This window comes from Paraburkholderia antibiotica, from assembly GCF_012927125.1.
GTDB lineage: Bacteria > Pseudomonadota > Gammaproteobacteria > Burkholderiales > Burkholderiaceae > Paraburkholderia > Paraburkholderia antibiotica.
The window spans coordinates 57672-115342 of sequence record NZ_JABBFZ010000003.1; the positions used below are offsets into that span (position 1 = coordinate 57672).

The 57671-nt window shown below is 64.5% G+C and carries 50 protein-coding genes (2 of these 50 cut by a window edge); 34 read left to right on the top strand and 16 right to left on the bottom strand.

Annotated elements, in window-relative coordinates; all coding sequences use genetic code 11:
• Positions 1–193, top strand: the 3' portion of a protein-coding gene (locus HHL14_RS07175) for an N-acyl-D-amino-acid deacylase family protein (RefSeq protein WP_169496900.1). The gene continues 1289 nt to the left of window position 1, outside the view; 193 of the gene's 1482 nt are visible here — the last part of the coding sequence; its start codon lies off the left edge, out of view; the stop codon is at positions 191–193.
• A gap of 77 nt (positions 194–270) precedes the next feature.
• Complete coding sequence (locus HHL14_RS07180; protein WP_169496901.1) at positions 271–657, top strand: RidA family protein; 387 nt, start codon at positions 271–273, stop codon at positions 655–657.
• Between the two features lie 103 nt (positions 658–760).
• On the opposite strand, the gene queF is transcribed toward HHL14_RS07180, so the two are convergent.
• The 3 genes from queF to ilvA are packed head-to-tail and all read right to left on the bottom strand — an operon-like array spanning position 761 to position 4077.
• The gene (gene queF / locus HHL14_RS07185; protein WP_169496902.1) at positions 761–1585 is read right to left on the bottom strand and encodes an NADPH-dependent 7-cyano-7-deazaguanine reductase QueF; all 825 of its coding nucleotides are present in this window, start codon (positions 1583–1585) and stop codon (positions 761–763) included.
• Complete coding sequence (locus HHL14_RS07190; RefSeq protein ID WP_169496903.1) at positions 1582–2484, bottom strand: 5'-nucleotidase; 903 nt, start codon at positions 2482–2484, stop codon at positions 1582–1584. Before HHL14_RS07190 ends, queF begins: the two co-directional genes overlap by 4 nt.
• 27 nt (positions 2485–2511) lie before the next feature.
• Positions 2512–4077 (bottom strand): threonine ammonia-lyase, biosynthetic, encoded by a 1566-nt coding sequence (ilvA, locus tag HHL14_RS07195; protein WP_329601634.1) that lies wholly within the window; start codon positions 4075–4077, stop codon positions 2512–2514.
• Between the two features lie 635 nt (positions 4078–4712).
• Between ilvA and HHL14_RS07200 the strand changes: the two genes are divergently transcribed.
• From HHL14_RS07200 to HHL14_RS07285, 18 genes are all read left to right on the top strand, one after another.
• Positions 4713–8792, top strand: coding sequence for a DUF3683 domain-containing protein (locus HHL14_RS07200; RefSeq protein WP_169496905.1), 4080 nt, complete (start codon positions 4713–4715; stop codon positions 8790–8792).
• A gap of 33 nt (positions 8793–8825) precedes the next feature.
• Positions 8826–9254, top strand: a complete 429-nt coding sequence (locus tag HHL14_RS07205; RefSeq protein ID WP_169496906.1) for an HIT family protein — start codon at positions 8826–8828, stop codon at positions 9252–9254.
• Positions 9255–9351: 97 nt separating this feature from the next.
• Positions 9352–9765 (top strand): gamma-butyrobetaine hydroxylase-like domain-containing protein, encoded by a 414-nt coding sequence (locus tag HHL14_RS07210; protein WP_169496907.1) that lies wholly within the window; start codon positions 9352–9354, stop codon positions 9763–9765.
• A gap of 66 nt (positions 9766–9831) precedes the next feature.
• The gene (ubiE, locus tag HHL14_RS07215; protein WP_169496908.1) at positions 9832–10563 is read left to right on the top strand and encodes a bifunctional demethylmenaquinone methyltransferase/2-methoxy-6-polyprenyl-1,4-benzoquinol methylase UbiE; all 732 of its coding nucleotides are present in this window, start codon (positions 9832–9834) and stop codon (positions 10561–10563) included.
• Positions 10564–10600: 37 nt separating this feature from the next.
• Complete coding sequence (locus HHL14_RS07220; protein ID WP_169496909.1) at positions 10601–11602, top strand: Tim44 domain-containing protein; 1002 nt, start codon at positions 10601–10603, stop codon at positions 11600–11602.
• A gap of 182 nt (positions 11603–11784) precedes the next feature.
• On the top strand, positions 11785–12429 hold the full coding sequence (locus HHL14_RS07225; RefSeq protein WP_169496910.1) for a ubiquinone biosynthesis accessory factor UbiJ: 645 nt from the start codon (positions 11785–11787) through the stop codon (positions 12427–12429).
• 15 nt (positions 12430–12444) lie between these two features.
• On the top strand, positions 12445–14022 hold the full coding sequence (gene ubiB, locus HHL14_RS07230; RefSeq protein ID WP_169496911.1) for a ubiquinone biosynthesis regulatory protein kinase UbiB: 1578 nt from the start codon (positions 12445–12447) through the stop codon (positions 14020–14022).
• 226 nt (positions 14023–14248) lie between these two features.
• A complete protein-coding gene (locus HHL14_RS07235) occupies positions 14249–14872 on the top strand; it encodes a methyltransferase domain-containing protein (protein ID WP_169496912.1) in 624 nt (207 codons plus the stop codon).
• A 189-nt stretch (positions 14873–15061) separates the two neighbouring features.
• Positions 15062–15388 carry an FmdB family zinc ribbon protein gene (locus tag HHL14_RS07240; RefSeq protein ID WP_169496913.1) on the top strand — a complete coding sequence of 109 codons (327 nt, stop codon included), beginning with the start codon at positions 15062–15064 and terminating at the stop codon, positions 15386–15388.
• Between the two features lie 76 nt (positions 15389–15464).
• On the top strand, positions 15465–16121 hold the full coding sequence (locus HHL14_RS07245; protein WP_169496914.1) for a DUF502 domain-containing protein: 657 nt from the start codon (positions 15465–15467) through the stop codon (positions 16119–16121).
• A 75-nt stretch (positions 16122–16196) separates the two neighbouring features.
• Positions 16197–17996, top strand: coding sequence for an aspartate--tRNA ligase (aspS, locus tag HHL14_RS07250; protein ID WP_169496915.1), 1800 nt, complete (start codon positions 16197–16199; stop codon positions 17994–17996).
• Positions 17997–18226: 230 nt separating this feature from the next.
• A complete protein-coding gene (nudB, locus tag HHL14_RS07255; RefSeq protein ID WP_169496916.1) occupies positions 18227–18742 on the top strand; it encodes a dihydroneopterin triphosphate diphosphatase in 516 nt (171 codons plus the stop codon).
• The gene (gene clsB, locus HHL14_RS07260; RefSeq protein ID WP_169496917.1) at positions 18739–19995 is read left to right on the top strand and encodes a cardiolipin synthase ClsB; all 1257 of its coding nucleotides are present in this window, start codon (positions 18739–18741) and stop codon (positions 19993–19995) included. The genes nudB and clsB overlap by 4 nt, the downstream gene beginning before the upstream one ends.
• A gap of 296 nt (positions 19996–20291) precedes the next feature.
• The gene (locus HHL14_RS07265) at positions 20292–20891 is read left to right on the top strand and encodes a TetR/AcrR family transcriptional regulator (RefSeq protein ID WP_169496918.1); all 600 of its coding nucleotides are present in this window, start codon (positions 20292–20294) and stop codon (positions 20889–20891) included.
• 96 nt (positions 20892–20987) lie between these two features.
• A complete protein-coding gene (locus HHL14_RS07270; RefSeq protein ID WP_169496919.1) occupies positions 20988–22775 on the top strand; it encodes an acyl-CoA dehydrogenase C-terminal domain-containing protein in 1788 nt (595 codons plus the stop codon).
• Positions 22776–22910: 135 nt separating this feature from the next.
• Positions 22911–25346, top strand: a complete 2436-nt coding sequence (locus HHL14_RS07275) for a 3-hydroxyacyl-CoA dehydrogenase/enoyl-CoA hydratase family protein (RefSeq protein ID WP_169496920.1) — start codon at positions 22911–22913, stop codon at positions 25344–25346.
• A 27-nt stretch (positions 25347–25373) separates the two neighbouring features.
• Positions 25374–26573: an acetyl-CoA C-acyltransferase gene (locus HHL14_RS07280; protein ID WP_169496921.1), complete on the top strand. Its 1200-nt coding sequence runs from the start codon at positions 25374–25376 to the stop codon at positions 26571–26573.
• A gap of 129 nt (positions 26574–26702) precedes the next feature.
• A complete protein-coding gene (locus tag HHL14_RS07285) occupies positions 26703–27473 on the top strand; it encodes an enoyl-CoA hydratase (RefSeq protein WP_169496922.1) in 771 nt (256 codons plus the stop codon).
• Between the two features lie 151 nt (positions 27474–27624).
• Here the strand turns inward: HHL14_RS07285 and fdhD are convergent, their stop codons facing one another.
• On the bottom strand, positions 27625–28512 hold the full coding sequence (gene fdhD, locus HHL14_RS07290) for a formate dehydrogenase accessory sulfurtransferase FdhD (protein WP_206002237.1): 888 nt from the start codon (positions 28510–28512) through the stop codon (positions 27625–27627).
• A gap of 136 nt (positions 28513–28648) precedes the next feature.
• On the opposite strand from fdhD, the gene HHL14_RS07295 reads away from it, so the two are divergent.
• Both HHL14_RS07295 and HHL14_RS07300 read left to right on the top strand, forming a co-directional pair.
• The gene (locus HHL14_RS07295; RefSeq protein WP_169496923.1) at positions 28649–29125 is read left to right on the top strand and encodes a nitrate reductase associated protein; all 477 of its coding nucleotides are present in this window, start codon (positions 28649–28651) and stop codon (positions 29123–29125) included.
• A gap of 233 nt (positions 29126–29358) precedes the next feature.
• Positions 29359–32541, top strand: coding sequence for a sensor domain-containing protein (locus HHL14_RS07300; RefSeq protein ID WP_169496924.1), 3183 nt, complete (start codon positions 29359–29361; stop codon positions 32539–32541).
• A gap of 141 nt (positions 32542–32682) precedes the next feature.
• Here HHL14_RS07300 and HHL14_RS07305 read toward each other — a convergent pair whose 3' ends face one another.
• Positions 32683–33294, bottom strand: a complete 612-nt coding sequence (locus tag HHL14_RS07305) for a glutathione S-transferase family protein (protein WP_169496925.1) — start codon at positions 33292–33294, stop codon at positions 32683–32685.
• A 158-nt stretch (positions 33295–33452) separates the two neighbouring features.
• On the opposite strand from HHL14_RS07305, the gene HHL14_RS07310 reads away from it, so the two are divergent.
• Entirely contained in the window at positions 33453–34430 is a 978-nt protein-coding gene (locus HHL14_RS07310; protein ID WP_169496926.1) for a LysR substrate-binding domain-containing protein, read from the top strand.
• Positions 34431–34590: 160 nt separating this feature from the next.
• Here the strand turns inward: HHL14_RS07310 and HHL14_RS07315 are convergent, their stop codons facing one another.
• Both HHL14_RS07315 and HHL14_RS07320 read right to left on the bottom strand, forming a co-directional pair.
• Positions 34591–34986 (bottom strand): acyl-CoA thioesterase, encoded by a 396-nt coding sequence (locus HHL14_RS07315; protein ID WP_169496927.1) that lies wholly within the window; start codon positions 34984–34986, stop codon positions 34591–34593.
• A 36-nt stretch (positions 34987–35022) separates the two neighbouring features.
• Positions 35023–35277 (bottom strand): hypothetical protein, encoded by a 255-nt coding sequence (locus HHL14_RS07320; RefSeq protein WP_206002238.1) that lies wholly within the window; start codon positions 35275–35277, stop codon positions 35023–35025.
• Positions 35278–35294: 17 nt separating this feature from the next.
• Between HHL14_RS07320 and HHL14_RS07325 the strand changes: the two genes are divergently transcribed.
• Positions 35295–37202, top strand: coding sequence for an ABCB family ABC transporter ATP-binding protein/permease (locus HHL14_RS07325; RefSeq protein WP_169496929.1), 1908 nt, complete (start codon positions 35295–35297; stop codon positions 37200–37202).
• A gap of 169 nt (positions 37203–37371) precedes the next feature.
• Here the strand turns inward: HHL14_RS07325 and murU are convergent, their stop codons facing one another.
• Both murU and HHL14_RS07335 read right to left on the bottom strand, forming a co-directional pair.
• Positions 37372–38085, bottom strand: coding sequence for an N-acetylmuramate alpha-1-phosphate uridylyltransferase MurU (murU, locus tag HHL14_RS07330; RefSeq protein WP_169496930.1), 714 nt, complete (start codon positions 38083–38085; stop codon positions 37372–37374).
• A gap of 3 nt (positions 38086–38088) precedes the next feature.
• Positions 38089–39156, bottom strand: coding sequence for an aminoglycoside phosphotransferase family protein (locus tag HHL14_RS07335; protein WP_169496931.1), 1068 nt, complete (start codon positions 39154–39156; stop codon positions 38089–38091).
• A 224-nt stretch (positions 39157–39380) separates the two neighbouring features.
• On the opposite strand from HHL14_RS07335, the gene HHL14_RS07340 reads away from it, so the two are divergent.
• The 4 genes from HHL14_RS07340 (at position 39381) to rsmA (ending at position 45250) form a co-directional block, all read left to right on the top strand.
• Complete coding sequence (locus HHL14_RS07340; protein ID WP_169496932.1) at positions 39381–41753, top strand: LPS-assembly protein LptD; 2373 nt, start codon at positions 39381–39383, stop codon at positions 41751–41753.
• 65 nt (positions 41754–41818) lie between these two features.
• Positions 41819–43183 (top strand): peptidylprolyl isomerase, encoded by a 1365-nt coding sequence (locus HHL14_RS07345; RefSeq protein WP_329601630.1) that lies wholly within the window; start codon positions 41819–41821, stop codon positions 43181–43183.
• A gap of 13 nt (positions 43184–43196) precedes the next feature.
• Positions 43197–44207, top strand: coding sequence for a 4-hydroxythreonine-4-phosphate dehydrogenase PdxA (pdxA, locus tag HHL14_RS07350; protein ID WP_169496934.1), 1011 nt, complete (start codon positions 43197–43199; stop codon positions 44205–44207).
• A gap of 197 nt (positions 44208–44404) precedes the next feature.
• A complete protein-coding gene (rsmA, locus tag HHL14_RS07355) occupies positions 44405–45250 on the top strand; it encodes a 16S rRNA (adenine(1518)-N(6)/adenine(1519)-N(6))-dimethyltransferase RsmA (protein WP_169496935.1) in 846 nt (281 codons plus the stop codon).
• Between the two features lie 204 nt (positions 45251–45454).
• Here the strand turns inward: rsmA and HHL14_RS07360 are convergent, their stop codons facing one another.
• The 7 genes from HHL14_RS07360 to glyQ form a co-directional block, all read right to left on the bottom strand.
• A complete protein-coding gene (locus tag HHL14_RS07360; protein WP_169496936.1) occupies positions 45455–46441 on the bottom strand; it encodes a DMT family transporter in 987 nt (328 codons plus the stop codon).
• 322 nt (positions 46442–46763) lie between these two features.
• Positions 46764–47159 (bottom strand): lactoylglutathione lyase, encoded by a 396-nt coding sequence (gene gloA / locus HHL14_RS07365; protein ID WP_169496937.1) that lies wholly within the window; start codon positions 47157–47159, stop codon positions 46764–46766.
• A 112-nt stretch (positions 47160–47271) separates the two neighbouring features.
• Positions 47272–48180, bottom strand: a complete 909-nt coding sequence (locus HHL14_RS07370; protein WP_169496938.1) for a M48 family metallopeptidase — start codon at positions 48178–48180, stop codon at positions 47272–47274.
• A gap of 48 nt (positions 48181–48228) precedes the next feature.
• Positions 48229–48987, bottom strand: coding sequence for a lysophospholipid acyltransferase family protein (locus tag HHL14_RS07375; RefSeq protein WP_169496939.1), 759 nt, complete (start codon positions 48985–48987; stop codon positions 48229–48231).
• 61 nt (positions 48988–49048) lie between these two features.
• Entirely contained in the window at positions 49049–49603 is a 555-nt protein-coding gene (gene gmhB / locus HHL14_RS07380; RefSeq protein WP_169496940.1) for a D-glycero-beta-D-manno-heptose 1,7-bisphosphate 7-phosphatase, read from the bottom strand.
• A gap of 10 nt (positions 49604–49613) precedes the next feature.
• The gene (gene glyS / locus HHL14_RS07385) at positions 49614–51713 is read right to left on the bottom strand and encodes a glycine--tRNA ligase subunit beta (RefSeq protein ID WP_169496941.1); all 2100 of its coding nucleotides are present in this window, start codon (positions 51711–51713) and stop codon (positions 49614–49616) included.
• A 15-nt stretch (positions 51714–51728) separates the two neighbouring features.
• Positions 51729–52736, bottom strand: a complete 1008-nt coding sequence (gene glyQ, locus HHL14_RS07390) for a glycine--tRNA ligase subunit alpha (RefSeq protein ID WP_169496942.1) — start codon at positions 52734–52736, stop codon at positions 51729–51731.
• Between the two features lie 424 nt (positions 52737–53160).
• Between glyQ and HHL14_RS07395 the strand changes: the two genes are divergently transcribed.
• The 6 genes in view from HHL14_RS07395 to HHL14_RS07420 are tightly spaced (at most 16 nt apart) and all read left to right on the top strand, a layout consistent with a single transcriptional unit that may run on beyond the window.
• The gene (locus HHL14_RS07395) at positions 53161–53820 is read left to right on the top strand and encodes a hypothetical protein (RefSeq protein ID WP_206002240.1); all 660 of its coding nucleotides are present in this window, start codon (positions 53161–53163) and stop codon (positions 53818–53820) included.
• Positions 53817–55073: a hypothetical protein gene (locus tag HHL14_RS07400; RefSeq protein ID WP_206002241.1), complete on the top strand. Its 1257-nt coding sequence runs from the start codon at positions 53817–53819 to the stop codon at positions 55071–55073. The genes HHL14_RS07395 and HHL14_RS07400 overlap by 4 nt, the downstream gene beginning before the upstream one ends.
• Positions 55070–55723 (top strand): hypothetical protein, encoded by a 654-nt coding sequence (locus HHL14_RS07405; protein WP_169496945.1) that lies wholly within the window; start codon positions 55070–55072, stop codon positions 55721–55723. Before HHL14_RS07400 ends, HHL14_RS07405 begins: the two co-directional genes overlap by 4 nt.
• A 16-nt stretch (positions 55724–55739) precedes the next feature.
• Entirely contained in the window at positions 55740–56993 is a 1254-nt protein-coding gene (locus HHL14_RS07410) for a hypothetical protein (RefSeq protein ID WP_169496946.1), read from the top strand.
• A complete protein-coding gene (locus HHL14_RS07415) occupies positions 56990–57670 on the top strand; it encodes a hypothetical protein (RefSeq protein WP_169496947.1) in 681 nt (226 codons plus the stop codon). The genes HHL14_RS07410 and HHL14_RS07415 overlap by 4 nt, the downstream gene beginning before the upstream one ends.
• On the top strand, positions 57667–57671 hold the 5' portion of the coding sequence (locus tag HHL14_RS07420; protein ID WP_169496948.1) for a hypothetical protein. 1249 nt of this gene lie beyond the right edge of the window; the window shows 5 of its 1254 coding nt (coding positions 1–5); its start codon is at positions 57667–57669; its stop codon lies off the right edge, out of view. The genes HHL14_RS07415 and HHL14_RS07420 overlap by 4 nt, the downstream gene beginning before the upstream one ends.

The following is a 57671-nucleotide window of genomic DNA, read 5'->3' on the forward strand; positions in this document are numbered from 1 at the left end:
GGTGCTGTTCGATCCGTCGAAAGTGCTCGACACGGCCACCTTCGACAAGCCGCAGCAGCCGGCGGCCGGCATCGACGCGGTGTGGGTCAACGGCGTGCTGTCGTATCGTGACGGCGCGGTGACGGGCGAGCGGGCCGGCCGGTTCGTCACGCGCGGCGCGCCGTCGAGGGGCGATGCGCAGCACGCGTTCTGATTTTTTCTCGATCGATTGATAACGGTACGCGCGGCGAGGGCGTCGCGCAGGTGCCGGACTTTTTAAGGAGTGTGACGATGAAGCGATATGGCGTGGAAGGCGGCAAGGGAACGGGCGGTCAGGTGATGCCGTTCGCGCGCGCGGTCGAGGCGGACGGCTGGCTGTTCGTGTCGGGCCAGACGCCGATGGAAAACGGCGAGGTGATCAACGGCGGCATCGTCGAGCAGTCGCACAAGGCGATCCAGAACGTGTTCGCGATCCTGAAGGAAGCGGGCTACGGCGCCGAGCACGTCGTGCGTTGCGGCGTGTGGCTCGACGATCCGCGCGATTTCGCGTCGTTCAACAAGGTGTTCCGCGAGTACTTCGGCGAGAATCCGCCGGCGCGCGCGTGCGTGGTGTCGTCGATGGTGATCGACTGCAAGGTCGAGGTGGACTGCGTCGCGTACAAGAAGCCGGTGGCCTGAGCGGCTTGATGGCTTCGATGTGACGAGGGCGCCGCAGGCTGTGATGGCCTGCGGCGCCCTCGGTGCGTTTACCGCCGTGTTTTAGTGCGCTTCCGTGTTGCCGTTACTGCCGCGCGAGCCGCAGATTGTCCGGCATCGGCGAGTTGTAGTTGGTGCGGAACGGGTTGATGTCGAGCCCGCCGCGGCGCGTGTAGCGCGCATACACCGCGAGCTTCAGCGGTTTGCATATCTTCATGATGTCGACGAAGATCCGCTCGACGCACTGCTCGTGAAAGCCGGTGTGATTGCGGTACGAGATGATGTAGCGCAGCAGGCTCGCGTGATCGATCTGCGGGCCCGCATAGTGAATCTGCACGCTGCCCCAGTCGGGCTGGCCGGTCACCGGGCAGTTCGACTTCAGCAGGTTCGAGAACAGCGTTTCCTCGACCGGTGCTTCGTCGTGCGCGGCGCTCAAAAGCGACGCGTCCGGCTGATAGACGTTCGCTTCGAGATCGAGGCGGTCGAGCGACAGGCCGTCGAATTCTTCCATTTTCAGCTTGCCGAATTCGTGCGGCGTGCTCAGATGCACCGACACCGTCGCGCCGCACGACGCCGATACGTCGTGCTTGATCGTGTCGCGCACGTTTTCGGTCGATTCGAACGCGGTCTGCGCGAACGAGCCGAGATACAGCTTGAATGACTTCGACTCGACGATGTTCGGCGAGTCGGCCGGCACGAAGAACGTCGCGACCGCGATCTGCGGCTTGCCGCGCGCGTTCAGCCACGACAGCTCGTAGGCGTTCCAGATGTCGGTGCCGAAAAACGGCAGGCGCGCGCCGATGCCGATTGCTTCGCGCGCGGCGCTGCGCGCAATCGGAAACAGCAGCGAGGGATCGTATTGTTCGGTGTAAGTCGAGGACTTGCCGAGCGGAGATTGTTCGGGTGTCATGATGCGTTCACGATGCCACTCAGCACGTGCCCGGTCGCCGTTACGACGCGGGCCGATTCGCAGTGGCCAAGCTGGTCGTCGAAGAAAAAGTCCGGCTCGAACTCGCGCAAAAATGCGCTCTTGTCGAGGCCGCCGAGGAACATCGCTTCGTCGATTTCGATGTTCCATGCCATCAGGGTGCGGATCGCGCGCTCGTGCGCGGGCGCCGAGCGTGCTGTCACCAGTGCCGTGCGAATCCGCATCTGCGAGGCCGTGTCCGCGAGTTTCTGCAGACGGTGCAGCGCTTCGAGCAGCGGTTTCAGCGGTCCGTCCGCGAGCGGCAGGTGCTTGTTGTCGATCTCGTGACTGACGAAAGCACGAAGCCCGTCTTTCTGGAAGATGCGTTCGGCTTCGTCGGAAAACAGGACCGCGTCGCCGTCGAACGCGATGCGGATTTCGTCCGGGTACTTGCCCGCCATTTTCGCCGATTCCGGCAACACGCGTGCGGCCGGAAAACCGGCGGCGAGCGCATCGCGCACGTCCTGCTGATTCGCGGACAGAAATAGCGACGCGTTCAGCGGCTTCAGATAACCGAACGGCGCGCGCCCGCGCGTGAACACTCCGCGCTCGATCGTGAGCCCGTGTTCGCGGCACGAATGAAACGCGCGCAGGCCGCTGATCGGATCGCTGCGCGACAGGATTGCCACTTCGACGTGATGGCCGGTGGTGTTCAGCGCGAGCAGCTTGCGGATCAGCGGAAACGCGACGCCCGGTTTCGCTGGCACGTTCAGACGTTCGCGCTGCAGCGCTTCATAAGCCTTCAGATCGCCGGCCTCGTACACGTGGTTCTCTTCCTCGAAGTCGAACAACGCGCGCGACGAGATGGCGACTACCAGTTTGTCGACAAGCGAAAGCGGCATGGGTGCGTTCCGGTTCCAGGCAGCCAATCAGGCGAGAAACAGTCGATAAACCGGGTTTTTCGTCTCTTCCCAGTACGGATAACCGAGTGTCGCGAGGAAGCGCTCGAACGCCGCGTTCTCGCTCTCCGGCACCTGGATGCCGACCAGAATCGAGCTGTAGTCCGCGCCCTGGTTGCGGTAGTGGAACAGGCTGATGTTCCAGTTCGGCGCCATCGACGACAGGAACTTCATCAGCGCGCCTGGCCGCTCCGGAAACTCGAAGCGGAACAGGCGTTCGTCGTGCGCGAGCGGCGAGCGGCCGCCGACCATGTAGCGGATGTGCTGCTTCGACAGTTCGTCGAAGGTCAGATCGACGGTCGCGAAACCGTGCGCTTCGAACGCGCCCGCGATCTGCGCGGATTCGCTGCGATTGCGGATCTGCACGCCGACGAAGATATGCGCGGAGTTCGCGTCCGCGATCCGGTAGTTGAATTCGGTGACGCTGCGGGTGCCGACCAGTTCGCAGAAGCGCCTGAAGCTGCCGCGCTCTTCGGGGATCGTCACCGCGAACACCGCTTCGCGCGCTTCACCCACTTCCGCGCGCTCGGCGACAAAGCGCATGCGGTCGAAGTTCATGTTCGCGCCCGACGTGATCGCGATCAGCGTCTGGTTCTCGATGCCTTCGCGCTCGGCGTACTGCTTCAGGCCGGCCACTGCCAAAGAACCCGCCGGCTCCAGCACGCTACGCGTGTCCTGGAACACATCCTTGATCGCGGCGCACAACGCGTCCGTGTTCACGAGCAGCACGTCGTCGAGATACTCGCTGCACAGACGGAAGGTTTCTTCGCCGACCAGTTTCACCGCGGTGCCGTCGGAGAAGAGACCCACTTCGTTCAAAGTGACGCGTTCGCCCGCTTTCAACGAAGCGGCCATCGCACAGGAGTCATCAGTCTGCACGCCGATCACCTTGATCTCGGGGCGCACTGATTTCACGTAAGCCGCAACACCTGCCGCAAGACCGCCGCCGCCGATCGGCACGAATATCGCGTGAATCGGCCCCTGATGCTGGCTGAGGATTTCCATCGCCACCGTGCCCTGACCCGCGATCACGTACGGATCGTCGAACGGATGCACGAAGGTCAGGCCGCGCTCTTCCTGCAGTTTGACCGCATGCGCATACGCGTCGCTATACGACTCGCCGGACTGCACGACTTCGACGGTCGGCCCGCCATGCGTGCGGATTGCGTCGACCTTCACCTGTGGCGTCGTGACCGGCACGACGATGATCGCCTTCACGCCCATCCTCGCCGCCGACAACGCCACACCCTGCGCATGATTGCCCGCCGACGCGGTGATCACGCCACGCGCGAGCGCGTCGGCCGGGATGTGCGCCATCTTGTTGTACGCGCCGCGCAGCTTGAACGAGAACACCGGCTGGTTGTCCTCGCGCTTCAGGTACACCGGATTGCGCAGCCGCGCCGACAGGTTTGGCGCGCGTTCGAGTTCGGTCTCGCGCGCCACGTCGTAGACGCGCGCGGTCAGGGTCTTTTTCAGGTAGTCGTGGGAAGCCATGCGGGTGGCGCGGTGCGCGGTGTGAGACGGGAAAGGGTCAATGATAGCGCCAACGGTGTCCGCTCTGGCCTTTGTACGTGTTCGCCGCAAGCCGTGTCGTGCCCGGCGCGGGGCTGCTCTCGCACCCCGCGATCCAGATTTAGCCCGGGATTGAGCCGACCGTCCGGACGGTTAATAGGGGTTAATAGGGGTTAATGGGGGTTAATGGGGGTTAATGGGGGCTTGGCCGCGCGCTTGCGAAAGATCGAGCGATCCGCCGCCTGACTCACAGTCTGATCCACAGCCCGATTTGCCGCCCGACTCACCAACCGGTTCACCGCCCGGTTCGCCCCGAAACCGCCCGAACCCCCGCCGCCGCCCGATTTCCACCGTCAACGCGTGGCGGAATCATGCGGTAGAATTCCGTTTTGGAATAAGGATCGGAAGATGCACTGGCAGCCCCGGAGCGCCCACTTGATGCCCGTCCCGCGCGAATCGTGTCCCGCGGCGCAGCGTCATGTCCGTCATGCACGATCGTGTAGCTGCCTCTGAGTGCCGCGAAACGGCTGGCGTGGGTAGACCGCTGGCCGTTCGCTTCCTTGCAAGCCCTAGAAGATTTCAAGCATTGCGCCCCACGCGCATCGTCAGCCGACGCCTCGTGATGAGAGCGCCCGGTTGACCTACCGAGTCGTCCAAACATGAACGCACCTCAAGTTTTCGATCCGCACGGCGCCGTCGCTGCGGTGGCCGCCGATCCCGAAGCGCGTCTGCGCGAAATTCCCTATAACTACACGTCGTTCTCCGACCGCGAAATCGTCATTCGACTGCTGGGCAACGACGCCTGGGACGCGCTCGCCGAACTGCGCGCCGAACGCCGCACCGGCCGCTCGGCACGGATGCTGTACGAAGTGCTCGGCGACATCTGGGTCGTTCGCCGCAATCCGTATCTGCAGGATGACCTGCTCGACAACCCGAAGCGCCGCGCGCTGCTGATCGAGGCGCTCAATCACCGCCTCGCCGAAATCGAGAAGCGCCGCCGCGCCGATCTGAGCGAACACGGCGACGAAGCCGGCATCGAGCGCGCCGCGCGCGTCGAAACGCTGGTGCAGGCCGCGCGCCGCGCGATCGACGAATTCGCCAGCGAGTTCCAGAAGAGCTACGACCTGCGCCGCCGCGCAACGCGCGTGCTCGGCAAGGTCACGCAGAAAGACAACATCAAGTTCGACGGTCTGTCGCGCGTCGCGCACGTGACCGACGCGACCGACTGGCGCGTCGAATACCCGTTCGTCGTGCTGACGCCGGACTCCGAGGCCGAAATCGCCGGCATGATCAAGGCCTGCTTCGAACTCGGCCTGACCGTGATTCCGCGCGGGGGCGGCACCGGCTACACGGGCGGCGCGGTGCCGCTCACGCCGTTCTCGGCCGTCATCAACACCGAAAAGCTCGAACAGCTCGGCCCGGTCGAGATGACCGACCTGCCGGGCGTCGATCGCAAGGTCGCGACGATCTTCTCGGGCGCGGGCGTCGTTACGCGTCGGGTGACCGAAGCGGCCGAGCAGGCCGGCTTCGTGTTCGCGGTCGATCCGACTTCGCTGGATGCATCGTGTGTCGGTGGCAACGTCGCGATGAACGCGGGCGGCAAGAAGGCGGTGCTGTGGGGCACCGCGCTGGACAACCTGGCGTGGTGGCGGATGGTCGACCCGGAAGGGAACTGGCTCGAAGTCACGCGCCTCGACCATAACCTCGGCAAGATTCACGACATCGAAGTCGCGCGTTTCGAGCTGAACTGGTTCGACGGCAACTACGCACCGGGCGAGAAGCTGCTGCGCACTGAGGCGCTCGACATCAAGGGCCGCGTGTTCCGCAAGGAAGGCCTCGGCAAGGACGTTACCGACAAATTCCTCGCCGGCCTGCCGGGCGTGCAGAAGGAAGGCTGCGACGGGCTTATCACGTCCGCGCGCTGGGTGCTGCACAAGATGCCCGCGCATACGCGCACCGTCTGCCTCGAATTCTTCGGCCAGGCGCGCGAGGCGATTCCGAGCATCGTCGAAATCAAGGACTATCTGTTCGAAACGTCGCGCCAGGGCGGCGCGATTCTCGCGGGCCTCGAGCATCTGGACGAGCGCTATCTGCGCGCGGTCGGCTATGCGACCAAGAGCAAGCGCAACGCGTTTCCGAAGATGGTGCTGATCGGCGACATCGTCGGTAACGATGCGGATGCGGTCGCGCAGGCCACCTCCGAAGTCGTGCGGATGGCCAACGGCAAGAGCGGTGAAGGCTTCGTCGCGGTCAGCGCCGAGGCGCGCAAGCGCTTCTGGCTCGACCGCAGCCGCACCGCCGCGATCGCCAAGCACACCAACGCGTTCAAGATCAACGAAGACGTCGTGATTCCGCTCGACCGGATGGGCGAGTACACGGACGGCATCGAGCGCATCAACATCGAGTTGTCGCTGAAGAACAAGCTGCAACTGGTCGACGCGCTCGAAGCGTTCTTCAAGGCCGGCAAGCTGCCGCTCGGCAAGAGCGACGACGCGAACGAAATCCCCAGCGCCGAGCTGCTCGAAGACCGGGTGCAACAGGCGCTCGATCTGCTCGCGCGCGTGCGCACGCGCTGGGAATTCGTGCGCGACAAGCTCGACCTGTCGCTGCGCGAGGCCCAGCACTATCTGGTCGGCCTCGGCTACGAGGCGCTCGCCGAGCGCTTCGCCGACCGCGTCGACGCGCAACCCGATGCGACGGTGTTCCACCTCGCGCAGGACCGCACGATCCGAGTGTCGTGGAAGCAGGAAATCCGCGCCGAATTGCGGCAGATTTTCAACGGCGGCGAATTCAAGCCGATCCTCGACGAAGCCCAGGCGATCCACAAGCAGGTGCTGCGCGGCCGCGTGTTCGTCGCGCTGCACATGCACGCGGGCGACGGCAACGTGCACACGAATCTGCCGGTCAACTCCGACAACTACGAGATGCTGCAGGACGCCCACACGGCGGTCGCGCGCATCATGAAGCTCGCGCGTTCGCTCGACGGCGTGATTTCCGGCGAGCACGGCATCGGCATCACCAAGCTCGAATTCCTGACCGACGACGAGATCGGCGAATTCCGCAAGTACAAGCAGCGCGTCGATCCGCTCGGTCGCTTCAATGCGGGCAAGCTGCTCGAAGGCGCGGACCTGCGCAACGCGTACACGCCGAGCTTCGGGCTGATGGGCTACGAATCGCTGATCATGCAGCAGTCCGACATCGGCGCGATTTCCGAGTCGATCAAGGACTGCCTGCGCTGCGGCAAGTGCAAGCCGGTGTGCGCGACCCACGTGCCGCGCGCGAACCTGCTGTACAGCCCGCGCAACAAGATTCTCGCCACCTCGCTGCTGGTCGAGGCGTTCCTGTACGAAGAGCAGACCCGCCGCGGCGTGTCGATCAAGCACTGGGACGAGTTCAACGACGTCGCCGATCACTGCACCGTCTGTCACAAATGCGTGACGCCGTGCCCGGTGAAGATCGACTTCGGCGACGTGACGATGAACATGCGCAACCTGCTGCGCAAGATGGGCAAGAAGAAGTTCAACCCGGGCAACGCGGCGGGCATGTTCTTCCTGAACGCGACCAATCCGCAGACCATCAACCTCGCGCGCACCGCGATGATGGGCGTCGGCTACAAGGCGCAGCGCCTCGGCAACGAAGTACTGAAGAAGTTCGCGAAGAAGCAGACGGCGCACCCGCCGGCGACGGTCGGCAAGCCGCCGGTCACGCAGCAGGTGATCCACTTCATGAACAAGAAGATGCCGGGCAACCTGCCGAAGAAGACCGCGCGCGCGTTGCTCGACATCGAGGACAACAAGATCGTCCCGATCATCCGCAATCCGAAGACGACCACCGCCGACACGGAAGCGGTGTTCTACTTCCCGGGCTGCGGCTCCGAGCGGCTGTTCTCGCAGGTCGGTCTCGCGACCCAGGCGATGCTGTGGGAAGCGGGCGTGCAAACGGTGCTGCCGCCGGGCTATCTGTGCTGCGGCTATCCGCAGCGCGGCTCGGGTCAGTTCGACAAGGCCGAGCAGATCGTCACCGACAACCGCGTGCTGTTCCACCGCGTCGCCAATACGCTGAACTACCTCGACATCAAGACGGTGGTGGTGTCGTGCGGCACGTGCTACGACCAGCTTGCCGGTTATGAATTCGAAAAGATCTTCCCGGGCTGCCGGATCATCGACATTCACGAGTATCTGCTGGAGAAGGGCATCAAGCTCGACGGCGTGAACGGCGTGCGCTACATGTACCACGACCCGTGCCATTCGCCGATCAAGACGATCGATCCGGTCAAGCTCGTCAATCAGCTGATGGGCTCGGAGAACGACGGCTACAAGATCGAGAAGAACGATCGCTGCTGTGGCGAGTCGGGCACGCTCGCGGTCACGCGTCCGGACATCTCGACCCAGGTGCGCTTCCGCAAGGAAGAGGAGATGCGCAAGGGCGCGGCGAAGCTGCGCGGCATTCCGGTGGTCGCCGACGCGGGCGCGAACGCGATCAATCCGGCCAATGCATCGGCCGGCGACGGTCCGCAGCCGGGCAATGGCAACGGCGGCGGCAATGCAGGTGCGACCGACGTCAAGATTCTCACCAGCTGCCCGTCGTGCCTGCAAGGGCTGTCGCGCTACAACGAGGACGCGGGGACCGAAGCCGACTACATCGTGGTCGAGATGGCACGCCACGTGCTCGGCGAGAACTGGATGGCGGATTACGTTCAACGGGCGAACAATGGCGGAATCGAGCGCGTGCTGGTTTAATGGCACGACCAACGATTTTTGCTGAGGACGACGATGGACTGCGTTTTTTGCCGTGAAGACGGCGGCGATGTGCTGTGGCAGGACGACTCGCTGCGAGTCGTTCTCGCCGACGAACACGATTACCCGGGCTTTTGCCGGGTGATCTGGAACGCGCACGTCGCCGAGTTTTCGGATCTTTCTGGTGGCGAGCGTGATCGCGTGATGAAGGCCGTGTACGCGGTCGAGCGCGCGATCCGCCGGGTGATGCAGCCCGTGAAGGTGAATCTCGCGAGCCTCGGCAACCAGGTGCCGCACGTGCACTGGCACGTAATTCCGCGTTATTCGAACGACGCACATTTCCCCCTGCCGATCTGGGCGCCGCGCCAGCGCACGGTGTCCGAAGCGATGCTGTCGGCGCGCCGCGCGCAAGCCACGCTGCTGCGCGAAGCGGTACGGCAGGAAATCGAACAGGCGTTGGGCTGAGCGTCACGAAGTTGTCGCTGAACCGTCGCCGCGTACCGGGCTCGCCTTGCGGGCTGTAACCGGCGCGGCGCCCCGCCGTTATCTTATGAGGCTCAACATGAGCGGATTGACTCCCGAGACGCCGGTGCCGACCGGCGTGGTCGTGCATTCGAAATCGCGCGTGCTCGAATTGCAGTATGCGGACGGCGCGGCGTATCGTGTGCCGTTCGAGCTGCTGCGCGTGTATTCGCCGTCGGCGGAAGTGCAGGGCCACGGACCCGGCCAGGAAACGCTGCAGACCGGCAAGCGCGACGTGACAATCACGATGATCGAAGGTGTTGGCAATTACGCGCTGCAGCCCACGTTCTCCGACGGCCACGCCACCGGCATCTATTCGTGGGATCTGCTGTACGACATGGCGGTGCGGCAGGATGAACTGTGGCAGGCGTATCTCGCGAAACTGGCCGCGGCCGGCATCGACCGCGACACGCCGATGGTGCCCGCCGCCGCTGCGCACGGCCACTGTCACTGATACGATTCGCCCCCGAACGCCGCCTGAGCGGCGCAACATTCAAGAACACGCGAAAGGACGAGCGCGATGAGCAAAACCCACTTCGGCTTTCAATCGGTCGACGAACAGGACAAGGCGCAGAAGGTGGCGGGGGTGTTCCACTCGGTCGCGGCCAACTACGACTTGATGAACGACCTGATGTCGGGCGGATTGCACCGGGCGTGGAAGGTGTTCACGATCGCCCAGGCGAACGTGCGGCCGGGCTACAAAGTGCTCGACATCGCGGGCGGCACGGGCGACCTCTCGAAGGCATTCGCGAAACAGGCGGGCGAGACAGGCGAGGTCTGGCATACCGACATCAATGAATCGATGCTGCGCGTGGGCCGCGACCGGTTGATCGACAAGGGCATCGTCACGCCGACGCTGCTCTGCGACGCGGAGAAAATTCCGTTTCCGGACAACTACTTCGACGTCGTGACGGTCGCGTTCGGTCTGCGCAACATGACCCACAAGGACGTCGCGCTCGCGGAAATGCGGCGCGTGCTGAAGCCGGCGGGGCGCCTGCTGGTGCTGGAATTCTCGAAGGTTTGGGACCCGCTGAAGAAGGTTTACGATATCTATTCGTTCAAGGTGTTGCCGTGGCTCGGCGAGCGCTTCGCCAAGGACGCGGACAGCTACCAGTACCTGGCGGAGTCGATCCGCATGCATCCGGACCAGGAAACTTTGAAAACAATGATGGAACAAGCTGGACTCGATGGCGTCAAATATTACAATTTGTCAGCTGGCGTGGTAGCTTTACATGTGGGGACCAAGTACTAGGAACCCTAACCCATCGATTTTTAAAGGAAATTCAGAAATGTCCGATTCTAATTTGTTATCTCCCCGTAAGGTTAAGCGGTCTTTGGCGAGAAGAATCGGACTGCTTGCAATGGTCGGTCTGCTGATGACCGGCACCCTGGCTTCTCTCGACGCGGAAGCTCGCCGCATGGGCGGCGGCCGCAGCATCGGCCGTCAGTCGAATAGCCTGCAGCAGCAGCGCCAGACTCCGCCGCCGTCGCAGCCGTCGCAGAGCAATCAGGCTAATCAGGCCACGCAGCAGCGCGCGCAGCCTACGCCCACGCCGCCTGCCGCGCCGAATCGCAACCGTTGGCTGGGGCCGATCGCCGGTCTCGCCGCGGGTCTCGGCATCGCCGCGTTGCTGTCGCACTTCGGGCTCGGCGAGGCGTTCGCCGGCATGTTCGCCAATATGATCGTGATTGCGTTGATCGCGATGGTGGCGATCTGGCTGATCCGCCGCTTTATGGGCCGCAAGCGCGCTACCGCGCAGCCGGCCTACGCGGGCAGCGCGCCGTCGCTGAATACGGGCGGCACCGGCTATGCGCAGCAGGAGCCGCGTTACACCGCGCCGCCCACCGGCTCGTATCTCGAACCGCAAGGCAATCCGCTGACCACGCCGTCCGTCGGCGCGACGCCTTCGGTGCCGGCCGATTTCGATTCGGAAGCGTTCCTGCGTAACGCGAAGGTGTACTTCGTGCGCCTGCAGGCCGCGTGGGACGTCGGCAACGTCGAGGACATCCGCGAATTCACGACGCCGGAAATGTTCGCCGAGGTGCGCGTCGATCTGGCATCGCGCGGCATGCAGTCGAATCAGACCGACGTCGTGCAGCTGAACGCCGAGATGCTCGGTGTCGAGGAGCGCGCAAACGAGTACTTCGCGAGCGTGCGCTTCTCAGGGCTGATTCGCGAGGAGCCGGGCGCGGCTGCCGAGCCGTTCGTCGAGGTCTGGAATCTGACCAAGGCGAACCGCACTGGCGAAGGCTGGTTGCTCGCCGGCATCCAGCAGGTCGAGCAGCACTGACACTGATGTGCTGAAGCGCTGCGCGAGGTTTGTCTTGAAAAAAGCCCCGTGCGGCGTTGACCTTGCGCATCGTGTGCGCATCGAATAGGCCGTTCGGCATAGCAGGCCGCGAAGCGAACGGACGTTACAATAGGAACCCGCGCAAGCACCTCGCTTGCGCGGGTTTTTTCTTGCCACTTTCGATGACCCTTGCCGCCAAGCCCTTCGCTGCTGCTGTCAATCATCTGCTCGCCCGCGAATCGTGGGCTCGTGAGCGTCTCGCCCCGTACGCGGGCAAGACCGCCCGTCTGTCATGTCCACCGGTTGTGCTCGCGCTGCTCGTGCAGCCGGACGGTTACCTCGGCACGCTCGACGAAGCCGACGCGCCGCAATGCGACGTGACGATCTCGGTGCCGTCCGATGCGTTGCCCGCCTTCCTGCAAGGCGGCCAGGCCGCCGTGATGAAGCACGTGAAGATCGAGGGCGATGCCGAGTTCGCGACCGTCATCGCGAAGCTCGCCGAGCATCTGCGTTGGGAGCCGGAAGAGGATCTCGCGAAGCTGATCGGCGATGGGCCGGCGTGGCGCATTGCATCGGTGGTGCGTTCGGTCGGTGAGCATGTGCAGCGCACCGGCCGCAATCTGCTCGATACTGCCGCTGAATATCTGCTCGACGAAAATCCGCAGCTGGTGCGCCGCACCGCGCTCGCGGACTTCAACGTCGAGCTGGCCCGCGCGCGCGATTCGCTGGCGCGCGTGGAAAAGCGTATCGAGCGTCTCGAACAGAAGGTCGAAGCCCGCGGCGCGTATGCGCCGGGCGGCGCCGCCATGTCGCGCGGCACGCGCTAGTCACCGGGCCCAGCTATGCGTTTTCTGCGTTTCCTCAAAATATTCTTCACCGTCATCCGCTTCGGCCTCGATGAAATGATGCTGATCCGCATCAACGACCGGCGCGTGCGCCTGTTGCTGCGGATCACCACCCTCGGCCGCAAGTTCGATGCGCCTCCCGGCGTGCGTCTGCGGCTCGCGCTCGAAAGTCTCGGGCCGATCTTCGTCAAGTTCGGCCAGGTGCTGTCCACGCGCCGCGATCTGCTGCCGGTCGACATCGCCAACGAACTCGCGAAGTTGCAGGACCAGGTGCCCCCGTTCGATTCGGCGGTTGCGATCGGGCTGGTCGAGAAGTCGCTCGGCGCGCCGGTCGACGTGCTGTTCGACGATTTCGAGCGGGTGCCGGTCGCGAGCGCGTCGATCGCGCAGGTGCACTTCGCGAAGGTCAAGGCCGGTCAGCATGCGGGCAAGGCGGTCGCGGTGAAGGTGCTGCGCCCGAACATGCTGCCGGTGATCGATTCCGATCTCGCGCTGCTGCGCGACATCGCCGTGTGGGCCGAGCGTCTGTGGGCCGACGGCAAGCGTCTGAAGCCGCGCGAGGTAGTCGCCGAATTCGACAAGTATCTGCACGACGAACTCGACCTGATGCGCGAGGCGGCCAACGGCAGCCAGTTGCGCCGCAACTTCCAGGGGCTCGACCTGCTGCTGGTGCCGGAAATGTACTGGGAGTTCTGTACGCCCACGGTGCTGGTGATGGAGCGCATGGTCGGCGTGCCGATCAGCCAGGTCGACACGCTGCGCGCGGCGGGCGTCGACATTCCGAAGCTGGCGCGCGAAGGCGTGGAGATTTTCTTCACGCAGGTGTTTCGCGATGGTTTTTTCCACGCCGACATGCATCCGGGCAACATCCAGGTGAGCCTCGATCCGGCGCACTTCGGGCGCTATATCGCGCTCGACTTCGGCATCATCGGTGCGCTGTCGGACTTCGATAAGAACTACCTCGCGCAGAACTTCCTCGCGTTTTTCAAGCGCGACTACCACCGCGTCGCGACGCTGCATCTGGAGTCCGGCTGGGTGCCGCCGACCACCCGCGTCGAGGAACTGGAAAGCGCGATCCGCGCGGTCTGCGAGCCGTATTTCGATCGGGCGCTGAAAGATATTTCGCTCGGTCAGGTGCTGATGCGGCTGTTTTCGACGTCGCGCCGTTTCAACGTCGAGATCCAGCCGCAACTCGTGCTGTTGCAAAAGACCATGCTGAACGTCGAAGGCCTTGGCCGCTCGCTCGATCCGGAGCTGGATCTGTGGAAGACCGCGAAGCCTTACCTCGAACGCTGGATGAACGAGCAGATCGGCTTGCGCGGCTGGTACGAGCGTCTGAAGATCGAGGCGCCGCAGTGGAGCAAGACGCTGCCGCAGTTGCCGCGCCTCGTTCATCACATGCTGGCCGAGCGGCATCATCCGGTCGGCGGTGCGAACGATGACGTGATCCGCCAGATTCTGCTCGAGCAGAAGCGCACCAACCGTTTGCTGCAGGGACTGCTGCTGTTTGGCGTGGCGGTCGGCGTGGGCGCGGTGCTGGCGCGGGCATTTCTGGCGCTGGCTTATGGCGGTTGAGTGGCGGTTGAGCGGCAGTTGAGCGGCGGGCCCCGCGCCGGGCTAAGCGGTTAGCCACGCAGCGACTAAGCGCGACCGCTTGTTCCGGTTGCCGGTCGAGCCAGCCGCCGGTCGCCTGCTGGCAGGCGCCGCCGACCTGAACGCCGACCCCAGCCGCCAGTTTGGTCCACCGGTCCTGTGCTCCGCTTCCAATGGCGGGCCGACCGCAACCTGTACGAGGCATCCGATGAGCGATCCGACCCAACCTTCCATACCCGATTTCTCGACTCGCGACCCCAACGCGCCCGAGTTCTGGGACGAACGTTTCGAGCGCCATTTCACGCCATGGGATCAGGCGGGCGTGCCGTCGGCGTTTCGCGCGTTCGCCGACCGTCATCGCGATGCCGCGGTGCTGATCCCGGGCTGCGGCAGCGCGTACGAAGCGGTGTGGCTCGCGCGGCAGGGCAATCCGGTGCGCGCGATCGACTTCTCGCCGGCGGCCGTCGCGGCGGCGCGCGAGCAGCTTGGCGCGCAGCACGCGCAACTGGTCGAGCAGGCGGATTTCTTCACCTATGAGCCGCCGTTCAAACTGGCGTGGATTTATGAGCGGGCGTTTTTCTGCGCGCTGCCGCCGACGCGGCGCGCCGATTACGCGCGGCGGATGGCGGAACTGCTGCCGGCCGGCGCGTTGCTCGCGGGTTTCTTTTTCCTCGGCGCGACGCCCAAGGGGCCGCCGTTCGGGGTCGAGCGCGGCGAACTCGACGCGGTGCTCACACCGTACTTCGAGCTGATCGAAGACGAGGCGGTGGCCGATTCGATCGCGGTGTTCGCCGGACGCGAGCGCTGGCTGACCTGGCGGCGTCGCCCGTGACGCGGTGAGGCGCCTACACTGCGCCGGTCGCTCTTGACAGCTTCGCGAGCCGTCCCCATCTACCGCGATGACGCGCGCGTCGCGCGTGCGCTTCCCGAAATCCGGGGAGCGGTCATCGTTTGCGGCTATAATTCAAGGCTTTGCAAGCGTTTACAAGATTTCAGTAGGGATTGGGAGTAGGAAAGGATCATGCCGATCTACGCTTATCGTTGCGGGTCATGCGGCTTCGGGAAGGACGTGCTCCAGAAGATGAGCGACCCCCAGTTGACGCAGTGTCCCGAGTGCGGAAAAGACACTTTTAGCAAGCAGCTCACCGCCGCCGGCTTCCAGCTGAAGGGCTCGGGCTGGTACGTGACCGATTTCCGCGGCGGCAGCGGCGGCACGAGCGCGCCGGCCACCTCGGAAGCGAAGTCCGAAGCGGCGCCGGCAGCCACCGCGGACGCAGCTCCGGCCGCGCCTGCGACCCCCGCCGCCGCGGCTCCCGCCGCGAGCCCGAGCGGATCCGGCAGCGCCTAGTGGGACAGCCGCCCCGTGCGGGTGGCGCATCGACCGCGTGTCGGGCTTCGGCCCGCGCGGCTTTCTGGCGGTACACATGACGACGAAAAAAACGACGCTCAAATCGGTGTTTCTGACTGGCCTGCTGGTGCTGGTGCCTCTGGCCATCACACTGTGGGTGCTCGGTCTGATCATCGGCACGATGGACCAGACGCTGTTGCTGCTGCCCACCTCGTGGCAGCCGGAACGCGCGATCGGCTATCGCCTGCCCGGCCTCGGCGCGGTGCTCACGCTCGCGTTCATCTTTGTCGTCGGGTTGTTGACGCAAAACTTCATTGGGCAGAAGCTCGTGAAGTGGTGGGAACTGCTGGTCGCGCACATTCCGGTGGTCGGCCCGCTGTACACCAGCGTCAAGCAGGTATCCGACACGCTGCTGTCGAGCAGCGGCAACGCGTTTCGCAAGGCGTTGCTGATCGAGTACCCGCGCCGCGGTTCCTATACGATCGCGTTTCTGACCGGCGTGCCGGGCGGCGACGTGGTCAACCACCTGAAGGAAGACTTCGTCAGCGTCTACGTGCCGACCACGCCGAATCCGACGTCCGGCTTCTTCCTGATGGTGCCGAAAAGCGAAGTGATCGAGCTCGACATGACCGTCGACGCTGCGCTCAAGTACATCGTCTCGATGGGCGTCGTGGCGCCGTCCGCGCCGCCGCCGGCGCCGGTGCGCCGTACCACCGTCGAGCCTCCGCTGTAATGCCGGCGCGCACCGTTTCATGCAGGTTCACCTGCGGCGCGCCGTTCAACCAATGCAAAACGAAAGACAAACATCATGTCGATGAGATCTGAATACTGCGGTCTGGTGACCGAAGAACTGCTGGGCCAATCCGTCTCGCTGTGTGGCTGGGTAAGCCGCCGCCGCGACCATGGCGGCGTCATCTTCATCGACCTGCGCGATCGCGAAGGGCTCGTTCAGGTCGTCTGCGATCCGGATCGCGCGGACATGTTCAAGGTCGCCGAAGGCGTGCGCAACGAGTTCTGCGTGCAGATCAAGGGCGTCGTGCGCAGCCGTCCGGAAGGCACGACCAACGCGTCGCTGAAGAGCGGCAAGATCGAAGTGCTGTGCCACGAGCTGATCGTGCTGAACGCGTCGATCACGCCGCCGTTCCAGCTCGACGACGACAACCTGTCGGAAACCACGCGCCTCACGCATCGCGTGCTCGATCTGCGCCGTCCGCAGATGCAGCACAACCTGCGTCTGCGCTATCGCGTCGCGATCGAAGTGCGCAAGTACCTCGACGAGCAGGGCTTCATCGACATCGAAACGCCGATGCTGACCAAGAGCACGCCGGAAGGCGCGCGCGACTATCTCGTGCCGTCGCGTACCAACCCGGGCCAGTTCTTCGCGCTGCCGCAGTCGCCGCAGCTGTTCAAGCAGCTGCTGATGGTCGCGAACTTCGACCGTTACTACCAGATCGTCAAGTGTTTCCGCGACGAAGACCTGCGCGCCGACCGTCAGCCGGAATTCACGCAGATCGACTGCGAAACCTCGTTCCTGTCGGAACAGGAAATCCGCGATCTGTTCGAAGCGATGATCCGTCACGTGTTCAAGACGACCATCGGCGTCGAACTGGCCGAGAAATTCCCGGTCATGCTGTATTCGGAAGCGATGCGCCGTTTCGGTTCGGACAAGCCGGACCTGCGCGTGAAGCTCGAATTCACGGATCTGACGGACGCGATGCGCGACGTCGACTTCAAGGTGTTCAGCACGCCGGCCAACACGAAAGACGGTCGCGTCGCGGCGCTGCGCGTGCCGAAGGGCGGCGAGCTGTCGCGTGGCGATATCGACAGCTACACGGAATTCGTGCGCATCTACGGCGCGAAGGGCCTCGCATGGATCAAGGTCAACGAAGCGGCGAAGGGCCGTGACGGTCTGCAAAGCCCGATCGTCAAGAACCTGCACGACGAAGCGCTGAAGGCGATCATCGAGCGCACCGGCGCACAAGACGGCGACATCATTTTCTTCGCGGCGGATCGCGCGAAGGTCGTCAACGACAGCCTCGGCGCGCTGCGCCTGAAGATCGGTCATTCGGAATTCGGCAAGGCCAACGGTCTGGTCGAATCCGGCTGGAAGCCGCTGTGGGTGATCGACTTCCCGATGTTCGAGTACGACGAGGAAGACAACCGCTACGTCGCCGCGCACCACCCGTTCACGAGCCCGAAGGACGAGCACCTCGAGTATCTCGAAACGGACCCGGCGCGCTGCCTCGCGAAGGCTTACGACATGGTGCTGAACGGCTGGGAAATCGGCGGCGGCTCGGTGCGTATCCATCGTGAAGAAGTGCAGAGCAAGGTGTTCCGCGCGCTGAAGATCAACGCGGAAGAAGCGCAGGCCAAGTTCGGCTTCCTGCTCGACGCGCTGCAATACGGCGCGCCGCCGCACGGCGGTATCGCGTTCGGTCTGGACCGCATCGTCACGATGATGGCCGGCGCCGATTCGATCCGCGACGTGATCGCGTTCCCGAAGACGCAGCGCGCGCAGTGTCTGCTTACGCAGGCGCCGAGCGAAGTCGACGAGCGCCAGTTGCGCGAACTGCACATCCGTCTGCGCACGCCGGAACCGAAGGCGTAAAGCCCGCGGTCGCTTCGTGCGACCAGCGAGCGGTCGGTATCAGCGGTCGCGCATCAGGCCAACCGGCCCGCGACCGCAAAAAAGCCACACAGGTGCAACGAAAAGGCGCTGAGGGAAACCACCTCAGCGCCTTTTTCGTTTTTTGCGTTACAGTGAGGCCACCGCTTTCCAACCCCTTTCGACCGTCATCCGACATGTACCGCGCGCATCGTCGCGCCTAGTTTCCAGCCATGCCGAAACCGCCGAAAATTCCGCAGTCCGTCCTCGTCGTCATCCATACGCCCGCGCTCGATGTGCTGCTGCTCGAGCGCGCCGATCATGCCGGTTTCTGGCAGTCGGTGACGGGCTCGAAGGACCGGCTCGACGAGCCGCTCGCCGACACGGCGGTGCGTGAAGTCGGCGAGGAAACCGGCATCATGATCGGCGGCGCGCTGGTGCCGCACAGCGCGCTGTTCGACTGGCAGTACGCGATCGACTACGAAATCTACCCGGAATTCCGCCATCGCTACGAAGCGGGCGTGATCCGCAACACCGAGCACTGGTTCAGCCTGCAGGTGCCCGAGCGCATCGACGTGACGCTCGCGCCACGCGAACACACCGCGTTTCTGTGGCTGCCGCACGAGGAGGCGGCGTCGCGCTGCTTCTCGGCATCGAATGCCGATGCGATCCTGCAGCTGCCGCGCCGGCTCGCCGCGCGTTCCACCGATCCGCAGGCCGGCCCGCTGGCCGGGGAGCGTGGCCAGTGAGCGCAGGCGGCGGTCGTTTCGCGCGACTGCGGCACACGCTGCTCGGCCGCCGTTACTGGCAGCGCTACCGCTTCACCAGTAACAACGAGGTCAAGCTGCTGCGCTCCGGCGACGAATTCTTCGACGCGCTGATCGAGCGCATCGATGCCGCCGCGCAAAGCGTCGCGCTCGAAACCTACATCTTCTGCGACGATGAATCGGGCCTGGCGGTTAACGAGGCCTTGCTGCGCGCGGCCGCGCGCGGCGTGCGGGTACGCGTGATCACCGACGGCATCGGCACCGCGCGCCTGAAGATGTTCGAGCAATGGCCGGATGCCGGCATCGAACATCGCATCTACAACCCGCATCTGTTCGGCCGCTTCGGCTTTTCGCGCACGCACCGCAAGCTCGCGGTGATCGATGGCGAGATCGCGTATTGCGGCGGCATCAACATCGTCGACGACTACGAGAACAACGGCGAGAAGCTGCCGTACCGCCGTTGGGACTTCGCGGTCGAGCTGCGCGGCCCGGTGGTCGCCGACGTGCGCGATGCGATCGACGTGCAATGGCGGCGGATTCGCGTCGGCCATCGGCCGCTCGAATCGATGAAGCCGGACCTGACGCCGCACGATACCGCGTCGCTCGGCAGCCTGCGGCGGCGCAGACGGCGCCGCAACGAGGAGCTGTGGGCGCGCGGCGAGCCGTGCGTGGCGTTCGTTGCGCGCGACAACCTGATCAACCGTCGCGCGATCGAAAAGGCCTACCTCGCCGCGATCGGCCAGGCGCGCCACGAAATCCTGCTCGCCAATCCGTACTTCATGCCGGGGCGCAAGCTGCGTCGCGCGCTCGTGTACGCGGCGCGGCGCGGCGTGGTGGTGAAGCTGATCATCGGGCGCAAGGAGTTCAAGGCGCTCGATTACGCGGTGCCGTTCCTCTACAACGCGCTGCTGCGCGCGGGCGTGAAGATCGCCGAGTATGAGAAGACGCTGCTGCACGGCAAGGTCGCGGTGGTCGATTCGAACTGGGGCACCGTCGGTTCGTCGAATCTCGATGCGTTGAGCCTGATGCTCAACAACGAGGCGAACGTGGTGCTGGTCCACGATCCGGCCATCGCCGGATTGCGCGAAGCGATCCTTGGCGCGTTCGCGGACGCGCGCCCGATCGATGAAGCGCACTACGAATCGCGCCCGGCCCGCGTGCGCGCGCTGAGCTGGATCGCGTACCTGAGCTATCGTCTCGCGATGAAACTGCTGACGGTCGGCGGCTACGACTAGGCTTCGCGAAAGTCCGGCGCCGACTACATCATGTCGGTGTAATCACGGCAAGCGTCGACTATCGGCGAGCCGTAGCGAACGTAAGAAGAAAGAGAACACGTGCGCGCTGATCGGCAACCCTTCAATCAAGACAAACGCCTCTAAAAATCTGATTGATCTGATTGACGAAAGCCGCAAAATTAGAGTCCCGGTTAGACACCGGTTTCTAATAAAGTCCTTGTTTAGCGGACGGTCGCCCTGAATAATAGTACGGCCGTTCGATTTTAATTTCGGCACATTAGAACGGTAAAAAAGCTATGCGAAAAGGCGAACAAACGCGAGTCGCGATTCTCGATGCAGCACTCGATCTGGCAAGCCGTGACGGACTGGAAGGTCTGACCATCGGTTTGCTCGCCGAGCGTATGCAGATGAGCAAGAGCGGTGTGTTTGCGCATTTCGGGTCGCGCGAGGATCTGCAGGTCGAGGTCGTGCGCGAATATCACCACCGCTTCGAAGAAGAGGTGTTTTTCCCGAGTCTGCGCGAACCGCGAGGTCTGCCGCGCCTGCGCGCGATGATTTCCCGCTGGATCGAGAAGCGCATTCAGGAAGTCACGACGGGATGCATCTACATCAGCGGTGCCGTCGAATACGACGATCGCGCGGACAGCCAGGTGCGCGAGCAACTGGTGGCGAGCGTGACGATGTGGCGTGCGGCACTCACGCGCGCGATTTCGCAGGCGATGGAAGAAGGCCATCTGCGGGCCGATACCGATCCGCAGCTGATGCTCTTCGAACTGTATAGCGTCACGCTTGGTCTGCATCATGACGCGCGCTTCCTGCATCTGCCGGATGCGGTGCGTCTGACGTGGGCCTCGCTGGAAAAACTGATTAACTCGTATCAGAGCGAAAGCCGTTAGCGGCGTCGCCGGAATTCACCGGAAACGCGCCGCGCAGAAGGTCCGTCCACGGACCCGGCCAACGGCCTGGCTTTTAGTCAATCTTGGGAGAGAGTCATGGGACAGTACGCCGCGCCGCTGCGCGACATGCAATTCGTGTTGCACGAACTGCTTAACGTCGAAGCCGAACTCCGGCAAATGCCGAAGCACGCGGATCTCGATGCCGACACGATCAACGCGGTACTCGAGGAAGCCGGCAAGTTCTGCTCCGAAGTGCTGTTCCCGCTCAATCACAGCGGCGATCAGGAAGGCTGCACGTACGCCGGCGACGGTGTCGTGACCACGCCGAAGGGCTTCAAGGAAGCCTATCAACAATACGTCGAAGCCGGCTGGCCGGCGCTTGGCTGCGATCCGGAATACGGCGGCCAGGGGCTGCCCGCGTTCGTCAACAACGCGCTCTATGAAATGCTGAACTCGGCGAATCAGGCCTGGACGATGTATCCGGGTCTGTCGCACGGCGCGTACGAATGCCTGCACGCGCACGGCACGCCGGAATTGCAGCAACGCTATCTGCCGAAACTCGTCGCCGGCATCTGGACCGGCACGATGTGTCTGACCGAGCCGCATTGCGGCACCGACCTCGGCATTCTGCGCACCAAGGCCGAGCCGAACGGCGACGGTTCGTACGCGATCAGCGGCACCAAGATCTTTATCTCGAGCGGCGAGCACGATCTGTCGGAGAACATCGTGCACCTCGTGCTCGCGCGTCTGCCGGATGCGCCGAAGGGCACCAAGGGCATTTCGCTGTTCATCGTGCCGAAGTTCGTGCCGAACGAAGCGGGCGAGCCCGGCGAGCGCAACGGCGTGAAGTGCGGCTCGATCGAGCACAAGATGGGCATCCATGGCAACGCGACCTGCGTGATCAATCTCGACAACGCGAAGGGCTGGCTCGTCGGCGAGCCGAACAAAGGCCTGAACGCGATGTTCGTGATGATGAACGCGGCGCGTCTCGGCGTCGGCATGCAGAGCCTCGGGCTCACCGAAGTCGCGTATCAGAACTCGCTCACCTACGCGAAAGAGCGTCTGCAGATGCGCTCGCTGACCGGCCCGAAGGCGCCGGAGAAAGCCGCCGATCCGATCATCGTGCATCCGGACGTGCGTCGCATGCTGCTCACGCAGAAGGCCTACGCCGAAGCCGGCCGCGCGTTCTCGTACTGGTCGGCGCTGCACATCGACAAAGAGCTGTCGCACGCGGACGAAGCCGAGCGCAAGGAAGCCGCCGACCTCGTCGCGCTGCTCACGCCGATCCTGAAGGCGTTCCTGTCGGACAACGCGTTCGAAGGCACCAATCACGCGATGCAGATTTACGGCGGCCACGGCTTCATCGCCGAATGGGGCATGGAGCAGTACGTGCGCGACGCGCGCATCAACATGATCTACGAAGGCACCAACGGCATCCAGTCGCTCGACCTGCTCGGCCGCAAGGTGCTCGGCGACATGGGCGCGAAGATGAAGAAGTTCGGCAAGCTGGTGGCCCAGTTCGTCGAGGCCGAAGGCATCAAGCCGGAAATGCAGGAGTTCGTGAACCCGCTCGCCGACATCGGTGAAAAGGTGCAGAAGCTGACGATGGAAATCGGCATGAAGGCAATGCAGAACCCGGACGAAGTCGGCGCCGCGGCCGTGCCGTATCTGCGCACCGTTGGCCACCTGGTGTTCTCGTACTTCTGGGCGCGCATGGCACGCGTCGCGCTGGACAAGGAAGCATCGGGCGATCCGTTCTACAAGTCGAAGCTCGCCACCGCGCGCTTCTACTTCGCGAAGCTGCTGCCCGAAACGGCGATGACGATCCGCCAGGCGCGCGCCGGTTCGAAGCCGATGATGGACGTCGAAGAAGCGTTGTTCTAACGCCGATCCCTCACGCGAGGCGCCGCATGAATCGCACGACGAAGTGCACGACAGTGCGCCGCCTCGCTCCCGCCACACCTCGCGCGAAGCCCGCCTGACGCTTCGCGCCACCGCATCACTCTCCGGAGAAACGACGTGAGCAATCTGATCATTCGCAAGGTAGCCGTGCTCGGCGCCGGCGTGATGGGCGCGCAGATCGCCGCGCACCTGATCAACGCCAAGGTGCCCGTGCTGCTGTTCGACCTGCCGGCAAAAGAAGGCCCGAAGAACGCGATCGCGCTGAAGGCGATCGAGAATCTGAAGAAGCTGTCGCCGGCGCCGTTCGGCGTGAAGGACGACGCGCAATACATCCAGCCCGCGAACTACGACGACGACATCGAAAAGCTCGCCGAATGCGACGTCGTGATCGAAGCGATCGCCGAGCGGATGGACTGGAAGCACGACCTCTACAAGAAGGTCGCGCCGCACATCGGCCCGAACGCGATCTTCGCGACCAACACGTCGGGTCTGTCGATTACCGCACTGTCCGAAGGTTTCGCCGACGAACTGAAGGCGCGTTTCTGCGGCGTGCACTTCTTCAATCCGCCGCGCTACATGCATCTGGTCGAACTGATCCCGACCGCGACGACGCGCCCGGAAATTCTCGACCAGCTCGAAACGTTCCTGACCAGCGTGGTCGGCAAGGGCGTCGTGCGCGCGAAAGACACGCCGAACTTCATCGCCAACCGCGTCGGTATTTTCTCGATCCTCGCGGTGATTACCGAAGCCGCGAAGTTCGGTCTGCGTTTCGACGAAGTGGACGACCTGACCGGTTCGCGTCTCGGCCGCGCGAAGTCGGCGACGTTCCGCACCGCCGACGTGGTCGGTCTCGACACGATGGCGCACGTGATCAAGACGATGCAGGACACGCTGCCGGACGATCCGTTCTTCCCGGTCTACGAAACGCCGGCCGTGCTGGCCGAACTGGTGAAGAAGGGCGCGCTCGGCCAGAAGACGGGCGGCGGCTTCTACAAGAAGGAAGGCAAGGCGATCAAGGTACTCGATCCGAAGACGGGCGAGTACATCGACGGCGGCGCGAAGGCGGACGACATCGTCGGTCGTATTCTGAAGCGTCCGGCTGCCGAGCGTCTGAAGCTGCTGCGCGAAACGCAGCATCCGCAGGCGCAGTTCCTGTGGTCGATTTTCCGCGACGTCTATCACTACATCGCGGTGCATCTGGAGTCGATTGCCGACAACGCGCGCGACGTCGACCTCGCGATCCGCTGGGGCTTCGGCTGGAACGAAGGCCCGTTCGAAGGCTGGCAGACGGCCGGCTGGAAGCAGGTCGCCGAATGGGTGCAGGAAGACATCGCGGCGGGCAAGGCGCTCGCCAACGTGCCGCTGCCGTCGTGGGTGCTCGAAGGCACGGTCGCCGAGAAGGGTGGCGTGCACACGGCTGAAGGTTCGTGGTCGCCGGCCGCGAAGCGCGTCGTGCCGCGCTCGTCGCTCGACGTGTATCGCAAGCAGGTGTTCCGCGCGCCGCTCGTCGGCGAAACCGGCGCCGATCCGAAGACCTACGGCAAGACGCTGTTCGAAACCGACGCGGTGCGCGCATGGGTCGACGATCGCGCGGGTGAGAACGACGTGCTGATCGTGTCGTTCAAGAGCAAGATGAACACGATCGGACCGTCGGTGATCGACGGTCTGACGCAGGCGATCGAGCTGGCCGAGAAGGACTACAAGGGGCTGGTGGTGTGGCAGCCTACTTCGCTCAAGCTCGGCACGCCGGGCGGTCCGTTCTCGGCGGGCGCGAACCTCGAAGAGGCGATGCCCGCGTTCATGATGGGCGGCGCGAAGGGCATCGAGCCGTTCGTGAAGAAATTCCAGCAAGGCATGCTGCGCGTGAAGTACGCGAACGTGCCGGTGATCTCGGCGATCTCGGGCATCGCGCTCGGCGGTGGCTGCGAGCTCGCGCTGCATAGCGCGAAGCGCGTCGCGCACATCGAGAGCTATATGGGTCTCGTCGAAGTCGGCGTGGGTCTGGTGCCGGCAGGCGGCGGCCTGAAGGAAGCGGCGCTGCGCGCGGCGGAAGCGGCGAGCCAGGTCGGCGCGACCAACGATCTGCTGAAGTTCGTGCAGAAGTCGTTCGAGAACGCGGCGATGGCGAAGGTCTCGGCCTCCGCGCTCGACGCCCGCTCGATGGGCTACCTGAAGCCGTCGGACACGATCGTCTTCAACGTGTTCGAACTGCTCGACGTCGCGAAGAAGGAAGCGCGCGCGCTTGCCGCGGCGGGCTACCGTGCGCCGTTGCGCGCGGTGCAGGTGCCGGTCGCGGGCCGCTCGGCGATCTCGACGATCAAGGCGTCGCTCGTGAACATGCGCGACGGCCGCTTCATCAGCGACCACGACTTCCTGATCGCGAGCCGCATCGCGGAAGCGGTGTGCGGCGGCGACGTCGAAGCGGGCAGCCTCGTCGACGAAGAATGGCTGCTGCAACTCGAGCGTCGTGCGTTCGTCGATCTGCTCGGCACGCAGAAGACGCAGGAACGGATTATGGGCATGCTGCAGACCGGCAAGCCGGTGCGCAACTAAGCGGCGACCAAAGAAGAGGAACTCGAAATGGCAAAGCAATTGCAGGACGCATATATCGTCGCCGCGAGCCGTACGCCGATCGGCAAGGCGCCGCGCGGCGTGTTCAGGAACACGCGCCCCGATGAGCTGCTGGTGCACGCGATCAAATCAGCGGTCGCGCAAGTGCCGGGTCTCGACACCAGCGTGATCGAAGATGCGATCGTCGGCTGCGCGATTCCGGAAGCGGAGCAGGGCCTGAACGTCGCGCGCATCGGCGCGCTGCTCGCCGGCCTGCCGAACACGGTCGGCGGCGTCACGGTGAACCGCTTCTGCGCGTCGGGTCTGACCGCGCTCGCAATGGCTGCGGACCGCATCCGCGTCGGCGAGGCGGACGCGATGATCGCGGGCGGCTGCGAATCGATGAGCATGGTGCCGATGATGGGCAACAAGCCGTCGCTGTCGCCGCACATCTTCGATCGCAACGAAGACATCGGCATCGCGTACGGCATGGGCCTGACCGCGGAGAAGGTCGCCGAGCGCTGGAAGATCAGCCGCGAAGCGCAGGACGCGTTCTCGGTCGAATCGCACCGTCGCGCGATCGCTGCGCAGCAGGCCGGCGAATTCAACGACGAAATCGCCGCGTACACGCTCACCGAGCGTTTCCCCGATCTCGCGAGCGGCGAAGTCAGCGTGAAGACGCGTGAGGTCAAGCTCGACGAAGGTCCGCGCGCGGAGACGTCGATGGAAGGGCTCGCGAAGCTGCGCGCGGTGTTCGCGAACAAGGGTTCGGTGACGGCCGGTAACAGCTCGCAGACCTCGGACGGCGCGGGCGCGTTGATCGTCGTGTCGGAGAAGATCCTCAAGCAGTTCAACCTGACGCCGCTCGCGCGCTTCGTCAGCTTCGCGGTGCGTGGCGTGCCGCCGGAAATCATGGGCATCGGTCCGAAGGAAGCGATTCCGGCCGCGCTGAAGGCCGCCGGTCTCACGCAGGACGATCTCGACTGGATCGAGTTGAACGAGGCGTTCGCCGCGCAATCGCTGGCGGTGATTCAGGACCTCGGGCTCGACACGTCGAAGATCAACCCGCTCGGCGGCGCGATCGCACTGGGCCACCCGCTCGGTGCGACCGGCGCGATTCGCGCGGCGACCGTCGTGCATGGCCTGCGCCGCCGCAACTATAAGTACGGCATGGTGACGATGTGCGTCGGCACCGGCATGGGCGCGGCGGGCATTATCGAGCGTCTGTAAGCGGGTTCGCGAGGGTCCGCGCGGTATCGTCCGCCATGTTCGTACCGCGACGGACGACGCAACGGTTCGCAGGCCACCCGGCTTGCGAACCGTTTTGACATTCAGCAGGAGCCAAAGGAGATGAACGGGATGACGACGGATATTCTGGTCGAGCGCGCCGACGCGGTGCTGACGATTGCCTTCAACCGGCCCGGCCGGAAGAACGCGATCACCGCCGCGATGTATCAGACGATGGCCGACGCGCTCGTCGAAGCGCAGCGCGACAATTCGGTGCGCGCGATCCTGATTCGCGGTAGCGCGGGTATTTTCAGCGCCGGCAACGATCTCGACGATTTCATGAAGACGCCGCCGGGTGGCGAGAACGCGCCGGTGTTCCAGTTCCTGCGCGCGATCAGTTCGGCGGAAAAGCCGGTCGTCGCGGCGGTTGCGGGGCCGGCGGTCGGCATCGGCACGACGCTGCTGCTGCATTGCGATCTGGTCTACGCGGCCGACACGGCGAGCTTCTCGCTGCCGTTCACGCAACTCGGACTGTGCCCGGAGGCGGCGTCGAGTCTGCTGCTGCAGCGCGTGGCCGGCTATCAGGCGGCAGCCGAAAAGCTGCTGCTCGGCGAGGCGTTCGACGCGGCGGAAGCGTACCGGATGGGTATCGTGAATCGCGTGCTGCCGGCCGGTGAGGTCGAGGCATTCGCGGCGGCGCAGGCGGCCAAACTGGCGGCGTTGCCGGCGTCGTCGCTGCGGGTGACGAAGAAGCTGATGAAGCAGGCGAGCCAGCAGGAACTGCAGACGCAGATGGCCGAGGAGGCGGTGCACTTCGGCAAGATGCTGCTCGCGCCCGAAGCGCGCGAGGCGTTCAAGGCGTTCTTCGAGAAGCGCAAGCCGGATTTCCGGCAGTTCGATTGATGTGCTGAGTGCCGGGTGCTGAGTGCGGGTTCCCGGCAACGCATCACCGAACGATCGACGGCGGCGGTGTCCTGGCGGTTTGACCGCTAGAGGCGCCGCCGCTTTTGTTTTGGCGCAGCGCCTGTGGTTAGACGTTCAGCCACTCAGCCGTTCAGCTTTGCTGCGGCTGCCACGTGTCGTAATCGACGTAGCTGCCTTCGCGGCAGAAGCTCACGAGCCGCACGCCGGCCTCGCGCGCAATCGCGATCGCCAGCGACGACGGCGCCGAAATCGTCGCGACCATCGGTATGTCCACACGCGCGGCCTTGCGCACCAGCTCGTAGCTCGCGCGGCTCGACAGGAACACGAAACCGTCGCGCGTATCGGCGCGAGCGAGCACCAGTTGGCCGATCAGTTTATCGAGCGCGTTATGACGGCCGACGTCCTCGAACGCGTAGCGGATCGCGCCTTGCGCATCGCACCAGGCGGCCGCGTGCAGGCCGCCCGTCAAACGCGTGAGCGCCTGATGCTCGGGCAACGCACGCGCGGCGCGCGCGATCGCATCGGGCGCGAGGCGCTGCAAAAAGCCGGTGTCGGGCACGCGCTGTGGTTTCAGATCGAGCAGATCGATGCTTTCGATTCCGCACACGCCGCAGCCGGTGCGCCCGGCGAGCGCGCGACGCTTTTCCTTCAGCCCGACGAACGCCTGCTGCACGACCTGCAATTGCACCTCGGCATGCGGCAGCTCGCCGTGGTCGTGCAACTCGACCTCGATGTCCTGAATGTCGCTGCCGCGCTCGACGATGCCCTCTGAAATCGCGAAGCCGACCGCGAACGCTTCGAGATCGCGCGGCGTGCACATCATCACCGCGTGCGAGATGCCGTTGAAGACGAGCGCGACCGGCCACTCCTGGCCGACGTGATCGGTGGCGGTTTCGACCGACGCGCCGCGATGGCGGCGCACCTCGAGCTGCACCGCGCCGGCTTGCCCGTCCGGGTCGTGGGCGACGGCGGGGGCGTCGGCGCGACCGCTGCGTGGCCCGTTTTGCTGTTCGTTCAAGCTGCTTCACTCCTCTTCGTGCCGCGCGTTTGGGCATCCGTCCGCCTTGCGCAGCGGGCCGACGTCGCGCGAATAAGGTTCTAAAATACCTCAAGCGACGCCCGCACGCTGTCCGTTAGAGAGAAGGAGCCTGGTCATGGGACTCAACGAAGCACCGCTTCTGTTCGACTTCGAAGTCGCGTCTTCGGAGAATTTCACCTATATCCCGATGTCGGTGCGCTTCAATCTCGACCGCTTCGGACTGCGCATCTCGCTCGTGCAGTGGCAGCAACTGCCGCTCGAAGACCGCAAGCTGCTCGCGCGTTTCCCGGTCGACGAAGACACCCAGATCGAGCCGAATTTCGATCACGCGTTGTTCGAAATGCTGCGCACGCACGCGAACGTCGAGCCGGAGTGGTTCTCGCCTGAAGAATCGCCGGCGTGGCGTCGTACCGACAGTGTGCCGGAGGGTGTCGCGCATCAGGCTGGGCTCGCGGGTCTCGCCGTGCCGAGTGTCGCGCGTTGGGCCGAGCTCGAACCGTTCAAGCGCTATGTGCTCGCGAAGCTGTCGCGCAAGCCGGAAGCGAACCACGACTTCGTCCCGGCGATGAAGGAGTTTGGAGCGGCCGGCTAGGTGCGGCCGGCTAGGTGCGGCCGGCTAGACGCGGCCGGCTAAGCCAAGGTCAGCCACGCGCGTAGCCACCCGCTTGCCATTCTTCACAAAATTTTTCACCGCGACCCTCAACCCGCTCCCGAACGCTGCCGATATCCAAAGGTTGGCGCGTAAAAGAATCGCATCGATGCAGCCACGACGCACCGAAAGCGAACGCGCGCTCCCGCCCTCGGAACGATTGACGTTCGGAATCCATGAATCCTTTCTTATCGAAGCGGCTGCTGATCAATATCGCGGTCGTGGTCGTCGCGGTCGGTGCGAACGCGTTCGTCGCGTACACGCAGATTCGCGGTCAACGCGACGCCGATGCGCGTCTGCGGCACTCGACGAGCGTGCGCCAGAATCTCGATGCGTATCGCGCCGCGCTCGATAATGCGTTTGCCGCGCTGCGCGGTCTGAAGGCGTCGGGCCAGCCGGTCTCGCCCGACGAGGCCGCTTCGATGACGAAACCGCTCGCGAGCCGCGAGCACGCGTTGCGCGACGAACTCGCGAGCGAGCCGCACATGGCCGGCGCGCTCGCGAGACTCAGCGCGGCACGGCACGCGTTGCAGAACGACATCGACGACACGCTGCAGAAAAACGCGAGCGACATCCCCGCACCCTCCCAGGCACCCGCGCCTGCCAACGTATCCGCCGACGCACCCACCCACATCCAGCTCGACCCCTCCGTCGACCGCTCCCTCGACACCGCCCCCGCTCACCCCCGCCTCGCCGCGGCGCTCGAACGCGTCGGCGTCGCGCTGGCCGCGTTGCGCGCCGAGGAAAACCGCTCGCTGCAGAGCTCGCTCGCGGCCTCGGCGAGCGACAGCCAGCGCGCGATGTTCGTGCTGATCGTGTCGATGCTGACCGGCAGCACGCTGCTGATGCTGACGTTCGGCGCGCGCGAAAACAGCGCGCGGGAAAAGCTGCGTAGCGCCCGCGCCCTGGTGCGCAACGACGAACGCTTTCGCAGCCTGTTCGACGATCATTCGGTGCCGATGTACATCTTCGATCGCGACACGCTGCGCTTTCTCGCCGTCAACGCGGCCGCGATCCAGCAATACGGCTACACGGAAAGCGAATTTCTGAACATGACGATCCGCGCGATCCGGCCGAGCGCCGAGATCGGGCGTCTCGAAACGCATCTGCAACGCAGCGCCGCGCTGCGCCAGGGGCACACGATGGCGGGCATCTGGCGGCATCGGCGCAAGGACGGCTCGATCATCAGCGCGAACGTGTCGTATCACTCGCTCAATTTCGTCGGTTGCGAAGCGCTCTTCGTGATCGCCGACGACGTGACCGACCAGATCAACGCGGAAGCCGAAGCGCTGCGCTCGAACCAGATGCTCGAAGCGGTGATCGACAACATCCCGCAGCGGATCTTCTGGAAGGACCTGAACTCGCGCTACCTCGGCTGCAACATGGCGTTCGCGCGCGACGCGGGGCTAGCCTATCCCGAGCAGGTGGTCGGCAAGAGCGACGCCGAATTGCCGTGGCGCGCGTTCTCCGAACTGCTGACCGAGCACGATCGCGAAGTCGTGAGCACCGGCGTGCCGAAGATGAACTTCGAGGTCGACTTCCTGATCGACGGCACGCATCGCACCACCGTCACGAGCAAGCTACCGTTCACCGACAACGACGGGCAGGTGATCGGCGTGCTCGGCTCGTACACCGACATCACCGAGCGCAAGCGCGCCGATCTCGCGCTGCGCCTGCAAAGCCGCGCGCTCGACGCGAGTGTCAACGCGATCCTGATTACCGCGCCGTCGCCGTCGGGTAATCTGATCGAGTACGTGAACCCGGCGTTCATGCGGATCACCGGCTACGATCCGGCCGAAGTGATCGGCCACGATTGCCGCGTGCTGCAACGCGACGACCGCGATCAGGACGGCGTTGCGCTGATCCGCGCAGCGCTCGCGGCGAATCGCGAGGTCAGCGCGGTGGTGCGCAACTATCGCAAGGACGGCGCGCTGTTCTGGAACCAGCTGTTCATCGCGCCGGTGCCGAATGCCGAGGGCGTGATCACGCATCACATCGGCGTGATCAACGACGTGACCGAGCTGATCCGCTATCAGGAACAGCTCGAATACCAGGCCAACTACGACGAGTTGACCCGCCTGCCGAACCGCAATCTGCTGCGCGACCGGCTCGAACATGCGCTCGTCGTCGCGCAGCGGCATCACAGCGGCGTCGCGGTCGTGTTCCTCGATCTCGACGGCTTCAAGAACGTCAACGACAGCCTCGGCCATAGCGTCGGCGACCGGCTGCTCAGCGTGGTCGCCGAGCGGCTCGCACGCTGCTCGCGCACCAGCGATACGGTCGCGCGCCACGGCGGCGACGAGTTCGTGATCGTGATGACCGACACCGTCGACGAACAATCGCTGATCGCATGGATGGAGCGCGTGCGCGCGTCGATTGCGGAGCCGGTGTGGCTCGACGGCAACGAACTGTATGTCGGCTGCAGCATGGGTGCGAGCCTGTTCCCGCAGGACGGTGAGGATGCCGAAACGCTGATGAAGAAGGCCGACGTCGCGATGTATCGCGCGAAGGACATGGGCCGCAACACGTTCCAGTTCTATCAGCCGGAGATGAACGCGAGCGCGGGCGCGCGCCTGAATCTCGAACGACGCCTGCGCCGCGCGCTGCGCGACAACGAATTCCTGCTGCACTATCAGCCGCAGGTCGATATCGGCAGCGGCCAGATCGTCGGTATCGAGGCGCTGGTGCGCTGGCTGGATCCGGAGGTCGGGCTGGTGCCGCCGTCGTCGTTCATTCCGCTCGCGGAGGAAAGCGGGCTGATCGGGCCGCTGTCCGAGTGGGTGCTGCGCGAGGCATGCCGCCAGAACAAGGCGTGGCAGGATCAGGGGCTGCCGCCCGCGCGCGTGTCGGTGAATCTGTCGGCGCGGGTGTTCCAGCAGCGCGACATCGCGAAGCTCGTGACGCAGGTGCTGGCCGAAACCGGGCTCGAGCCGAAATACCTCGAACTCGAATTGACCGAGAGCACGATCATGCGCAACGCTGAGGAGGCCGTGTCGATGCTCAACGAGCTGCACGCGCTCGGCATCGGTCTCGCAATCGACGACTTCGGCACCGGCTATTCGAGCCTCAGCTATCTGAAGCGCTTCCCGGTCGACCGGCTGAAGATCGACCGCTCGTTCGTGTCGGACATCGGCGTGTCGGGCGACGACGAGACGATCACGTCGGCGATCATCGCGCTCGCGCATTCGTTGAAATTGCAGGTGATCGCCGAGGGCGTCGAGACGTCGGCGCAGCTCGACTTCCTGAAGGAGCGCGCGTGCGACGAGATGCAGGGTTTCTATTTCGCGAAGCCGCTCTCGACGGACGCGATTTCCGAGTTGCTGCACGGCGGCATGGTGCGGGAGCTGGAAACGGCGTAAGCGGGACGCCCGACGCATGATGGGCGAGGCACCTGCTGCAAGTACCGGCTTCGGACAGGCCATGCCGACGCGTCACCCGACAGGGCGCCACGCGGCGCCCTGTTTCACCTCGGCATCGCCACGGCGTGGGTTGAGCGCCGCTTATTCCGGCGGCGTGTCCGCGAACACCGGCAGGCTTTCCGCGAGCGCACCAAACTTCTCCAGCTGCGGATGCGCGGCTCTGCTGACCAGCTCCGGCAGCATCATGTGCGTGAAGCGCCACGCGACGGCAACCGCCACGTCTGCTGCGGTGAACTGTTCCTGGCGGGTGGGCGGCGGCGCGGCGCTCAGTTCGCGTTCGAGTTCGGCGTAAGCGGCGAGCACTTGCGTGCTAACCCGCTCGATCCACGGTTCGTGCTGCTTGTCGGCCGGCCGCAGATTGCGCTCGTAGACGATCTGCACGCTCTTTTCGCTCGCGGCGAGCGCGAGGCCGGTCAGGCGCGCGGCGCGCAACGTCGCGTCGGGCTGGGTGGGAAAGAGCGGCGTGGCGTCGGTGAGCGTCGCCAGATACTGCAGGATCACCGTCGAATCCATCAGGACCGTGCCGTTGTCGGTGACGAACGTCGGCGCCTTGACGACCGGGTTGAGCTTCGCGAACTGGTCGTAGGTGCGGAACACCGAAATCGACTCGTGCGCGAAGTCGAGCTTGAGCAGCTTCATGCAGATGGCGACGCGCCGCACGTAGGGCGAGTCGAGCATTCCAATCAGTTTCATCGCATTTTCCGTTAGAAGAGCTACCAGTGAGCGCCGGCGCCGGCTGGCCGGTTCGTTTCCCGTGCAGGGGCGACGGGCGGCGCCGTACCGATAGACTACGCATTCCGGTCGCGCGAAAAAAGCGACAATTACCGACGAAATACGTCAGAATTTCTAACATGAAGCCGATCCCGCCTCTTACCGCGCTGCGCTGCTTCGAGGCCGTCGCGCGCCTCGGCGGCGTCACGCAGGCTGCGCGCGAGCTGCACATCACGCACTCGGCCGTGAGCCAGCAGATCAAGGTGCTCGAAGGCACGATGGGCGTCGCGCTGTTCGTGCGCGAGTCGCGTGGCTTACGGCTGACCGACGAAGGGCGCCTGTACGCGCTCGACGTACGCATTGCGCTGAGCGAGCTGGCCAGCGCGACGCGCCGTGCGCAGGCGCGTCCGCACGAGGGCGAGCTGGTCGTCGCGACCGTGCCGTCGTTCGCGCAGCACTGGCTCCTGCCACGGCTCGCGCGCTTTCGCGACGCGCATCCGTACTATCGCGTACGCCTCGTGACGAGTTTGCAGGTCGAGGATTTCCGCCAGAGCGGCAGCGACATCGGTATTCGCATGGGGCAGGGGCATTGGCCCGATGTCGCGCAACAGAAACTGTTCGACGACGAGATGGTGGTGGTCGCCGCGCCGCATTTCGCGCTTGGGCCGCATGGGCGCGTGCCGGTCACCGCGGAGGAGGTGCTTGCCTGTCCGTTGATTTCGAGCCCCGACGCGCCGTGGGCCGACTGGTGTCAGGCCGTGCAGGTGGCGCCGCCGCCGGCCGAAGCGGTGGTGTTGTCCGCGAACGATTCGAACGTCGTGATCGGCGCGGCACTGCTCGGTCAAGGGATCGCGCTGGAGAGGCGCAGCCTGGTCGCGCATGCGCTCGCACAGGGTGCGCTGGTGCAGATCACCGGGATTCGCGTGCCGTACCGTTTTTCCTACTGGCTCGTGTGGCAGCAGCGCGAAATGCTCAACGCGCGCCAGGCGCATTTCGCGCAGTGGCTCGAAGCGGAGGTGGACGTTTATTTGCGCGAGAGCGGCAGTGGCAACAGCGGCGGCAGTGGCGGCAAGGCTGGTCGCGGCGAGGCCGGAGCCGCAAGCCGGAGCGCTACATGACCTGTGCACGCATGCGCGGCTGAAGGCGCATTCGGTCCGGTCGTGTGCGCGTTACAAACCAGGCGTTAAACGCGCGTTTCAGCCAGACTCAAACCAGCCTCAAAAGCAAAACGAGGCGCCTGAGCGCCTCGTTTTCATCGTGCGGATGCCGTTGAGCGGGTTAGTCCAGCACTGGCAGCGCGCGCGGACGACGGTCGCTGTCGGTGGCGACGTAGGTGAGGATCGCTTCGGTGACCTTGACGACTTCCTGCGTGAGGCTCATCCGCTGCGCGTAGACCTCGACCGACACCGTCACCGAGGTATTGCCGGTCTTGACGATGTCCGCGTAAAAGCTCAGCAGATCGCCGACAAACACCGGTTGCTTGAACAGAAACGAGTTGACCGCGATGGTCGCGACACGGCCGTTGGCGCGGCGGCTTGCCGGGATCGAGCCGGCAATGTCGACCTGCGCCATGATCCAGCCGCCGAATACGTCGCCGTGGATGTTCGCGTCCGACGGCTGCGGCATCACGCGTAGCGCGCAGGGTTTGGACGGAAGTTGAAGAAGATCGGTCATCGGGACATCCTTGGGAAACGCGGTCACGCGTATTGATTACGTATTGATTTCGTAGCGGTTACGTATTGGCTGGACCGGCTCGACCGTCGAGGCGCCGCGTGCCCGGCTGTGCGGTCCATGGAAAGCGGCGCCAGCCGGCTTCTGCGACAATACAAAGATCAGGAATTGTACGGGAAAGCGCCCAGCGAAGCGCGACCCGCGCGCCGTCAGGGCCATCGGGCCGGGCAGCACGCGCGGGTCATCGAGGCCGCCCGAGCCGCCATGCGCCGCTGCGAACTCCGGCAATTCCACACTCTCCCCCACGACCCATGCGCCGCGCTCTTCCGTCCGAACCCTCGCCGATTTCCACCCAGCCCCGCAACGACTGGCAGACCATCTTGTCGCTGCTGCCGTATCTGGCCACCTATAAATGGCGCGTCGGCTTCGCGCTCAGTTGCCTGATTGGCGCGAAGGTCGCCAATCTCGGCGTGCCGATCGTGATGAAGCGTATCGTCGACAGCCTCGCGTCCGTGCAGCATCTGACCGCGCTCGGCCGCGCGCACGACGCGCCCGGCATCGTGCTGCTCGGCGGCGTCGGTTTGCTGGTGGTCGCGTATGCGGTGGTGCGGCTGTCCACGTCGCTTTTCACCGAGCTGCGCGAAATCCTGTTTTCGAAGGTGACCGAAAGCGCGGTGCGCCAGCTCGCGCTGAAGGTGTTCCGTCATCTGCACGGGCTGTCGCTGCGCTTTCATCTGGAGCGGCAGACGGGCGGCATGTCGCGCGACATCGAACGTGGCACGCGCGGCATCACGCAACTGATTTCGTATTCGCTCTACAGCATCCTGCCGACGCTCGTCGAAGTCGGCCTCGTGCTCGGCTTTTTCGTCGTCAAATACGAGGCCTATTACGCGATCGTCACGTTCGTCGCGCTCGCGGTGTACATCGTGTTCACGGTGAAGGTCACCGAGTGGCGCACGCATTTTCGTCGCACGATGAACGAGCTCGATTCGAAGGCGAATTCGCGCGCGATCGACTCGCTGCTCAACTACGAGACCGTCAAGTACTTCGGCAACGAGGAGTGGGAGGCGAGCCGCTACGACGAAAACCTGAAGCGCTATCGTACGGCGGCGATCAAGTCGCAGCGTTCGCTGTCGGCGCTGAACTTCGGTCAGCAGGCGATCATCGGCACGGGGCTCGTGTTCATTCTGTGGCGCGCGACGCAAGGCGTGATGGCCGGACGTCTGACGCTCGGCGATCTGGTGCTGATCAACACGTTCATGCTGCAGCTGTATATCCCGCTGAATTTTCTCGGCGTCGTGTATCGCGAGCTGAAGCAGAGCCTCACCGACATGGACCGCATGTTCTCGCTGCTCGGCGCGCCGCAGGAGGTGCCCGACGCACTGGATGCGGTGGCTTTGCGGGTGAGTGGCGCGCAGGTGCGTTTCGATAACGTGAGCTTCGCGTACGAGCCGTCGCGGCAGATTCTGCACGACGTCAGCTTCACGATCGCGGCCGGCACGACGACCGCGGTGGTCGGGCATAGCGGCTCCGGCAAGTCGACGCTCGCGCGGTTGCTGTTCCGCTTCTACGATCTCGACCGCGCGACGGGCGGCGCGATCCGGATCGACGGACAGGACATTCGCGACGTCACGCAGGACTCGCTGCGCGCGTCGATCGGCATCGTGCCGCAGGACACGGTGCTGTTCAACGACTCGATCTACTACAACATCGCGTATGGCCGGCCGTCGGCGACGCGCGACGAAGTGATCGCGGCGGCACGCGCCGCGCACATTCACGAGTTCATCGAGAGCTTGCCGAAGGGCTATGACACGCCGGTCGGCGAGCGCGGGCTCAAGCTTTCCGGCGGCGAAAAGCAGCGCGTCGCGATCGCGCGGACCATCCTGAAGAATCCGCCGATCCTGCTATTCGACGAAGCGACCTCGGCGCTCGATTCACGCTCCGAGCGCGCGATCCAGCACGAGCTCGATCAGATCGCGCGCGAACGCACGACGCTGATCATCGCGCACCGGCTGTCGACGGTCGTGCACGCGCAGCAGATCATCGTGATGGACAAGGGGCGGATCGTCGAGCGCGGCACGCATGCGGAACTGCTGCGCGCGAACGGCCTGTTCGCGCAGATGTGGGCGCTGCAGCAGCGCGCCGCGCAGACGCCGGAGGCGACGCAAGGTGCGGACGGCTCGGAGCCGGTCGGTGCGAGCGAGAGCGCGGCGAAGTGATGTGCTGCGGAGACGGGCGAAGAGGTGGGCCGTCTACTTCACTAACCGGCCAGTCGGTGGCCAGAGCGCGTGATGCGGCGCAGGCCGTTTGAGCGCCGCCGTGGTTCAAGAAAGGATCGAGACTCAGGCCGCGAGACCCGGCATCCGGGGTCGCGGCTCAACCTTCGCTTCAGCGTGCCCGCAGCACCCGATCCAGCGCTTCCAGCTGCGCCTGAGTACCGACGTTCTCCCACAAGCCTTCATACAGCTCGCCGCTCGCGAGCCCACGCGCGATCGTCTCGCGATAGTACGGGCTCAGCGCGCGCCGCGTGCCGCGCGGCAAATCGCGGAACATCCGCGTGTCGTAGAGCCCGAAGCTCGCGAACGTGAAGCGCGGCTGCGTATCGAGCGAAAGCGCGCCGTCGGCGAGGCCGAAGTCGCCGTTCGGGTGAAACGCGGGGTTCGGCACCATCACCAGATGCATGCCCGGCTCGGGCAGCGCCTCCAGCCGGCCGGCATGCGCGTGTAGCGCGGCGTAGTCGTAATCGGTATAGACGTCGCCGGCCACTGCGACGAAGAGCTGATCCGCGCCGTTATCGGTCAGGAGCGGCAGGGCCTGGGCGATGCCGCCCGCCGTTTCCAGTGCCTCGTGCTCGGGCGAATAGCGCAACTCGACCTGCCAGCGCGAGCCGTCGCCGAGTGCCGCTTCGAACTGCTCGCCGAGCCACGCATGATTGATCACGATGCTGCGGATGCCGGCCCGCGCAAGCCGTTCGATCTGCCACACGATCAGCGGCTTGCCGCCCACTTCGAGCAAAGGCTTCGGGCACGCGTCGGTCAGCGGACGCATGCGCTCGCCGCGACCCGCGGCGAAAATCATCGCTTTCTTTACGGACATTGACATCGGTCAGAAGGTGTAGCCGACTTCCTGCGCGCGGCCTTCGAGGTCGTCGAGCAGTTTCGCGAACCCGCGCAGCGGCGCGTAACGTTCCGCCACCTTGCGCGCATAGCCGATGAAGCGCGGCAGGTCGTTCATGTAATGCGCCTTGCCGTCGCGGTAGTTGATCCGGCAGAACAGGCCCAGCACCTTGATGTGGCGCTGCAGGCCCATCCATTCGAGCTGGCGGTAGAACTCGCCGAAATCGGCGTCGACCGGCAGGCCGGCTTTTTTCGCGCGCTCCCAGTAGTACACGAAGCAGTCGAGCTCGAACTCCTCGTCCCAGCTGAGGAACGCGTCGCGCAACAGCGACACGACGTCGTAGGTGATCGGTCCGTACACCGCGTCCTGAAAATCGAGCACGCCGGGGTTGGGCTCGGCGATCATCAGATTGCGCGGCATGAAATCGCGCAGCATGAAGCTCTGCGGCTGCGCGCGCGCGCTCGCGACCAGCAGCGCGAAGGTGCGCTCGAGCAGCGCGCGGGTGTCGGCGTCGACCTCGCGGCCCAGGTGCCGGCCGATGAACCACTCGGGCATCAGCTCCATTTCGCGGCGCAGGAACGCTTCGTCGAACGGCGGCAGCACGTCTTCGTGCGATGCGAGCTGCCAGCGGATCAGCGCGTCCAGTGCGTCGCGCATCAGTGTGCGGGCCGCGCGGGTGTCGCCCGCGGCCTGCGCGTCGGTCAGCGCGCCGAGGTACGACGCGGTGCCGAGATCGGTGACGAGCATGAAACCGGCATCGAAATCGACTTCGAGCACGCGCGGCACGTGCACGCCGGCGGCGCCGAGCAGTTCGGCGACCTGCACGAATTCGCGGCATTTTTCCGGCGGCGGCGCGTCGACGGCGATCAGCGTGGCGGCTCCATTGCCTTGCGCCGCCTTACCGGCGAGCCGGAAATAACGGCGGAAACTGGCGTCCGACGAGGCCGGAACGAGGCTGTCGAGCTCGAGCGCGTGATGCGCCGCGTGGCCTTGCAGCCAGGCTTTGAGCAGGGAGAGACGGGAGTCTTGGTGGTCTTGGGTGGCGGGCAGCGTCATGAAAACCGGCGGCAAATTCTTGGGGGCAACGTCTTGCCATATAATACCCCACGACTTTTTTGACGCGACTCACACGCCAGCTTTCGCGTGTTTCGTTTTACCGCCCGCCTTAGCACTCGGCAAATGGTGAATCCAGATGTGCAGCCGACTCTCACGGTCGCGGTGTGCAGGCGGTGGATCGTGACGACGGCAGCCTGCGCACGGGTCGATTCGCCAAACGATACATGCCGCCCAGACAGCTTTCCGATATCACTCCCTCCTGTGCAGTAGTGCCGCGCAAAAGGCGGCTCGTCGCGGCGCTCGTCGCCGTTCCGGGCCTGATGCCCGCGCTTGCGCACGCCCAGCTGGCGGGGGAAGCTGCGCAGCCGCAACCGATCGATCCGCCGTGGGGCATGCAGATGGCCCCGCAGCTCGAGGACCATCCGCTGCAAAGCGGTCAGCGGCCGGCCACCTTCGTGCTCGGCGACCACGCGAGCGGCACGATCGATCAGGACCTCGCGGCCAAGGGCTCGGCCGAGGTGCGCCACAACACGGCCGTGATCAAGGCCGACGCGCTGCACTACGATCAGGACACGGACATGGCCGATGCATACGGCAATGTCCACGTGATCAACACCGGCAATACCTTCATCGGGCCCGAAGCGCATCTGCGCGTCGATTCGACCGAAGGCTTCATGACCGCGCCGAAGTACCACTTCAACCTGACGGGCGGCTCCGGCAGCGCGCAGCGCGTGGACCTGCTCGACGCCGAGCGCTCGGTGTTCACGCAGGGCACCTACACGGCGTGCGCGTGCACGGACAATCCGGCCTGGTACATCAAGGGCAGCGAGTTCGATTTCGACACCGGCGCGGACGAAGGCGTCGCCTACAACAGCGTGCTGTTCTTCCAGGGCGTGCCGGTATTCGCGTCGCCGTGGCTGTCGTTCCCGCTGTCGGGCGACCGCCGCAGCGGGCTGTTGCCGCCCACGTTCTCGCTGAGCTCGACCAACGGCTTCGAGTTGTCGGTACCGTATTACTTCAACATCGCGCCGAACCGCGATCTGACCGTGACGCCGCGGCTGATCTCGAAGCGCGGTGTGCAGCTGCAGAGCACGTTCCGCTATCTGTCGCCGACGTATTCCGGGTCGATCACCGGTGAGTTCCTGCCCGACGATCGCCTGACGAAGACCAACCGTTACGCGCTGTACATCCAGCACAACCAGAACTTCGGCAACGGCTTCGGCGGCTACATCTACTACAACAAGGTTTCGGATAACACCTATCCGGAAGACCTGTCGTCGTCGGTCAACCAGTTCATGAACGGCACCCAGCTCCTGTACCAGCAGGAAGCCGGGTTGACCTACAACAACGGACCGTGGTCCGTGCTCGCGCGCGAGCAGCACTGGCAGACGCTCGAACCGTCGGTCGCGCCGTACGGCCGCGAGCCACAGTTGAACGTGAAGTACGCGAAGTACAACATCGGCGGCTTCGACTTCGGCGCCGAGGCCGACTACACGCGATTCCGCATCACCACCGCGGACGTGAGCGAAGGCGAGCGGGTGCTGTTCAACCCGTACCTGTCGTATTCGGTGGTGGGGCCGGGCTACTTCGTCACGCCGAAGGTGCAATGGCACTTCGCGTCGTACAACCTGAACAACATCGGCACCGACCTGAACGGCGTGCCGAACGCGCAGAAGAATTTCACCGAGTCGATCCCGACCTTCACGTTCGACACCGGGCTGATCTTCGAGCGCTCGGTGCGCATTTTCGGCGCGGACTATATCCAGACGCTGGAACCGCGCCTGTACTACGTGTACACGCCGTACCGCAATCAGGCCAACGCGCCGCTGTTCGACACCGCGGAATCCGACTTCGGTCTCGCGGAAATCTTCACGCCGAACACCTTCGTCGGTAACGACCGGATCGCCGACGCGAACCGTCTGACCGCCGGCATCACGACGCGCTTCATCAACCCGGCAACGGGCGACGAACGCGCGCGTTTCGTGATCGCGCAGCAGTACTACTTCCAGGATCAGCGCGTCACGCTGCTGCCGAGCCAGACCAGCACGCAGGCCACCCATTCGGACCTGATCGTCGGCGCGTCGGTCAAGCTGGGCGCCGGTTTCGCGTCGGAAACGGCGTTCCAATATAATGCCGACAACAATCAGCTCGTGAAGACCAGCGTCGGTTTCGGCTTCAGTCCCGAGACCGGCAAGGTGCTGAACGTCGGGTATCGCTACACGCGCGCCAACACCACGCTCGACAACCAGCCGATCAACCAGGTGCTGGTTTCGGGCCAATGGCCGCTGTCGCACCGGGTGTTCGGGGTGGGCCGCCTCAATTACGACCTCGGCGGTCACCGGGTCGTCGACGCGCTGGTCGGCCTGCAATACGACGCGGACTGCTGGACGCTCGGCGCCGGCATCCAGCGCTATGCGAACGGCCTGAACACGTCGGGGCAGAATCAGTCGAGCACGCGGTTTCTGGCGCAGTTGACGTTCAAGGGGCTGTCGAGCGTCGACAATGGGCTGATGACCGCATTCCGCAGCAGCGTGGCCGGCTATACACCGTTGCCGCCGCCGCCACCGCCGGAGTCGCGGTTCACCAACTACGAATGACGCTCGCGCGGTCATTCATGGCATGCGAAAAGACGGGCGAAGCGCCCGACATCATTGGAGTATCTGTGGCAATCATGAAACAGCTTCGCTTGGCAACGCTCGCGGCGGGTCTCGTCGCCGCGGCGTCTTTTCTCCCGGTTGCGCCGGCACAGGCGCAGGCGTTGGGCGGCGGCAGCGGCCGCACGGTCGACACCATCGCCGCGGTGGTCAACAACGGCGTCATCACGCAGCGTGAGCTCGACGAACGGGTCGGCCTGATCACGCGCCGGCTGAACCAGCAGAACGCGCCGGTGCCGCCGGTCGAGCAGCTGCGCCAGCAGGTGCTCACGCAGATGGTGCTGGAACGCATCCAGCTGCAGAAGGCCAAGGAAGACGGCATCGTGATCGACGACGCGGCCGTGCAGCGCACGCTCGAACGTCTCGCGCAGGCCAACAACATGTCGCTCGAAATGTATCGCGCGCGCATCGAGGCGCAAGGCGTGCCCTGGAACACCTTCGTCGGCGACGCGCGCACCGAGCTGACGCTGTCGCGTCTGCGTGAGAAGGAAGTGGACAGCAAGATCACGGTGACGGACGCCGAGGTCGCGAACTACATCGCCAGCCAGCGCGGTCCGAACGCCGGCCAGACGAACGATCTGCACATGCAGCACATCCTCGTGAGGGCGCCGCTGAACGCGTCGCAACCCGAAATCGAGGCGGCGCAGAAGAAGGCTGAAGGCCTGCTCGCCGAAGCGAAGGGCGGCGCCAATTTCGAAAAGCTCGCGAAGTCCAATTCGCAGGCGCAGGATGCGGCGAAGAACGGCGGCGATCTCGGTTTCCTCGCGCCGACGAAGCTGCCGCCCGAGTTCGTGACGGCCGCCTCGACACTGCGTCCGGGTGAGGTCAATCCGGCGCTGATCCGCACCAACGACGGCTTCGAGATCGTGCGCCTCGTCGAGCGTCGCGCGGGCCAGGGCACCAGCGCGGATGCGCCGAAGCTGGTGCAGACGCACGTGCGCCACATCCTGCTGCGCGTCGGCGACGGCATGTCGGAGCCGCAGGCCCGCCAGAAGCTGCTCGACATCCGCAACCAGATCGCCGCGGGCGGCGACTTCGCGAAATTCGCGCGGACCTATTCGCAGGACGGCTCGGCGTCGCAAGGCGGCGACCTCGGCTGGATCAGCCCGGGCGAGACGGTGCCGGAATTCGAGCGCGCGATGAACTCGCTGCAGGACGGCCAGATCAGCGACCCGGTGCGCAGCGAATACGGCTACCACCTGATCCAGGTGCTGGGCCGCCGCGACGCGGAAGGCTCGGTCTCGCAGCAGATGGATCTGGCGCGTCAGGCGATTGGCCAGCGCAAGGCCGAGCAGGCCTACGCCGATTGGCTGCGCGAGCTGCGCGACACCGCATACGTCGAAGTGAAGCCCAGCGTAACGGGCCTGCAATAACCGGACTCACGTGATGACGAGCGCCGATCCGTCCGCTAATCGCCCGCTGCAGATTGCGATCACGACCGGCGAGCCCGCCGGCGTCGGTCCCGAGCTGACCGCGCAGGCGTTGGCCGGCGCGGCGGCGCACTGGCCCGGCGCGCAGTTCACCGTGCTCGGCGACGCGCAACTGCTTGCCGAACGCGCGCGGGCGGTCGGCGTCGACTGGGACGCGCTGCTCGCCCAGGGGCCGCGCGTGCGCGTCGAGCATTGCGCGCTCGGCACGGCGTCGCAGGCGGGCAAGCTCGACGCCGCGAACGGTCGCTACGTGCTCGATCTGCTCGACGCGGCGATCGACGGCGCGGTCGGCGGCAGGTTCGACGCGATCGTCACCGCACCGCTGCAAAAAAGCACGATCAACGATGCCGGTGTGCCGTTCACCGGCCACACCGAATATTTCGCCGAGCGCACCCATACGCCGCGCGTCGTGATGATGCTCGCGGGCACCGGCAAGCGGCCGCTGCGCGTCGCGCTCGCGACCACGCATCTGCCGCTGAAGGATGTCGCGACCGCGTTGACGATCGAAAGTCTGGTCGAGACGCTGCGCATCATCGATCGGGACTTGCGTCAGCACTTCGGCCTGCCCGCGCCGCGTATCCTCGTGACCGGGCTGAACCCGCATGCGGGCGAAAACGGCTATCTGGGCCGCGAGGAAATCGACGTGATCACGCCGGCGCTCACGCAGGCGAATGGCGAAGGCATCGACGCGCGCGGTCCGTATCCGGCCGACACGCTGTTCCAGCCGCGCCATCTCGACGAAGCCGACTGCGTGCTCGCGATGTTCCACGATCAGGGCCTACCGGTGCTCAAGTACGCGACGTTCGGCGAAGGCATCAACGTGACGCTCGGCCTGCCGATTATCCGCACGTCGGTCGACCACGGCACCGCACTCGATCTGGCCGGCACCGGTCGCGCCGACGCGGGCAGCCTGATGGCCGCGATCGACACGGCGGTGTCGATGGCAGGGCACCGGCGCGGGGGCTGAGCGCCGCTGCCGCGTGAGCGAGCGGCTGTGCAGTGGGCCCGTAGGCAGTCTCCGTGCGCGTCCATGGAACGTGCCACAAGCGTGGCATCATGCAATGTATTCAGCGGCGGCACGCACGTCGTGCGCGTCGCGCATGCCGCGCAACGTGTAGGCCGCGTTTCCTTTTTTCAGGCAGTTTTCTTTCTAGCGTTTCTTCGATGTCCACCAGCAGACAGCAAGGCCGACACCAGGGCCATCTCGCGCGTAAGCGTTTCGGTCAGAACTTTCTGGTCGACATGGGCGTGATCGATTCGATCGTCGACGTGATCCGGCCGCAGCGCGGCGAGCGCATGGTCGAGATCGGCCCGGGCCTCGGCGCGTTGACCGAACCGCTGATCGAGCGACTCGCGACGCCCGAGGCGCCGTTGCACGCGGTCGAACTGGACCGCGATCTGATCGGCCGTCTGAAGACGAAGTTCGGCGAGCTGCTCGAACTGCACGCGGGCGATGCGCTCGAGTTCGATTTCGGCTCGCTCGCGGCGCCGGGCGAGAAGGCGTCGCTGCGCATCGTCGGCAATCTGCCGTACAACATTTCGAGCCCGCTGCTGTTCCATCTGGCGACCTTCGCCGAGCGCGTGATCGATCAGCACTTCATGCTGCAGAACGAGGTTGTCGAGCGGATGGTCGCGGAGCCGGGCACCAAGGCGTTCAGCCGGCTGTCGGTGATGCTGCAGTACCGCTACGTGATCGACAAGCAGCTCGACGTGCCGCCCGAGTCGTTCCAGCCGCCGCCGAAGGTCGATTCGGCGATCGTGCGGATGATCCCGTACGAGCGGCACGAAATGCCGGTGGTCGACGAAACCGTGCTCGGCGAGGTGGTGACGGCGGCGTTTTCGCAGCGTCGCAAGATGTTGCGCAACACGCTGTCCGCATTGCGCGACACGGTGGATTTCGACGCGCTCGGCTTCGATCTGCAACGTCGCGCGGAGGATGTGCCGGTCGCGGAGTATGTGAGCGTTGCGCAGGCGGTGGCGGCGGCGCGCTCGGCGGCTGCGCCGGAATAAGCTTCGACAGGGGCAGCCAGACGGAGAGACGGGGTGTTGGCCTGCGCGCTTCGCGGCCAGCTTCGCAGAGCCCCCTTCGCAGCTGTGCGCTGAAGTCAGCCCGGCGCCGCGTGGGGCAATTTCAGGGCCACCTCAGCCGCACTTCCGTCTCACTTCAGCCGCGCACTCAGGCTCAGACCACCAAGGCCACGAAACCCCCCGCGCTCAAGCCGCGCTCCGTTTCGCCGGCGCATTGACGAGCGCGATACCGGCCAGCACCAGCAGCGCGGCGACGAGAAAGCGCGTGCTGAACGATTCGCCGAGCAGCAGCACGCCGAAGCTCACGCCGAACAGCGGCGTCAAGAACGAAAACACCGACAGCCGCGACGCGATATAGCGCGTCAGCAACCAGAACCACAGCAGATAGCTGACGAACGCGACCACCACCGCCTGATAAGCGAGGCTCGCGAGCGCGAGCGGCGTCACCGTGTCGACGCGTACCTGGCCGAGTCCAAGCGCCAGCGCGAGCAGCACCACCGCCGATACCGTCAACTGATAGAACAGCGTCTTGCTCGCGCTCGTATGTGCGAGCCGCGAGCCCCGTACCACGACGGTGGTCGCGGCCCACGCGATGCCGGCGAGCACGCCGAGCGCATCGCCGGCGGCGCCCGAAAGCGTCGCGCCGTGAGCCGTGCCTGCTGCTGTTCCTGCTGCGGTCCCGCCCGCGCCCGTGGCGGCGCCCGCATGCAGGAAGCCGTCCGCGAAGGCGAGTGCCATCCCCGCGAATGCGACGATGATGCCAATCCACTGGATGCGCCGCATCCGTTCGCCGTCGACGAACCAGTGCAGTCCCAGCGCGGTGAAGCACGGTGCCGTGTACAGAAACACCGCCATGCGCGATGCGCTCGTCAGCGTCAGGCCGAGAAAGATGCAGACGAACTCGGCGGCGAACAGCAACCCCGCGAGCAGGCCCGCGCCGAGCGTGCCGTCGTCGCGAAAGAGCGGCGTGCCGCGCGAGCGTGCCCATGCCCACACCAGCAGCGCCGCGATCGCCGAGCGCAAGCCCGCCTGAAACACCGGCGGCAGCGCCGCGTTGGTACTCTTGATCGCGACCTGCTGGAGTCCCCAGATCGCGCACAGGCCGACCATCAGCAGGATCGCGAAGCTATCCGGGGCGCGGCGCGTGGGCAGGGCGGTAGTCGTGGTGCTCATGGGCGATGTAGACAAGGTGAGCGAAGCAGGATCAGGCGCGGGAACGCGCTGGCGGACCGCTCAGGCCATTGGATCGTTGGGTCGTCAGGCCGCGCGGCGCGGCGGAGGCCATACGATAGCAAACCTGCGCTGCGCGAATCGCAGCATCTGTTTTCTACGTGGGGTTGCTTGCCTGTCATCGCCGCCTGGATTCGACGGCGTCGAATCCAGGCGGGACGTGAATGAGATGCGGGGGAGCAGATGTGGACCGGATGTGGATTATGAGTCCGGCTTTCTATCGTTGTGATTCTGGCGCCGGGCCGCGCGGGCGCGAGTGCGAGTCTTAGTCGACTCGGCCCTTCTTCTGGATCAGCTCGATCTTGTAGCCATCCGGATCGGCGACGAAAGCGATGACCGTCGTACCGTGTTTCATCGGACCCGCTTCGCGCGTGACGACACCGCCGCGCTTTTTCACTTCTTCGCACGCGGCATACGCATCGTCCACTTCGAGGGCGATGTGGCCGTAGCCGTTGCCGAGGTCGTATTTATCGGTATCCCAGTTGTGGGTCAGTTCGATTGCCGCCGCTTCCGATTCGTCTTCGTAACCGACGAAGGCCAGCGTGAATTTGCCGTCCGGGTAGTCGTGCTTGCGGAGCAGGCGCATGCCGAGCACTTCGGTATAGAAGCGGATAGAGGCGTCCAGATCGCCAACTCGAAGCATCGTATGCAAGATTCGCATGGGTCATCCTTTGAGAGAGTGTCGATAAATGCATCGACTTCCGGCAATTGTAAATGATTGCCTCATAACCGATGCGAGCCTGCATGGGCGCGGCGGCGAAGCGCGGCGAGCCTTAAAGCGTCGGCAGCAATTCCGGCGGATGCGACTTCAGCGTCTGCCGCGCCTCGCGGAATTCCGGAAAAATCGATTCGACCGTTTGCCAGAAACGCGGGCTGTGATTCATCTCGCGCAGATGCGAGAGTTCGTGCGCGACGACGTAGTCGATGATCGACAGTGGGAAATGAATCAGCCGCCAGTTCAGGCGGATCTTGCCGTCGCTCGAGCAACTGCCCCAGCGCGTTGCCGCCGAAGAGAGCGCATACGTGCGGTAGTTGACGCCGAGCTTCTGCGCGTAAATCGCCAGACGCTCGCCGAACAGGCGCTTCGCTTCGCCTTGCAGCCAGCCCTGCACGCGGTCCTTGATCTGCTGCGGATCGGCCTGCAACGGCAGCGGTAATTGCAGCACCGCCTGCCCGGCATCGAACGTGAGCATGCCGCGCGGTGCGCCGAGCGTCACGCGCACCGGCTGGCCGAGGTAAGGTACTTCGGCGCCGTCTTTCCAGTCGATCTTCGGCAACGCGCGCTGCTCAACCCGCGTTTGCCATTCGATCAGCTTCGTGAAAATCCAGCGCTGTTTTTCGGTGATCGCGGTTTCGATGTCGGCGAGCGTGACCCAGCGCGGTGCGGTGATCGTGAGGCCGGAGCTGTCGATCGCAAAGCCGATCGAACGGCGTGCCGAACGCTTGAGCGCGTAATGCAGCGTGCGCGAACCGATGGTGAGACTGCGCAGCTTGCTGCCGTCCGGCGCGAGCAATGGGGCGGGCGGCGGCACGGACGATGCACCGGCTGTGCCCGGCAAACCAGGCGCCGGCGCGGCAGGTGATGGAGACGAGGATGTCGACCCCGGCTCGGCGAAGAGTGGGAGATCGAGTTGCCGGTTTTCGAGCGCCGCGGCGGGCTGCGGCGTAGGAGACTTCTGCATCGGCTTCGCTTCGCGCAATACGCCTTCAGGCTTCGAGGGCGTGGCGCGTCAGATGGGAGCGGCGGCGGAACCACCTGCCGCTGCGCTATAGGCAGTCGGATCGATGCGGCGCATTTCGGCTTCGATCCACTGTTCGACGCGCGTGTTCACTTCGTCGGGCGTGAGCCCCGTCGTATCGATCGGCTTGCCGATCGACACCGTGACTATACCCGGATATTTCGTAAACGAGTTACGCGGCCAGACGCGCCCCGCGTTGTGCGCGATCGGCACGACCGGCGCGCCGGTGGCGACCGCGAAGCGCGCGCCGCCGGTCTTGTACTTGCCCTGCTTGCCGGTCGGCGTGCGCGTGCCTTCCGGAAACATGATGACCCACGCGCCTTCGGCCATGCGCACCTTGCCCTGCCTGATCACCGATTCGAACGCGTACTTGCCTTCCTTGCGGTTGATGTGAACCATCTTCAGCATGCCGAGCGCCCAGCCGAAGAACGGCACGTACAGCAGCTCGCGCTTGAACACGTAGCACAGCGGCCGCGGCATCAGCGCGGGGAACGCGAGCGTTTCCCACGCCGACTGATGCTTCGACAGCAGCACGGCCGGCCCGTTGGGCAGATTCTCGAAGCCTTCGATCCGGTAGCGGATGCCGTTCAGGTAGCGCACCGTCCACAGCGTCAGACGGCACCAGCCGGCCGCCATCCAGTAGCGGTTTTCCGCGCGCAGGAACGGAAACGCGATGAAGCACGCGGTCGCGTACGGCACCGTGACCAGCACGAAATAGATCAGCAGCAGCAGGGAGCGGAGAAGGCGCATCGGCGGGATCGGCGGGATCGGTGAGGGTGGGGAGCGCGCGGCGCACGCGGGCGTGCCGGCGTCACTCCTGAACGTCGGAGAGGAAGTCGAGAGCGAACGCGCGCAGGTCGTCGTGCACGATCGTGCCTTCAGGCAGGCCGCCGGCCGCGAGTGTCTTGCGACCCTTGCCGCTCAGCACGAGGTGCGTCGGATGACCGAGCGCCGCGCCCGCCTGCAGATCGCGCAGCGAATCGCCGACCACGTGCGTGTGCGCCGGATCGATCTCGAAACGCTCGGCGATCATCTTCAGCATGCCGGGCTTCGGCTTGCGGCATTCGCAGTGATCTTCGGCCGTGTGCGGGCAGAAGAACACCGCGTCGATGCGCGCGCCGACCGCGGCCGCCAGCCGGTGCATCTTCAGATGCATCGCGTTCAACGCGTTCATGTCGAACAGACCGCGGCCGATACCCGACTGGTTGGTCGCGACCGCGACGCGATAGCCCGCCTGGTTCAGGCGCGCGATCGCTTCGAGCGCGCCGGGCAGCGCGACCCATTCGTCCGGCGACTTGATGAACGCGTCGGAGTCGACGTTGATCACGCCGTCGCGGTCGAGGATCACCACTTTCTTGTTCGGCATGGCGCGGTACTCAGGCGGCGAGTCGGGAGATGTCGGCGACGCAGTTCATCTGCTGATGCAGTGCGCCGAGCAGAGCCAGACGGTTCGCGCGCAACGCCGGGTCTTCGGCGTTGACCATCACGTCGTTGAAGAACGTGTCGACCGGTTCGCGCAAGGCGGCCAGCGCGGTCAGCGCGCCGGTGTAGTCGCGCGCGGCCAGTTGCGACTGCACGCGCGGCGTCACCTGTTCGAGCTGCGCGTTGAGCGCCTGTTCGGCCGCTTCGGTGAGCAGCGCGGGCTGCACGCCGCCGTTCGTCACGCCTTCCGACTTCTTCAGGATGTTCGAGATGCGCTTGTTGGCCGCCGCGAGCGACGCCGCTTCCGCGAGCGACGCGAATTCGCGCACCGCATCCAGACGCGCGACGATGTCGTCGAGGCGCGTCGGGTTCAGCGCGAGCACCGCGTCGATTTCGCCGGCCGCGTAGCCGCGTTCGCGCAACAGGCCGCGCAGGCGGTCCATGCTGAACTCGTAGATCGCGTCGGTCGAATCGGCGACGTTCGGCACACCGGCGAATTGCGCATACGCGGCGCGCAGCAACTCGACGAAGTCGACCGGCAACTGCTTCTCGACCAGAATCCGCAGCACGCCGAGCGCATGACGGCGCAGCGCGAACGGGTCTTTCTCGCCGGTGGGCTGCAGGCCGATGCCCCAGATGCCGACCAGCGTTTCGAGCTTGTCGGCGAGCGCGACGATCGTGCCGGTCGCGGTGGTGGGCAATGCATCGCCCGAGAAGCGCGGCTGATAGTGCTCCGAGCACGCGAGCGCGACTTCTTCCGGCTCGCCGTCGTGGCGCGCGTAGTACGTGCCCATCGTGCCTTGCAGCTCGGGGAATTCGCCGACCATGTCGGTGATCAGGTCGGCCTTCGCGAGACGCGCGGCGCGCTTCGCGAGCGCGACGTCGGCGCCGGTCAGCGCGGCGATCGCGCCGGCCAGCCCTTCGAGTCGCTCGACGCGTTGCAGCGCCGAGCCGAGCTTGTTGTGATAGACGACGTTCGCGAGCAGCGGCACGCGTTCGGCGAGCGGCTTCTTCTTGTCCTGCGTGAAGAAGAACTTCGCGTCGGCCAGACGCGGACGCACCACGCGTTCGTTACCTTCGACGATCTCGACCGGCGTCTCGGTCTCGATGTTCGACACGATCAGGAAGCGCGAGCGCAGCTTGCCGTTCGCATCGGTCAGCGCGAAGTACTTCTGGTTCGTTTGCATCGTCAGGATCAGGCATTCCTGCGGCACCTGCAGGAATTCGTCCTCGAAGCGGCACTCGTAGACGACTGGCCATTCGACCAGCGACGTCACTTCGTCGAGCAGCGCTTCGGGCATCACGACCTTGTCGTCGCCAGCCTGCGCGAGCAGTTGCGAGCGGATCGCGTCCTTGCGCCTGGCGAAGCTCGCGATCACGCGGCCCTTGTGTTCGAGCGTTTCCGCATACGACTGCGCGTGCTGGATCGCCACCAGACCGTCGGACAGGAAGCGATGGCCGAGCGTGGTGTCGTCGGCGTCGATGCCGAGCGCGCTGACCGGCACGATCGCGTTGTCGTGCAGCGCGGTCAGACGATGCACCGGACGCACGAACTGCACGCTCGAGCCGTCCGGACGCTGATAGGTCATGACCTTTGGAATCGGCAGCTTCGCGAGCGTTTCGTCGAGCGCGCCTTGCAGGCCGTCGGCGAGCGTTGCGCCCGGCGCCGCGTAGCGCAGGAAGAACGCTTCGGCTTTACCGTCCTGCGCGCGTTCGAGGTCGTTCACCGAGAAGTCGGGGAAACCGAGCGCGGCGAGTTTCTTCGCGAGCGGCGCGGTGGGCTGGCCGTCTTTGTCGAGCGCGACGGAAACCGGCAGCACTTTTTCGCGCACGTGTTTTTCCGGCGCGACCGCGCGCACGTTGTGGATCATGACCGCGAGGCGGCGCGGCGTCGCATAGCGTTCGAACGACGGTTCGCCGTCGATCAGGTCGCGCGCCGCGAGGCGCTGCGCGATGCCTTCGGCGAACGCGTCGCCGAGACGGGCCAGGGCTTTCGGCGGCAGTTCTTCAGTCAGCAGCTCGACGAGCAGGGTAGCGTGTTGAGATTGAGTCATGGGTTGATGTTCTCGTCAGTCCTGGTCGATCTTGCGTTCGACTTTCAGCGGCGGCGCCCACGCGGGCATCGCGGCTTCCTGCGCGTCGGTGGTGAGGCCGGGCACGCCGTGCACCGGATTGCCGAGCATCGGGAAGCCGAGCTTTTCGCGTGACTCGTAGTAGGCCTGCGCGACCAGACGTGACAGCGCGCGAATCCGGCCGATGTAGGCCGCGCGTTCCGTGACCGAAATCGCGCCGCGCGCGTCGAGCAGGTTGAACGTGTGGCCGGCCTTCAGCACGAGTTCGTAGGCGGGCAGTGCGATCTGCGCGTCGATCATGCGCTTCGCTTCCGCTTCGTAGCTGTTGAAGAACGTGAACAGCAGATCGACGTTCGCGTGTTCGAAGTTGTACGTCGATTGCTCGACTTCGTTCTGGTGGTAGACGTCGCCGTAAGTCAGGCGACGGATTTCCGGGCCGTTCGGGCCCTGCTCTTCCCACTCGGTCCAGACGAGGTCGTAGACGTTTTCGACCTTCTGCAGATACATCGCGAGGCGCTCGAGGCCGTAGGTGATTTCGCCGAGCACCGGCTTGCAGTCGAGACCGCCGACCTGCTGGAAATACGTGAACTGGGTCACTTCCATGCCGTTCAGCCACACTTCCCAGCCGAGGCCCCATGCGCCGAGCGTCGGGTTTTCCCAGTCGTCTTCGACGAAGCGCACATCGTTCTGCTTCAGGTCGAAGCCGAGCGCTTCGAGCGAGCCGAGGTACAGGTCGAGAATGTTTTCCGGCGCGGGCTTGAGCACCACCTGGTACTGGTAGTAATGCTGCAGACGGTTCGGGTTCTCGCCGTAGCGACCGTCTTTCGGACGACGCGACGGTTGCACGTAGGCGGCGCGCCACGGCTCGGGGCCGATTGCGCGCAGGAACGTATGGACGTGGGACGTGCCCGCGCCGACTTCCATGTCGATCGGCTGGAGCAACGCGCAGCCCTGCTTGTCCCAGTAGGACTGCAAGGTCAGGATGATTTGCTGAAACGTGAGCATGAAGTGCCTTTCGGGCAGGGGGCCATGCCGCGTGCGCCTGAGCGCGCGAGGGGCCGTGGAGCGAAGTGCTAAACCCGAGATTTTAACGGAAAGGACGGGGGGCGGCCGGTTTTGCGGGGTCGGACGCGCGCGGATGCGGTTTTTTGGACGACAGCTGGAGGGGCGAGGGTGCTGTTCGGGGAGGGGCTGGCACAGGAAGGGGGCGTTGCCGATGAGGTTTCCGATGTCGATGAGCCGTGCTGGTTAAATTATATCTTGATTGAGATAAAAATTAGTCCGATTCCGATAGACGGTGGATCGTGCACTTTCGATACTGTCGTGCGCGCATCGCTTGGGGCATGCAGGTTCGCTTTCGACGGGAACAGGCCGCTGGCGATGGCTTGCGGTTGCAGCGCAGACGATCCCTCACGAGATGCAGGACACCATGACGATCAGGCAGATGACCCCCGACGACCAGGCGCTGCTGCTGCGCCTGACCGACATCGCGTTGCAATGGGCGGCGGGGCGGATCACGTTCGAAGAGGTTACTCAGCGCATCGGTAAGCCGCCCGATCAGTCGGACGAGTTCGACCTCATCCGATATGAGTACTACGTGAACCGAGTCATGACGTTTGAGTTCGTCTACGACAAGCTGAAACTCGTCGATGGAAAACCCAGCCTCGCTTTCTTCGGGCTCGAAGTCGGTAGTGACGTTCACGCCAACATCCCCTACGAATGTTTCGACAAGCTGGGCCTGCACCGGCTGGTGCGGGGAGAGACGATCGATGGTGTTCGTCGCGAGCGCATGGATTTTTTTGTACCGTCAGGCGCGCTCGATATAACGGGATTCTATGGGACGGACTACGTTTCTTTTGGATATCGGCTACCGCTGCCGCCTGACTCCCTATTCGACGTATATGCAGGCTGTAGCTATTACGTGGAATGGATCGACGCTAACGATGCGCCAACTCTCGGCAATATTCGCAAAGCAGAAAACTTGCGCGATCTCGGGGTTAGTCGTCATTACCTGACGCCGCAAGAACTGGAGCAGCGTCGCCAGGCCGCGCAGGCGGCTTCTGATTCAATACAGCGAGGCCCGAGATGACAGCAGCGGAAAAGCCACGTACCCACAAGGTAGGGCCCCATACGATGCACGTGAACCGGATTCAGCCAACCAGCGCGAACCGGATGCCGCTTTATGTCATGTGTACGCCGGACCGGTGGGGTCTGCGCTATTCGGACGAGGAAAAGGGGGCGCTCGCGTATCCGGTTGCTCGCGACTATGCGAAAGAAATCCTTCAGACGCTGACGACGCAAGTCCAATGGGGCGAAGCGTATTTCGGACCGCCAGGGAGGACGCCGACACTCAAGCTTCAGTGGCCACTGGAACCGGGCAATCAGATAAAGAATTTAAGCGAACTGCTCAGGCCGCACATCGCCAAGGCGCTCACCAGTCCAACGGCGGGATTCGGTATTCCGTGGGGCGCGGTCCCAAGGAGCATGGGGCTTTATTCTCCTTCGGCTGATCGCCCATCGGGTGAACAGGGCGCGTTCACCGTCAACGACTGGAGCCTGCGCCTGAACGTAGGCATGCTCAAAGCCATGTTCGGCATCAAGGCCAGCGAGGTCGCGCCAGAGTCGGATGCCGCTAGCCGTGCCGATCAGATAGAACCGCTCCAGATACTCGCCGATACGCTCTACCACGAAGCACGACACTGCCAGCAATGGTTCTGGGTCTATGCGCTGGTTCAGCAGTATCCCGACAATTTCCCGGACACGCCGAACATTGCGCAATGGCCCACCGCACTCGCGTCGGGTGGCAAACAGAATAACCAGGTCGACCAGGCGCAGTCAGTTGTCACGTTGGCCGCGAGCCAGCCAATTCCCACGGACCCGCTCGCCCTGGCCAGCCTCAAGCGCATGGCAGTGGGCCTCTATCTCTACACGCTGAATATCTGGCGATACAACAAGGCAGGGGTGCATTACCCGCCGTTCATCCGGACGACCCGCGAATTGGACGAAGAAATCCGGCGCGCGCGGGCTCACGCAATCGATCTGCTGCAGCACGTCGGCGTGGGCGGAACTCCAATCGACGTCGATGCCATGGTGGCCGAACCGAGCCGATGCTACTGCGACTACACGGCGCGGCCTTGGGAAAACGATGCATTCTTCTGCGGCGAGACGGCCACGGCCTACTGGAAGTCGACGGTCGATCCGCACAGGGCGCTCGATATCCATGAGTCGGATCAGTGCAGCCGGGCCTATGAGTTAGCCGACGCCCACCAGAAAAAGCTCACCCGCCTGGCCGATGCTGCTGGCGCGCGCACCAGCGACTCCAGTTCAGGTGAGAGCCAGTGACATTGCAAACCACGGCGGTAGAAAAGCAGATGACCCCCGATGACCAGGCGCTGCTGCTGCGCCTGACCGACATCGCGTTGCAATGGGCGGCGGGGCGGATCACGTTCGAAGAGGTGACTCAGCGCCTTGGCAAACCGCCATATCACTCGGAACAGGTAGACATCATCAAGTACGGGTATTTCGTGAAGGGTGTCATGTCGGCTCTTTTCTTCTACGACAAGCTGAAACTCGTCGATGGAAAACCTCGCATCGACTTCTTTCAACTTGAGGTCGATAGCGATCTTCGCACCAATATTCCCTACGAATGCTTCGATAACCTCGGCCTGCACCGACTAGTGCGCGGCGAGACGATCGATGGCGTTCGTCGCGAAGGCATGGATTTTTTTGTACCGTCAGGCGCGCTCGATATAACGGGATTCTATGGAAAGAACTACGTTTCTTTCGGGTATCGGTTGGCGCTGCCGCCTGACTCCTTATTCGACGTATATCTAGGCGCTAGCTATGACGTGGAATGGATCGATGCTAACGAAGCGCCAGTCCTCGGCAATATTCGCAAAGCGGAAAACTTGCGCGATCTTGGGGTTAGTCGTCATTACCTGACGCCGCGAGAGCTTGAGCAGCGCCGCCAGGCTACGCAGCACACGGACTGACACGGAGAGCTTCGACATGACAGCAACGGGAAAGACACGAAGCCACAAGGTAGGGCCTTACACGATGCACGTGAACCGGATTCAGCCGACCAGCGCGAACCGGATGCCGCTGTATGTCATGTGTACGCCGGACCGATGGGGGCTGCGCTATTCGGATGAGGAAAAGGGTGCGCTCGCGTATCCGGTTGCTCGCGACTATGCGAAAGCGATCCTTCAGGCGTTGATCACGCAAGTACAGTGGGGCGAAGCGTATTTCGGGCTGCCTGGGAATACGCCGACACTCAAGCTTCAGTGGCCGTTGGATCAGACTGATCGGACGGACTTGAGCGATCTGTTCAGACCGTACATCGCCACGGCGCTAACCCGTTCGACGGCAGGCTTCGGGATTCCATCGGACGCGGTGCCAAAGAACATGGGGCTTTACCTTCCCTCCGCTGACCGTCCACCGGGTGAACAGGGCGCGTTCACGGTCAATGACTGGAGCCTGCGTCTGAACGTGGGCATGCTCAAAGCCATGTTTGGTATCAAGGCCGCCGAGGTCACGCCAGCGTCGGATGCGGCGAACCGTGCCGATCAGATAGAACCGCTGCGGATACTCGCCGATACGCTCTACCACGAAGCGCGACACTGCCAGCAGTGGTTCTGGGTTTACGCACTGGTTCAGCAGTATCCCGACAATTTCCCGGACACGCCGAACATTGCGCAATGGCCCACCGCACTCGCATCGGGTGGCAAACAGAATAACCAGGTCGACCAGGCGCAGTCAGTTGTCGCGCTTGCCGCGAGCCAGCCGATTCCCACCGACCCGCTCGCCCTGGCCAGCCTCAAGCGCATGGCAGTGAGCCTCTATCTCTACACGCTGAATATCTGGCGATACAACAAGGCGGGTGTGCATTACCCGCCGTTCATCCGGACGACCCGTGAGCTGGACGAAGAAATCCGGCGTGCACGAGCCCACGCAATCGATCTGCTGCAGCACGTCGGCGTGGGCGGAACTCCGATCGACGTCGATGCCATGGTGGCAGAACCGGGCCGATGCTACTGCGACTACACAGCCCGGCCTTGGGAGAACGACGCATTCTTCTGCGGCGAGACGGCAACGGCCTACTGGAAGTCGACGGTCAATCCGCACAGGGTGCTCGATATCCATGAGTCGGATCAGTGCAGCCGCGCCTATGAACTGGCTGACGCCCACCAGAAAAAGCTTGCCCGCCTGGCCGATGCTGCCGGCGCGCGCACCAGCGACTCCAGTTCAGGTGGGAGCCAGTGACATTGCAAGACACGGCGGTAGAAAAGCAGATGACCCCCGACGACCAGGCGCTGCTGCTCCGCCTGACCGACATCGCGTTGCAATGGGCGGCGGGGCGGATCACGTTCGAAGAGGTGACTCAGCGCCTTGGCAAACCGCCATATCACTCGGAACAGGTAGACATCATCAAGTACGGGTATTTCGTGAAGGGTGTCATGTCGGCTCTTTTCTTCTACGACAAGCTGAAACTCGTCGATGGAAAACCTCGCATCGACTTCTTTCAACTTGAGGTCGATAGCGATCTTCGCACCAATATTCCCTACGAATGCTTCGATAACCTCGGCCTGCACCGACTGGTGTGGGGCGAGACGATCGATGGTTTTCGTCGCGAGGACAGCGATTTTTTTTCACCGTCAGGCGCACTCGATATAACGGGATTTTATGGAAAGAACTACGTTTCTTTCGCATACCGGTTACCGCTGCCGCGCGATTCCCTATTCGACGTATATCTAGGCGCCAGCTATGACGTGGAATGGATCGATGCTAATGAAGCGCCAGTCCTCGGCAATATTCGCAAGGCTGAAAATTTGCGCGATCTTGGAATCAGCCGTCATTACCTGACGCCTCAAGAGCTGGAGCAGCAGCGCCGCCAGGCCGCGCAAGCGACTTCTGATTCAACACAGGGAGGCCCGAGATGAC

Excerpts from the sequence above, each read along its gene's own strand:
- HHL14_RS07180 (WP_169496901.1), top strand. The coding sequence starts at position 271 with ATGAAGCGATATGGCGTGGAAGGCGGCAAGGGAACGGGCGGTCAGGTG.
- queF (WP_169496902.1), bottom strand. The coding sequence starts at position 1,585 with ATGACACCCGAACAATCTCCGCTCGGCAAGTCCTCGACTTACACCGAA.
- HHL14_RS07190 (WP_169496903.1), bottom strand. The coding sequence starts at position 2,484 with ATGCCGCTTTCGCTTGTCGACAAACTGGTAGTCGCCATCTCGTCGCGC.
- HHL14_RS07200 (WP_169496905.1), top strand. The coding sequence starts at position 4,713 with ATGAACGCACCTCAAGTTTTCGATCCGCACGGCGCCGTCGCTGCGGTG.
- HHL14_RS07205 (WP_169496906.1), top strand. The coding sequence starts at position 8,826 with ATGGACTGCGTTTTTTGCCGTGAAGACGGCGGCGATGTGCTGTGGCAG.
- HHL14_RS07210 (WP_169496907.1), top strand. The coding sequence starts at position 9,352 with ATGAGCGGATTGACTCCCGAGACGCCGGTGCCGACCGGCGTGGTCGTG.
- ubiE (WP_169496908.1), top strand. The coding sequence starts at position 9,832 with ATGAGCAAAACCCACTTCGGCTTTCAATCGGTCGACGAACAGGACAAG.
- HHL14_RS07220 (WP_169496909.1), top strand. The coding sequence starts at position 10,601 with ATGTCCGATTCTAATTTGTTATCTCCCCGTAAGGTTAAGCGGTCTTTG.
- HHL14_RS07225 (WP_169496910.1), top strand. The coding sequence starts at position 11,785 with ATGACCCTTGCCGCCAAGCCCTTCGCTGCTGCTGTCAATCATCTGCTC.
- ubiB (WP_169496911.1), top strand. The coding sequence starts at position 12,445 with ATGCGTTTTCTGCGTTTCCTCAAAATATTCTTCACCGTCATCCGCTTC.
- HHL14_RS07235 (WP_169496912.1), top strand. The coding sequence starts at position 14,249 with ATGAGCGATCCGACCCAACCTTCCATACCCGATTTCTCGACTCGCGAC.
- HHL14_RS07240 (WP_169496913.1), top strand. The coding sequence starts at position 15,062 with ATGCCGATCTACGCTTATCGTTGCGGGTCATGCGGCTTCGGGAAGGAC.
- HHL14_RS07245 (WP_169496914.1), top strand. The coding sequence starts at position 15,465 with ATGACGACGAAAAAAACGACGCTCAAATCGGTGTTTCTGACTGGCCTG.
- aspS (WP_169496915.1), top strand. The coding sequence starts at position 16,197 with ATGTCGATGAGATCTGAATACTGCGGTCTGGTGACCGAAGAACTGCTG.
- nudB (WP_169496916.1), top strand. The coding sequence starts at position 18,227 with ATGCCGAAACCGCCGAAAATTCCGCAGTCCGTCCTCGTCGTCATCCAT.
- HHL14_RS07265 (WP_169496918.1), top strand. The coding sequence starts at position 20,292 with ATGCGAAAAGGCGAACAAACGCGAGTCGCGATTCTCGATGCAGCACTC.
- HHL14_RS07270 (WP_169496919.1), top strand. The coding sequence starts at position 20,988 with ATGGGACAGTACGCCGCGCCGCTGCGCGACATGCAATTCGTGTTGCAC.
- HHL14_RS07280 (WP_169496921.1), top strand. The coding sequence starts at position 25,374 with ATGGCAAAGCAATTGCAGGACGCATATATCGTCGCCGCGAGCCGTACG.
- HHL14_RS07285 (WP_169496922.1), top strand. The coding sequence starts at position 26,703 with ATGACGACGGATATTCTGGTCGAGCGCGCCGACGCGGTGCTGACGATT.
- HHL14_RS07295 (WP_169496923.1), top strand. The coding sequence starts at position 28,649 with ATGGGACTCAACGAAGCACCGCTTCTGTTCGACTTCGAAGTCGCGTCT.
- HHL14_RS07300 (WP_169496924.1), top strand. The coding sequence starts at position 29,359 with ATGAATCCTTTCTTATCGAAGCGGCTGCTGATCAATATCGCGGTCGTG.
- HHL14_RS07305 (WP_169496925.1), bottom strand. The coding sequence starts at position 33,294 with ATGAAACTGATTGGAATGCTCGACTCGCCCTACGTGCGGCGCGTCGCC.
- HHL14_RS07310 (WP_169496926.1), top strand. The coding sequence starts at position 33,453 with ATGAAGCCGATCCCGCCTCTTACCGCGCTGCGCTGCTTCGAGGCCGTC.
- HHL14_RS07315 (WP_169496927.1), bottom strand. The coding sequence starts at position 34,986 with ATGACCGATCTTCTTCAACTTCCGTCCAAACCCTGCGCGCTACGCGTG.
- HHL14_RS07325 (WP_169496929.1), top strand. The coding sequence starts at position 35,295 with ATGCGCCGCGCTCTTCCGTCCGAACCCTCGCCGATTTCCACCCAGCCC.
- murU (WP_169496930.1), bottom strand. The coding sequence starts at position 38,085 with ATGTCAATGTCCGTAAAGAAAGCGATGATTTTCGCCGCGGGTCGCGGC.
- HHL14_RS07335 (WP_169496931.1), bottom strand. The coding sequence starts at position 39,156 with ATGACGCTGCCCGCCACCCAAGACCACCAAGACTCCCGTCTCTCCCTG.
- HHL14_RS07340 (WP_169496932.1), top strand. The coding sequence starts at position 39,381 with ATGCCGCCCAGACAGCTTTCCGATATCACTCCCTCCTGTGCAGTAGTG.
- pdxA (WP_169496934.1), top strand. The coding sequence starts at position 43,197 with ATGACGAGCGCCGATCCGTCCGCTAATCGCCCGCTGCAGATTGCGATC.
- rsmA (WP_169496935.1), top strand. The coding sequence starts at position 44,405 with ATGTCCACCAGCAGACAGCAAGGCCGACACCAGGGCCATCTCGCGCGT.
- HHL14_RS07360 (WP_169496936.1), bottom strand. The coding sequence starts at position 46,441 with ATGAGCACCACGACTACCGCCCTGCCCACGCGCCGCGCCCCGGATAGC.
- gloA (WP_169496937.1), bottom strand. The coding sequence starts at position 47,159 with ATGCGAATCTTGCATACGATGCTTCGAGTTGGCGATCTGGACGCCTCT.
- HHL14_RS07370 (WP_169496938.1), bottom strand. The coding sequence starts at position 48,180 with ATGCAGAAGTCTCCTACGCCGCAGCCCGCCGCGGCGCTCGAAAACCGG.
- HHL14_RS07375 (WP_169496939.1), bottom strand. The coding sequence starts at position 48,987 with ATGCGCCTTCTCCGCTCCCTGCTGCTGCTGATCTATTTCGTGCTGGTC.
- gmhB (WP_169496940.1), bottom strand. The coding sequence starts at position 49,603 with ATGCCGAACAAGAAAGTGGTGATCCTCGACCGCGACGGCGTGATCAAC.
- glyS (WP_169496941.1), bottom strand. The coding sequence starts at position 51,713 with ATGACTCAATCTCAACACGCTACCCTGCTCGTCGAGCTGCTGACTGAA.
- glyQ (WP_169496942.1), bottom strand. The coding sequence starts at position 52,736 with ATGCTCACGTTTCAGCAAATCATCCTGACCTTGCAGTCCTACTGGGAC.
- HHL14_RS07395 (WP_206002240.1), top strand. The coding sequence starts at position 53,161 with ATGACGATCAGGCAGATGACCCCCGACGACCAGGCGCTGCTGCTGCGC.
- HHL14_RS07400 (WP_206002241.1), top strand. The coding sequence starts at position 53,817 with ATGACAGCAGCGGAAAAGCCACGTACCCACAAGGTAGGGCCCCATACG.
- HHL14_RS07410 (WP_169496946.1), top strand. The coding sequence starts at position 55,740 with ATGACAGCAACGGGAAAGACACGAAGCCACAAGGTAGGGCCTTACACG.